The sequence below is a fragment of the Pseudoalteromonas denitrificans DSM 6059 genome (genome assembly GCF_900112265.1).
GTDB lineage: Bacteria > Pseudomonadota > Gammaproteobacteria > Enterobacterales > Alteromonadaceae > Pseudoalteromonas > Pseudoalteromonas denitrificans.
Map to the genome: position 1 here is coordinate 1 of NZ_FOLO01000041.1, position 51,402 is coordinate 51,402.

General features: G+C 37.1%; 49 protein-coding genes and 1 tRNA gene. 14 read left to right on the forward strand and 36 right to left on the reverse strand.

Features of this window, described 5'->3' with window-relative positions:
- From BM088_RS19140 to rplK, 10 genes are all read right to left on the reverse strand, one after another.
- The coding region (locus BM088_RS19140) for an elongation factor Tu (protein ID WP_143085118.1) at positions 1–757 on the reverse strand (757 nt) is incomplete at its 3' end.
- A 72-nt stretch (positions 758–829) separates the two neighbouring features.
- Positions 830–2,950, reverse strand: coding sequence for an elongation factor G (fusA, locus tag BM088_RS19145; protein ID WP_091988430.1), 2,121 nt, complete (start codon positions 2,948–2,950; stop codon positions 830–832).
- Positions 2,951–3,031: 81 nt separating this feature from the next.
- Positions 3,032–3,502 carry a 30S ribosomal protein S7 gene (rpsG, locus tag BM088_RS19150; protein WP_091988433.1) on the reverse strand — a complete coding sequence of 157 codons (471 nt, stop codon included), beginning with the start codon at positions 3,500–3,502 and terminating at the stop codon, positions 3,032–3,034.
- Between the two features lie 94 nt (positions 3,503–3,596).
- The gene (gene rpsL / locus BM088_RS19155; protein ID WP_042150078.1) at positions 3,597–3,971 is read right to left on the reverse strand and encodes a 30S ribosomal protein S12; all 375 of its coding nucleotides are present in this window, start codon (positions 3,969–3,971) and stop codon (positions 3,597–3,599) included.
- Between the two features lie 226 nt (positions 3,972–4,197).
- Positions 4,198–8,373 (reverse strand): DNA-directed RNA polymerase subunit beta', encoded by a 4,176-nt coding sequence (rpoC, locus tag BM088_RS19160; RefSeq protein WP_091988436.1) that lies wholly within the window; start codon positions 8,371–8,373, stop codon positions 4,198–4,200.
- Positions 8,374–8,491: 118 nt separating this feature from the next.
- On the reverse strand, positions 8,492–12,517 hold the full coding sequence (gene rpoB, locus BM088_RS19165) for a DNA-directed RNA polymerase subunit beta (RefSeq protein ID WP_091988439.1): 4,026 nt from the start codon (positions 12,515–12,517) through the stop codon (positions 8,492–8,494).
- Positions 12,518–12,762: 245 nt separating this feature from the next.
- Positions 12,763–13,125 (reverse strand): 50S ribosomal protein L7/L12, encoded by a 363-nt coding sequence (rplL, locus tag BM088_RS19170; RefSeq protein WP_091988442.1) that lies wholly within the window; start codon positions 13,123–13,125, stop codon positions 12,763–12,765.
- A 102-nt stretch (positions 13,126–13,227) separates the two neighbouring features.
- Positions 13,228–13,722 carry a 50S ribosomal protein L10 gene (gene rplJ / locus BM088_RS19175; protein WP_091988445.1) on the reverse strand — a complete coding sequence of 165 codons (495 nt, stop codon included), beginning with the start codon at positions 13,720–13,722 and terminating at the stop codon, positions 13,228–13,230.
- A 353-nt stretch (positions 13,723–14,075) separates the two neighbouring features.
- A complete protein-coding gene (rplA, locus tag BM088_RS19180) occupies positions 14,076–14,780 on the reverse strand; it encodes a 50S ribosomal protein L1 (protein ID WP_091988448.1) in 705 nt (234 codons plus the stop codon).
- A 4-nt stretch (positions 14,781–14,784) separates the two neighbouring features.
- On the reverse strand, positions 14,785–15,213 hold the full coding sequence (rplK, locus tag BM088_RS19185) for a 50S ribosomal protein L11 (RefSeq protein ID WP_091988451.1): 429 nt from the start codon (positions 15,211–15,213) through the stop codon (positions 14,785–14,787).
- Positions 15,214–15,477: 264 nt separating this feature from the next.
- Between rplK and BM088_RS19190 the strand changes: the two genes are divergently transcribed.
- Both BM088_RS19190 and BM088_RS19195 read left to right on the forward strand, forming a co-directional pair.
- A complete protein-coding gene (locus tag BM088_RS19190) occupies positions 15,478–16,077 on the forward strand; it encodes a hypothetical protein (protein ID WP_091988454.1) in 600 nt (199 codons plus the stop codon).
- Positions 16,078–16,300: 223 nt separating this feature from the next.
- On the forward strand, positions 16,301–16,489 hold the full coding sequence (locus BM088_RS19195) for a hypothetical protein (protein ID WP_091988457.1): 189 nt from the start codon (positions 16,301–16,303) through the stop codon (positions 16,487–16,489).
- A 72-nt stretch (positions 16,490–16,561) separates the two neighbouring features.
- On the opposite strand, the gene nusG is transcribed toward BM088_RS19195, so the two are convergent.
- The 3 genes from nusG to BM088_RS19210 all read right to left on the reverse strand — a co-directional run bounded on the left by nusG (position 16,562) and on the right by BM088_RS19210 (position 17,696).
- Entirely contained in the window at positions 16,562–17,119 is a 558-nt protein-coding gene (gene nusG, locus BM088_RS19200; RefSeq protein WP_091988460.1) for a transcription termination/antitermination protein NusG, read from the reverse strand.
- Positions 17,120–17,123: 4 nt separating this feature from the next.
- Complete coding sequence (gene secE / locus BM088_RS19205) at positions 17,124–17,501, reverse strand: preprotein translocase subunit SecE (protein WP_091988463.1); 378 nt, start codon at positions 17,499–17,501, stop codon at positions 17,124–17,126.
- A 118-nt stretch (positions 17,502–17,619) separates the two neighbouring features.
- Positions 17,620–17,696 (reverse strand) — tRNA-Trp (locus tag BM088_RS19210).
- A gap of 33 nt (positions 17,697–17,729) precedes the next feature.
- Here BM088_RS19210 and BM088_RS27935 point away from each other — a divergent pair.
- From BM088_RS27935 to BM088_RS19225, 4 genes are all read left to right on the forward strand, one after another.
- Positions 17,730–17,858: a hypothetical protein gene (locus BM088_RS27935; RefSeq protein WP_281247176.1), complete on the forward strand. Its 129-nt coding sequence runs from the start codon at positions 17,730–17,732 to the stop codon at positions 17,856–17,858.
- Positions 17,855–18,784, forward strand: a complete 930-nt coding sequence (locus tag BM088_RS19215; RefSeq protein ID WP_091988466.1) for an extracellular catalytic domain type 1 short-chain-length polyhydroxyalkanoate depolymerase — start codon at positions 17,855–17,857, stop codon at positions 18,782–18,784. Before BM088_RS27935 ends, BM088_RS19215 begins: the two co-directional genes overlap by 4 nt.
- 123 nt (positions 18,785–18,907) lie before the next feature.
- On the forward strand, positions 18,908–19,201 hold the full coding sequence (locus tag BM088_RS19220) for an ArsR/SmtB family transcription factor (protein ID WP_091988469.1): 294 nt from the start codon (positions 18,908–18,910) through the stop codon (positions 19,199–19,201).
- 88 nt (positions 19,202–19,289) lie between these two features.
- Entirely contained in the window at positions 19,290–19,709 is a 420-nt protein-coding gene (locus tag BM088_RS19225) for a YybH family protein (protein WP_091988472.1), read from the forward strand.
- A 59-nt stretch (positions 19,710–19,768) separates the two neighbouring features.
- On the opposite strand, the gene BM088_RS19230 is transcribed toward BM088_RS19225, so the two are convergent.
- The 13 genes from BM088_RS19230 to gspC form a co-directional block, all read right to left on the reverse strand.
- A complete protein-coding gene (locus BM088_RS19230) occupies positions 19,769–20,401 on the reverse strand; it encodes a UPF0149 family protein (protein WP_091988475.1) in 633 nt (210 codons plus the stop codon).
- Positions 20,385–21,155, reverse strand: a complete 771-nt coding sequence (locus tag BM088_RS19235; protein WP_091988477.1) for a type II secretion system protein N — start codon at positions 21,153–21,155, stop codon at positions 20,385–20,387. The genes BM088_RS19230 and BM088_RS19235 overlap by 17 nt, the downstream gene beginning before the upstream one ends.
- Positions 21,156–21,160: 5 nt before the next feature.
- Positions 21,161–21,631: a type II secretion system protein GspM gene (gene gspM / locus BM088_RS19240; RefSeq protein WP_091988480.1), complete on the reverse strand. Its 471-nt coding sequence runs from the start codon at positions 21,629–21,631 to the stop codon at positions 21,161–21,163.
- A 16-nt stretch (positions 21,632–21,647) separates the two neighbouring features.
- Complete coding sequence (gene gspL, locus BM088_RS19245; protein WP_091988482.1) at positions 21,648–22,871, reverse strand: type II secretion system protein GspL; 1,224 nt, start codon at positions 22,869–22,871, stop codon at positions 21,648–21,650.
- The gene (gene gspK / locus BM088_RS19250; protein WP_091988485.1) at positions 22,868–23,854 is read right to left on the reverse strand and encodes a type II secretion system minor pseudopilin GspK; all 987 of its coding nucleotides are present in this window, start codon (positions 23,852–23,854) and stop codon (positions 22,868–22,870) included. The genes gspL and gspK overlap by 4 nt, the downstream gene beginning before the upstream one ends.
- Positions 23,844–24,488, reverse strand: a complete 645-nt coding sequence (gene gspJ, locus BM088_RS19255) for a type II secretion system minor pseudopilin GspJ (protein WP_281247177.1) — start codon at positions 24,486–24,488, stop codon at positions 23,844–23,846. Before gspJ ends, gspK begins: the two co-directional genes overlap by 11 nt.
- Positions 24,485–24,859, reverse strand: a complete 375-nt coding sequence (gene gspI, locus BM088_RS19260; protein WP_091988552.1) for a type II secretion system minor pseudopilin GspI — start codon at positions 24,857–24,859, stop codon at positions 24,485–24,487. The genes gspJ and gspI overlap by 4 nt, the downstream gene beginning before the upstream one ends.
- 5 nt (positions 24,860–24,864) lie before the next feature.
- Complete coding sequence (gene gspH / locus BM088_RS19265; protein ID WP_245763868.1) at positions 24,865–25,437, reverse strand: type II secretion system minor pseudopilin GspH; 573 nt, start codon at positions 25,435–25,437, stop codon at positions 24,865–24,867.
- Positions 25,438–25,518: 81 nt separating this feature from the next.
- Positions 25,519–25,947 (reverse strand): type II secretion system major pseudopilin GspG, encoded by a 429-nt coding sequence (gspG, locus tag BM088_RS19270; protein ID WP_091988488.1) that lies wholly within the window; start codon positions 25,945–25,947, stop codon positions 25,519–25,521.
- A 41-nt stretch (positions 25,948–25,988) separates the two neighbouring features.
- A complete protein-coding gene (gene gspF / locus BM088_RS19275) occupies positions 25,989–27,203 on the reverse strand; it encodes a type II secretion system inner membrane protein GspF (RefSeq protein ID WP_091988491.1) in 1,215 nt (404 codons plus the stop codon).
- Positions 27,203–28,708, reverse strand: coding sequence for a type II secretion system ATPase GspE (gspE, locus tag BM088_RS19280; RefSeq protein ID WP_091988493.1), 1,506 nt, complete (start codon positions 28,706–28,708; stop codon positions 27,203–27,205). The genes gspF and gspE overlap by 1 nt, the downstream gene beginning before the upstream one ends.
- Complete coding sequence (gene gspD, locus BM088_RS19285; RefSeq protein WP_091988495.1) at positions 28,701–30,779, reverse strand: type II secretion system secretin GspD; 2,079 nt, start codon at positions 30,777–30,779, stop codon at positions 28,701–28,703. Before gspD ends, gspE begins: the two co-directional genes overlap by 8 nt.
- Before the next feature lie 17 nt (positions 30,780–30,796).
- Positions 30,797–31,726, reverse strand: a complete 930-nt coding sequence (gspC, locus tag BM088_RS19290; protein ID WP_091988498.1) for a type II secretion system protein GspC — start codon at positions 31,724–31,726, stop codon at positions 30,797–30,799.
- Positions 31,727–31,957: 231 nt separating this feature from the next.
- Between gspC and hslR the strand changes: the two genes are divergently transcribed.
- The 3 genes from hslR to pckA all read left to right on the forward strand — a co-directional run bounded on the left by hslR (position 31,958) and on the right by pckA (position 35,174).
- On the forward strand, positions 31,958–32,368 hold the full coding sequence (hslR, locus tag BM088_RS19295; RefSeq protein WP_091988500.1) for a ribosome-associated heat shock protein Hsp15: 411 nt from the start codon (positions 31,958–31,960) through the stop codon (positions 32,366–32,368).
- Positions 32,369–32,451: 83 nt separating this feature from the next.
- Positions 32,452–33,294, forward strand: coding sequence for an Hsp33 family molecular chaperone HslO (hslO, locus tag BM088_RS19300; RefSeq protein WP_091988502.1), 843 nt, complete (start codon positions 32,452–32,454; stop codon positions 33,292–33,294).
- Positions 33,295–33,563: 269 nt separating this feature from the next.
- The gene (pckA, locus tag BM088_RS19305) at positions 33,564–35,174 is read left to right on the forward strand and encodes a phosphoenolpyruvate carboxykinase (ATP) (protein WP_091988505.1); all 1,611 of its coding nucleotides are present in this window, start codon (positions 33,564–33,566) and stop codon (positions 35,172–35,174) included.
- 90 nt (positions 35,175–35,264) lie between these two features.
- Here the strand turns inward: pckA and envZ are convergent, their stop codons facing one another.
- From envZ to greB, 3 genes are all read right to left on the reverse strand, one after another.
- Entirely contained in the window at positions 35,265–36,566 is a 1,302-nt protein-coding gene (envZ, locus tag BM088_RS19310; RefSeq protein WP_091988508.1) for a two-component system sensor histidine kinase EnvZ, read from the reverse strand.
- The gene (ompR, locus tag BM088_RS19315; protein WP_091988510.1) at positions 36,566–37,285 is read right to left on the reverse strand and encodes an osmolarity response regulator transcription factor OmpR; all 720 of its coding nucleotides are present in this window, start codon (positions 37,283–37,285) and stop codon (positions 36,566–36,568) included. Before ompR ends, envZ begins: the two co-directional genes overlap by 1 nt.
- A gap of 155 nt (positions 37,286–37,440) precedes the next feature.
- On the reverse strand, positions 37,441–37,920 hold the full coding sequence (greB, locus tag BM088_RS19320; protein WP_091988513.1) for a transcription elongation factor GreB: 480 nt from the start codon (positions 37,918–37,920) through the stop codon (positions 37,441–37,443).
- A 257-nt stretch (positions 37,921–38,177) separates the two neighbouring features.
- On the opposite strand from greB, the gene BM088_RS19325 reads away from it, so the two are divergent.
- Complete coding sequence (locus tag BM088_RS19325) at positions 38,178–40,502, forward strand: Tex family protein (protein ID WP_091988516.1); 2,325 nt, start codon at positions 38,178–38,180, stop codon at positions 40,500–40,502.
- Between the two features lie 296 nt (positions 40,503–40,798).
- On the opposite strand, the gene BM088_RS19330 is transcribed toward BM088_RS19325, so the two are convergent.
- The 3 genes from BM088_RS19330 to bioH all read right to left on the reverse strand — a co-directional run bounded on the left by BM088_RS19330 (position 40,799) and on the right by bioH (position 42,884).
- A complete protein-coding gene (locus BM088_RS19330) occupies positions 40,799–41,704 on the reverse strand; it encodes a putative metalloprotease CJM1_0395 family protein (RefSeq protein WP_091988519.1) in 906 nt (301 codons plus the stop codon).
- 9 nt (positions 41,705–41,713) lie between these two features.
- Positions 41,714–42,028, reverse strand: a complete 315-nt coding sequence (locus BM088_RS19335; protein WP_091988522.1) for a hypothetical protein — start codon at positions 42,026–42,028, stop codon at positions 41,714–41,716.
- A 118-nt stretch (positions 42,029–42,146) separates the two neighbouring features.
- Positions 42,147–42,884: a pimeloyl-ACP methyl ester esterase BioH gene (bioH, locus tag BM088_RS19340; protein WP_091988525.1), complete on the reverse strand. Its 738-nt coding sequence runs from the start codon at positions 42,882–42,884 to the stop codon at positions 42,147–42,149.
- 58 nt (positions 42,885–42,942) lie between these two features.
- Here bioH and BM088_RS19345 point away from each other — a divergent pair, with 58 nt between their 5' ends.
- The gene (locus BM088_RS19345; protein WP_091988528.1) at positions 42,943–43,665 is read left to right on the forward strand and encodes a ComF family protein; all 723 of its coding nucleotides are present in this window, start codon (positions 42,943–42,945) and stop codon (positions 43,663–43,665) included.
- A gap of 5 nt (positions 43,666–43,670) precedes the next feature.
- Here BM088_RS19345 and BM088_RS19350 read toward each other — a convergent pair whose 3' ends face one another.
- Together BM088_RS19350 and BM088_RS19355 are read right to left on the reverse strand one after the other, a co-directional pair.
- Positions 43,671–44,108: a hypothetical protein gene (locus tag BM088_RS19350; RefSeq protein WP_091988531.1), complete on the reverse strand. Its 438-nt coding sequence runs from the start codon at positions 44,106–44,108 to the stop codon at positions 43,671–43,673.
- 112 nt (positions 44,109–44,220) lie between these two features.
- Positions 44,221–46,776 carry a M14 metallopeptidase family protein gene (locus BM088_RS19355; protein ID WP_091988534.1) on the reverse strand — a complete coding sequence of 852 codons (2,556 nt, stop codon included), beginning with the start codon at positions 46,774–46,776 and terminating at the stop codon, positions 44,221–44,223.
- A 147-nt stretch (positions 46,777–46,923) separates the two neighbouring features.
- On the opposite strand from BM088_RS19355, the gene nfuA reads away from it, so the two are divergent.
- Together nfuA and BM088_RS27770 are read left to right on the forward strand one after the other, a co-directional pair.
- A complete protein-coding gene (gene nfuA, locus BM088_RS19360) occupies positions 46,924–47,496 on the forward strand; it encodes a Fe-S biogenesis protein NfuA (RefSeq protein ID WP_091988536.1) in 573 nt (190 codons plus the stop codon).
- Positions 47,497–47,498: 2 nt separating this feature from the next.
- On the forward strand, positions 47,499–47,762 hold the full coding sequence (locus BM088_RS27770) for a hypothetical protein (RefSeq protein ID WP_091988539.1): 264 nt from the start codon (positions 47,499–47,501) through the stop codon (positions 47,760–47,762).
- Here the strand turns inward: BM088_RS27770 and BM088_RS19370 are convergent.
- Positions 47,704–48,987, reverse strand: coding sequence for an MATE family efflux transporter (locus tag BM088_RS19370; RefSeq protein ID WP_245763869.1), 1,284 nt, complete (start codon positions 48,985–48,987; stop codon positions 47,704–47,706). The two genes, BM088_RS27770 and BM088_RS19370, sit on opposite strands and share 59 nt — an antisense overlap.
- An 81-nt stretch (positions 48,988–49,068) precedes the next feature.
- Between BM088_RS19370 and BM088_RS19375 the strand changes: the two genes are divergently transcribed.
- Positions 49,069–50,118, forward strand: a complete 1,050-nt coding sequence (locus BM088_RS19375; RefSeq protein ID WP_091988545.1) for a polysaccharide deacetylase family protein — start codon at positions 49,069–49,071, stop codon at positions 50,116–50,118.
- Positions 50,119–50,136: 18 nt separating this feature from the next.
- On the opposite strand, the gene BM088_RS19380 is transcribed toward BM088_RS19375, so the two are convergent.
- Positions 50,137–51,177 (reverse strand): protein-glutamate methylesterase/protein-glutamine glutaminase, encoded by a 1,041-nt coding sequence (locus BM088_RS19380; protein WP_091988548.1) that lies wholly within the window; start codon positions 51,175–51,177, stop codon positions 50,137–50,139.
- Positions 51,178–51,402: the final 225 nt, after the last annotated feature.

The window sequence follows — 51,402 nt, forward strand, 5'->3', positions numbered from 1 at the left end:
TAGTTGTTTCTTTGATACCAACGATTTCTACTGAATCATTCACGTTGATGATACCAGCTTCAACACGACCTGTTACAACTGTACCACGGCCTTGGATTGAGAAAACATCTTCGATAGGCATGATGAAAGGCTTATCGATATCACGCTCTGGCTCTGGAATGTAAGAATCTAGTGCTTCTGCAAGCTCAACGATTTTATCTTCCCACTCTTTCTCGCCTTCAAGCGCTTTAAGAGCTGAACCTTGGATTAATGGTAAATCATCACCTGGGAAATCATATTCTGAAAGAAGTTCACGAACTTCCATTTCTACTAGCTCAAGAAGCTCTTCATCATCAACCATGTCACATTTGTTCATGAAAACGATGATGTAAGGAACGCCAACTTGACGAGAAAGAAGGATGTGCTCACGCGTTTGAGGCATAGGACCATCAGTCGCAGCAACTACTAAGATAGCACCATCCATTTGAGCAGCACCAGTGATCATGTTTTTAACATAATCGGCGTGACCAGGACAATCTACGTGTGCGTAGTGACGTGAAGGAGTATCGTATTCAACGTGAGAAGTTGAAATCGTGATACCACGCTCTCTTTCTTCTGGCGCATTATCGATTGCTGCGAAATCTTTAGCTTCACCACCGTATACTTTTGCAAGTACGTTTGTGATTGCTGCTGTTAGAGTTGTTTTACCGTGATCTACGTGGCCAATTGTACCAACGTTAACATGCGGTTTTACGCGTTCAAACTTTTCTTTTGCCATCTTAAAAATTCCTATTAAGAATATAATAGTCCTATCCAGCCTTGCGAGCTATGAATCGGACCGAACTAAAAATTACCTGACAGAACGAGCTGCCATGATTGTTTCTGTGACATTTTTTGATGCCTCAGCATACTTCAGAAACTCCATAGAGTATGAAGCTCGACCTTGTGTCGCTGATCGAAGGGCGGTTGCATAACCGAACATTTCAGCCAGTGGAACAAGTGCATTCACTTGTCTTAATCCACCAGGTGCTTCGTCCATACCTTCAATCAAACCACGACGGCGGTTTAAGTCACCTACAACATCACCCATATTGGCTTCTGGAGTAACAACTTCAACTTTCATCATAGGTTCAAGTAATGCAGGGTTTGCATCTAGTGCACCCGTTTTGAAACCCATGGAACCTGCGATTTTGAACGCCATTTCATTGGAGTCAACATCGTGGAATGAGCCATCAAACAAGGTTGCTTTAACACCAAGTAGCGGGTAACCAGCAAGAACACCATTTTGCATTTGTTCTTGGATACCTTTATCTACTGCCGGTATAAATTCACGAGGAACAACACCACCTACGATTTCATTTACGAATTCATAGTTAGGGGCATCATCATCGTTTACGTCTATCTCTAACGGCTCAAGTCTTAGCCAAACATGACCATATTGACCTCTACCGCCTGATTGACGTATAAATTTGCCTTCAACTTCTACAGTTTTACGAATCGATTCGCGGTATGAAACCTGAGGTTTACCCACGTTACATTCAACGCTAAATTCACGTTGCATGCGATCTACGATAATATCGAGGTGAAGCTCACCCATACCTGAGATAATTGTTTGACCAGTTTCATCATCCGTATGGACTCTGAAAGATGGATCTTCAGCAGCTAGTTTACCTAGTGCGATCCCCATTTTATCTTGGTCTGCAACTGTTCTCGGCTCAACTGCAATTGAAATTACTGGCTCAGGAAAGTCCATACGCTCGAGCGTAATAACGGAATCCTGATCACATAAAGTTTCACCTGTAGTGACTTCTTTAAGTCCAATCGCAGCGGCAATATCACCCGCTCTTACTTCTTTAATTTCTTCACGGCTATTAGCATGCATCTGTACGATACGACCAAAGCGCTCTTTTTTACCCTTTATCGGGTTATAAACGAAATCGCCTTGTTTTACTACGCCAGAATATACTCTAAAGAAAGTGAGTGTGCCAACAAATGGGTCGGTTGCAATTTTAAATGCAAGCGCTGAAAACGGTGCGTTGTCGTCTGCCGGACGCTCTGCCTCGGAATCATCCTCAAGAACACCTTGAATTTGCTTCACTTCGGTTGGCGATGGTAAATAATCAACAACGGCATCTAATACTGCTTGAACACCTTTATTTTTAAAAGCTGAACCACATACCATAGGAACAATTTCGTTCGCTAAAGTACGTTTACGTATTGCACTTTTAATTTCAGCTTCTGAAAGTTCACCTTCTTCAAGGTATTTATCCATTAGCTCTTCGGTAGCCTCAGCAGCCGCTTCAACCAATTGTTCACGATACATCTCTGCTTCTTCTAATAAATCAGCAGGTATCTCATCGTAACTAAAAGACATGCCTTGATCTGCTTCAGACCAATTAATGACTTTCATTTTAACTAAATCAATTACGCCAGAAAATTCTTCTTCGGCGCCAATTGCAAGTTGAATTGGAACAGGATTAGCACCTAGGCGGCTCTTTATTTGCTCGACTACCATAAGGAAGTCAGCACCAACGCGGTCCATCTTATTTACGAAGATCATTCTTGGAACTTCGTATTTGTTCGCTTGTCGCCAAACTGTTTCAGTTTGCGGCTGAACACCAGATGATGCGCAAAGAACCACTACAGCACCGTCAAGTACACGCAACGAACGCTCAACTTCAATTGTGAAGTCAACGTGTCCTGGTGTATCAATAATATTGATACGGTGGTCTTGGAACTGTGCGTCCATACCTTTCCAGAAACATGTGGTTGCAGCAGAAGTGATCGTGATACCACGTTCTTGTTCTTGCTCCATCCAGTCCATCGTTGCAGCACCGTCGTGAACTTCACCAATCTTATGTGAAAGACCAGTGTAGAAAAGCACACGTTCAGTTGTGGTAGTTTTACCAGCGTCTACGTGTGCAACGATACCGATATTACGGTAGCGCTCGATTGGGGTTGTACGTGCCATACTATTCCTCTTAAAACTTTAAACCACTTAAACAAGAAAGATCTGGCTAATAAGCCAGACCATTTCAATTTTAAGCAGTGACTACCAACGGTAGTGAGCGAATGCTTTGTTCGCTTCAGCCATACGGTGAACGTCTTCACGTTTCTTAACCGCAGTGCCTTTATTATCAGCAGCGTCAACGATTTCTTGAGCTAAACGTAAGCCCATAGATTTTTCGCCACGCTTACGTGCAGCGTCTACTAACCAACGCATACCTAATGCGTTGCGACGAACTGGACGTACTTCAACAGGAACTTGATAAGTAGAACCACCAACACGACGAGATTTAACCTCTACTGTTGGACGGATAGCTTCAAGTGCTTGTTCAAAGATTTCTAGATGCGCTTTACCTGATTTCTCAGCAGCCACGTCTAACGCACCGTATACGATTTTTTCAGCAGTTGATTTTTTACCATCTTGCATTACAACATTTACGAATTTAGCAAGAAGTTCTGATCCAAACTTAGGATCTGGAAGAATTTTACGTTGACCTACTACGCGTCTTCTAGGCATTTTATATCTCCGGTTTATTCAGGTTGGACTTGTTAGTCGCATACCCAAAACAAAAAAATTAAATTATGTGTTTGGCCTTACTAACGGAGGACTATTAACCCTTAGGTCGTTTAGCACCGTATTTTGAACGTCCTTGACGACGATCACTTACACCAGCACAATCTAATGCGCCGCGTACTGTGTGGAAACGCACACCTGGTAAATCTTTAACACGACCACCACGGATAAGGATTACACTATGCTCTTGCAAGTTGTGACCTTCACCACCGATGTATGATGTTACTTCGAAACCATTCGTTAAACGAACACGCGCTACTTTACGTAATGCAGAGTTTGGTTTCTTTGGAGTAGTAGTATATACACGAGTACAAACACCACGTTTTTGCGGACATGCTTTAAGCGCCGCAGAGTTGCTTTTTACAACTTTACTTCTACGTGGCTTACGTACAAGTTGGTTGATAGTTGCCATTAAATAGCTCCTAATGATTAATTGACTGCTGAAAGAATTAAAATTCTGCCTAATGTTTCATCAAAAATATTTGAATTTATTAATTCAAAAACTTTTAACCTCAACATAAGGGTGGCGGAATTTTAATGAGCAAAGTTTAACCTGTCAACAATTAGCGTAAAAAAGGCGGTATTAACCGCCTTTTTTCTTTATTTCGTCTTAAATTTAACTAAAAGACTCATAAAAACTAGTCACCTAAGGTCGCGTTAAGTGCATCAGTTAATGCTTGAGCAGCATCTTCTGCACTAACCGTCTGTTCTTCAACAGCTGGTTCATTACGCTTTTTACGACGAGCCATACGTTCTTGATGATAAGAGAAACCTGTACCCGCTGGGATCAAACGACCCACGATTACGTTCTCTTTCAAGCCGCGAAGCTCATCGCTCTTACCATTTACTGCTGCGTCAGTCAGAACACGTGTCGTTTCCTGGAACGATGCTGCAGAGATGAAAGATTCTGTTGCCAATGATGCTTTTGTGATACCCATTAACTGGATTTCATACTGAGCTGGTATCTTACCTTGTTCTTCAAGATCTCGATTCGAGATATTAACGCGAGAGACTTCAACTTGCTCGCCTTTTAAGAACTCAGTATCACCACCGTGAGTGATAATACACTTACGGATCATTTGACGAATAATAGTTTCAATGTGCTTATCATTGATTTTTACGCCTTGCAGACGGTATACGTCTTGCACTTCGTTAACAATGTAGTTAGCAACATCTGTAACGCCACGAAGACGTAAAATATCATGAGGAGATTCAGGACCATCGGCAATAACTTCACCTTTAGACACAGATTCACCTTCAAACACGTTAAGTTGACGCCATTTAGGAATCATTTCTTCGTAGTGATCACCCTCTGGTGGCGTGATAACTAAACGCTTTTTACCTTTAGTTTCTTTACCGAAACTAATTGTACCTGTTACTTCTGCTAAGATAGCAGGTTCTTTTGGTTTACGCGCTTCGAATAAATCGGCTACGCGCGGTAGACCACCCGTGATATCACGAGTTTTTGAACCTTCCTGCGGGATACGAGCTAACACATCACCTGGATTAACAGTTTTGCCATCACTTACTTCAATAGTTGTAAATGCAGGTAAACGGATTTCTTGTAAACCAGTCTCTTCACTTTCAACAATAAGTTTTGGCTCTTTCGCGTTAAGCTTAGAAAGATCTTTTACAACCATACGAGTTAAACCAGTAAGCTCGTCTGTTTGTGTTTCAGTGTTTGACTCATCAATGTCACTGAATGTAACTTTTGATACACGTTCAACAACGATTGGGTGACTATGCGGGTCCCAAGTTGCAACAACGTCATTACCTTCGATTGCATCAGCATCTTTAACTGCTAATACTGCACCGTAAGGTACTTTATAACGCTCTTTTTCACGACCGTGATCATCGATAACACAGATTTCCGTTGAACGTGAAGTAATAACAAGCTTACCATCAGTATTAGTTACTGATTTAGCATTATGTAGCTTGATAGTACCCGTGCTCTTAACTTGCACTGAGTTTTCAGCTGATGCTCTTGATGCAGCACCACCGATGTGGAATGTACGCATCGTAAGCTGTGTACCTGGTTCACCGATAGACTGAGCAGCAATAACACCTACTGACTCACCTTGGTTAATCAAATGACCACGTGCTAAATCACGACCATAACACTGAGCACATACACCGAAGTCATTTTCACAAGTGATGATTGAACGTACACGTACTTCATCAACTGAATTTTCTTCTAACATGTCACACAGTTTTTCGTCTAGCATCACATTACGTTCAACTAAAACAACATCTGTAGTGCCAGGTTTAACGATATCTTCTGCAACAACACGACCTAATACACGTTCGCGTAATGGTTCAACAACATCACCACCTTCAATTAATGGCTTCATTGTTAGACCATCTAATGTCTCACAATCTTTATCATTGATAACCAAATCTTGTGCAACATCAACCAGACGACGTGTTAAATAACCCGAGTTAGCTGTTTTAAGTGCCGTATCGGCCAAACCTTTACGCGCACCATGCGTAGAGATGAAGTACTGTAGTACGTTCAAACCTTCACGGAAGTTTGCTGTAATTGGTGTTTCGATGATAGAGCCATCTGGACGTGCCATCAGGCCACGCATACCAGATAACTGACGGATTTGAGCTGCACTACCACGAGCACCAGAATCAGCCATCATAAATACTGAGTTAAATGAATCCTGTTGAACAGTTTCACCTTTAGCAGTAACTACGTCATCTTTTGATAAGTTATCCATCATAGCACGTGATAAATTTTCATTTACACGAGACCAAATATCGATAACTTTATTGTATTTTTCACCAGCGGTAACAAGACCTGATTGGAATTGTTGATTGATCTCATTAACTTCAGCTTCAGCTGCACCAATGATTTCAGGCTTAGTTGGTGGAATTTCTAAATCGTCAATACCGATAGAAACACCAGACTTCATTGCATAATGAAAACCTGTGTACATAATTTGATCGGCAAAGATAACGGTATCTTTAAGACCTAAACGACGATAACACTCATTAAGCAAGTGAGAAATCTGCTTTTTACCCATAGGGTTATTGATTAAGAAGAAAGGTAAACCTTTTGGCAATACCAATGAAAGAATCGCACGACCAACTGTAGTTTCTACAATTTTAGTCACTTCAGTACGGTTACCATCTTCATCAATTTCAGTTTCAGTCATACGCACTTTTACAATTGCATGTAAATCAAATACGCCTGCACGGTAACCTTTTTCTGCTTCTTTAGCACTTTTAAGTACTGCACCTTCACCTTTAGCGTTAATGCAATCACGTGTCATGTAATAAAGACCTAATACAACATCCTGTGAAGGAACGATGATAGGCTCACCATTTGCTGGTGATAAGATATTATTTGTTGACATCATAAGTGCACGCGCTTCAAGCTGCGCTTCAATTGTTAACGGTACGTGTACCGCCATTTGGTCACCATCGAAATCGGCATTGTATGCCGCACATACCAATGGGTGTAATTGAATCGCTTTACCTTCGATTAGTACCGGCTCAAACGCTTGGATACCTAATCTGTGAAGTGTTGGTGCACGGTTTAACAGTACCGGATGTTCGCGGATAACTTCATCTAAGATATCCCATACTTCAGATACTTCACGCTCAACCATCTTCTTAGCAGCTTTGATAGTTGTTGCCATACCTTTAAGTTCTAACTTACCGTAGATAAACGGCTTGAACAACTCAAGTGCCATTTTCTTAGGTAAACCACATTGATGTAGTCTTAAAGTTGGACCTACGGTGATTACAGAACGGCCTGAATAGTCAACACGCTTACCAAGTAAGTTTTGACGGAAACGACCTTGCTTACCTTTAATCATGTCAGCAAGAGATTTCAAAGGACGTTTGTTAGAACCCGTAATAGCGCGACCACGACGACCATTATCTAATAATGCATCAACCGCTTCTTGTAACATACGCTTTTCGTTGCGTACTATGATATCTGGCGCTGCCAGCTCAAGAAGACGTTTAAGACGATTATTACGGTTAATTACGCGACGGTATAAATCATTTAGATCTGAAGTCGCAAAACGACCACCATCTAGTGGTACTAATGGACGTAAATCAGGTGGCAGAATTGGTAATACTGTCATGATCATCCACTCAGGGTTATTACCTGATTGGTGGAAAGATTCCATTAATTTAAGACGTTTAGTGATTTTTTTACGCTTAGTTTCAGAGTTAATTGTTGGTAACTCTTCACGCATTTCTGCGATTAACTGCGCTAAATCTAATTCGCGAAGTAAATCAAGTACAGCTTCTGCACCCATTTTAGCTTCGAACTCGTCGCCATGCTCTTCTAGTGAATCAAGATATTCTTCTTCACCTAAAAGTTGGCCACGCTCTAATGTTGTCATACCAGGTTCGGTAACAACAAAAGATTCAAAATAAAGTACACGTTCGATATCACGAAGTGTCATATCAAGCATTAAACCAATACGAGAAGGTAATGATTTAAGGAACCAAATATGTGCAACTGGGCTTGCTAATTCGATATGACCCATACGGTCACGACGAACTTTAGTTAATGTAACTTCAACGCCACATTTTTCACAAATTACACCACGGTGCTTAAGACGTTTATATTTACCACATAAACATTCATAATCTTTTACTGGGCCAAAAATACGTGCACAGAATAGACCATCACGTTCAGGCTTAAAAGTACGGTAGTTAATAGTCTCTGGTTTTTTTACTTCACCAAATGACCAAGAACGCACCATATCGGGTGAAGCAAGACCAATGCGTATTGCATCAAATTCTTCGGTCTTATTCTGTTGCTTCAGAAACTTAAGTAAATCTTTCACTTTAGCTCTCCTGTCGGAAGTTAATAGTGTGGGTTATTAATTAAAATTTTAATAAACAACCCAGTTATGCTTGCCATGCGAGTTGCTAATTTCACTCAAGTGAAATTAGCTAGTTCGCTTACTCTTCTTCCAACTCGATATTGATACCTAATGAGCGGATCTCTTTCAACAATACGTTGAATGATTCCGGCATACCAGGTTCCATCTTGTGGTTTCCGTCTACGATATTTTTGTACATCTTAGTACGGCCGTTAACATCATCAGACTTAACAGTAAGCATTTCTTGTAGGGTATAAGCAGCACCATATGCTTCTAATGCCCATACTTCCATCTCACCGAAACGCTGACCACCAAACTGAGCTTTACCACCCAGTGGTTGCTGAGTTACAAGGCTATATGAACCAGTTGAACGCGCATGCATTTTGTCATCAACTAAGTGATTTAGTTTAAGCATATACATGTAGCCAACAGTTACCTGACGCTCAAATGCATCACCTGTACGACCATCATATAAAGTAACCTGACCACTTCGAGGGTAACCACCTAGTTCAAGCATGTCTTTAATTTCGTCTTCTACTGCACCATCAAATGCAGGAGTCGCAATTGGTAGACCACCTTTAAGATTTGCAGCAAGACGACGTACTTCATCATCTGTAAAGCTTGCAATATCTACATTTTGACGAGATTCGCCAAGATCGTATGCTTGCTTGATAAAGTTACGAAGCTCATGTACTTCACGCTGTTCTTTAAGCATATCTTCAATACGCTCTCCGATACCACGTGCAGCTAGACCCATATGTACTTCTAAGATCTGACCGATATTCATACGCGATGGTACACCTAGCGGATTCAATACGATGTCTACCGTACGACCTTTTTCATCATATGGCATATCTTCAACAGGAACGATTGTTGAAATAACACCTTTGTTTCCGTGACGACCAGCCATTTTATCACCAGGTTGGATAGTACGTTTAACAGCTAGGTAGATTTTAACAATCTTAAGAACACCTGGTGCTAAATCATCACCTTGAGTGATTTTACGACGTTTAATTTCAAAACGTTTATCGTAATCAGCTTTAAGTTCATCATATTGCTCAGCTAATTGCTCAAGCTCAGCTTGTGCACTTTCATCAGCTAGACTTTGAGTCAGTAACTTCTCACCGGTCAAAGTTGCAACTTTATCGGCATCAATACCATTACTAATTAATAATGTACGTGCACGGCTTAGAACACCTTCTTCAAGGATTCTAAATTCTTCATTGAAGTCTTTTTTCGCTTCACGAAGCTGCATATCTTCAATCTCTAAAGCACGCTTATCTTTTTCAACGCCATCACGAGTGAAAACTTGAACATCGATAATAGTACCTGAAATAGAGTTAGATACACGTAGAGAGCTATCTTTAACATCAGATGCTTTCTCACCGAAAATAGCTCGCAGAAGCTTCTCTTCAGGTGTTAGTTGTGTTTCACCTTTAGGGGTTACTTTACCAACTAAAATATCACCGCCTTTAACTTCAGCACCTATATAAACAATACCTGATTCATCAAGTTTGCTTAATGCTGACTCACCTACATTAGGGATATCGGCTGTAATTTCTTCAGGACCTAATTTAGTATCGCGCGCGATACATTGTAGTTCTTGAATATGAATTGTTGTTAAACGATCTTCATCTACAACTTTTTCTGAAAGAAGGATTGAATCCTCAAAGTTGTAACCGTTCCAAGGCATGAAAGCAATACGTAGGTTTTGACCAAGCGCCAAATCACCTAAGTCCGTTGAAGGACCATCTGCTAGCACATCACCAATAGTCACAGGTTCACCAACCATACAAGTTGGTCTTTGGTTAATACATGTGTTTTGGTTAGAACGTGTGTATTTAGTAAGGTTGTAAATGTCGATGCCCGCTTCACCAGGAATACGCTCTTCTTCATTTACGTTAACTACGATACGACCTGAGTCAGCGTAATCAACAACACCACCACGTTTTGCAACAACAGTCACACCAGATTCTTTAGCGATAGTACGTTCGATACCTGTACCAACTAAAGGTTTATCTGCTTTTAACGTCGGTACTGCTTGACGTTGCATGTTTGAACCCATTAATGCACGGTTAGCATCATCGTGTTCAAGGAACGGGATAAGTGCTGCAGCAACTGAAATAACCTGCTGTGAAGATACATCCATATATTGAATGTCATCTTTACCCATAAAGGTTGATTCACCTTTAAAACGACATGGGATCATGCCCTCAACAAGCTCTTTATCAACTGTCATTTCTGCGCTCGCCTGTGCGATCACAAATTGACCTTCTTCAATTGCTGATAAATAATTAACTTCGTCAGTAACGACACCATCAATAACTTTACGGTAAGGCGTTTCTAAGAAACCGTAATCATTTGTACGTGCATAACACGACAAAGAGTTAATCAGACCGATATTCGGTCCCTCTGGAGTTTCGATTGGACATACACGACCGTAGTGAGTTACGTGAACATCACGTACTTCGAAGCCGGCGCGTTCACGGGTTAAACCACCCGGTCCTAATGCAGAAATACGACGCTTATGTGTTACTTCCGAAAGCGGGTTATTTTGATCCATGAACTGTGATAGTTGCGATGAACCAAAGAACTCTTTAACCGCAGCAGAAATAGGTTTAGCATTGATTAAATCTTGCGGCATAATTGCATCAAGATCACCTAATGTTAAACGTTCTCTTACAGCACGTTCTACACGCACTAAACCAACGCGGAATTGGTTTTCAGCCATTTCACCAACTGAACGAATACGACGATTACCTAAGTGATCGATATCATCTGATTCGCCTTTACCATTACGAATGTCGATCAATGTCTTCATTACGTCAACGATATCTTCTTTAGCTAAAGTACCAGGTCCAGTGTCAGAGTCACGAAGTACACGACTGTTGAACTTCATACGACCTACTTTAGATAGATCATAACGGTCTTCATTGAAGAATAAGTTTTCAAATAACGCATCGGCTGCATCACGAGTTGGTGGCTCGCCTGGGCGCATCATACGGTAAATTTCAACTAATGCTTCTAAACGGTTCGTAGTTGAATCAACACGAACTGTATCTGACATGTACGCACCACTATCAACTTCGTTGATGTAAAGCGTATCAATTTTAGTGAAGCCAGCTTTAACTAATTCAGCCATAAGCTCTAGAGTAAGTTCAGCATTTGCTTCCGCAACAACTTCGCCAGTTTCTTCATCAACATAGTTTTTAGCGATAACACGGTCAATCAAGTACTCATGTGGTACTTCAAGTTGTGTAACTGATTTTTTCTCTAGTGTTTTGATATGACGAGCAGTAATGCGACGGCCCATTTCAGCAATCACTTCACCCTCTTGATCTTTAATATCAAAAGTAGCGATTTCACCACGTAAGCGAGAAGGAACTAAGTCCATCATTACTTTACCGTTAGCAACTTCGAAAGTCGTTGTTTCGAAGAACATCGCTAGAATTTCTTCTGTTGAGTATTCTAATGCACGTAAAATGATTGATGCCGGTAATTTACGACGACGGTCAATACGAACGTGTAAGTTATCTTTGATATCAAATTCAAAGTCTAACCATGAACCACGGTATGGAATAACACGTGCATTATATAAAACTTTACCAGAAGAGTGTGATTTACCACGATCGTTATCAAAGAACACACCTGGACTACGATGCAGCTGAGAAACAATAACACGCTCTGTACCATTGATTACAAAGGTACCCGTATCTGTCATGAGTGGAATCTCACCCATGTATACTTCTTGTTCTTTTATGTCTTTTACTGTGCCTGGATTTTCTTTATCCATTACAACTAAACGTAATTTTACGCGTAGTGGAGCAGAAAAAGTAACACCACGGATTTGACATTCTTTAACATCAAATACTGGCTCGCCAATACGGTAACTTACGTATTGAAGCTCAGCACTACCCGAGTTGTTTTTGATAGGGAATACTGAACGGAAAGCAGCTTCCAATCCATATTCGCCTTCGGCGTTTGGCTTTAAGAATTTTGCGAACGAATCCAACTGCATAGCTAGCAGTTTAGGTATTTGCATAACCTGTGGTCGTTTACCAAAATCCTTACGGATACGTTTCTTTTCAGAATAAGAGTAATCCATGAGGTTCCTCAGCTTGCTGAATCTTGATATACCATCCATAAATGGACAGACTAAGTGGCTATTAATGCCAAATTTTTTACTACATATTGTGTGTTTGCACGCTTTGTTTTAACTGTAAAAAGCAGTATAAATCATAGAGGGCAAAATGCGCTGGAGTGCAAAACACTACAGCGCAAAAAGGCTGGTGATTAAATAATCACCAGCCCGTACCTGAAATTCAGGCAGCTAACCTAGCAAAAGCCAGATTATTTAATTTCAATTGTTGCACCGATTTCTTCAAGATCTTTCTTAAGAGCTTCAGCTTCTTCTTTAGAAACAGCTTCTTTAAGAGCAACTGGAGCTGACTCAACAAGACCTTTTGCTTCTTTAAGGCCAAGACCTGTAGCAGCACGAACAGCTTTGATAGCAGCAACTTTGTTACCACCGAATGAAGTCATTACAACGTCAAATTCAGTTTTCTCTTCAGCAGCTTCAGCAGCTGGACCAGCAACCATTGCAGCAGCAGCAGTTACACCGAATTTTTCTTCCATTGCTTCGATAAGAGCAACAACATCCATTACAGACATTTCTGCAATAGCATCAAGGATTTGGTCTTTAGATACAGACATTTCAAATTTCCTAATTATATGAACAATTATTTAGTATAAATAATGTTCTAAAAAAATATTTTACACCAATAAAAACAATCTAACTTATAGAATTCTATAAGATTAAGCAGATTGCTCTTCTTTTTGTACACGTACTGCTTCAATTGTTTTACACAATTTACCGGCAGACGCTTCTTTCATAGCGCTCATTAAGCGTGCAACTGCTTCATCGTATGTAGGCAATGTAGCCAACATAGCAACGTCTACAACGTTACCTTCAAAAGCGGCCAATTTAAGCTCAAAGTTTTCATTTTTCTTCGCGAAATCTGAGAAGATACGCGCAGCAGCACCAGGGTGCTCGCTAGAAAAAGCAACTAAGCTTGGACCAACTAAAGAATCGTTAAGACACTCAAAATCAGTTCCTTCGATAGCACGTTTTGCTAAAGTGTTACGAACAACTTTCATCCATACACCAGCTTCACGCGCTTCTTTACGAAGGGCTGTAATAGCGCCAACAGGTACACCACGAGAATCTGCAATTACTGCAGATAGAGCACCACTAGCGGCTTCGCTGACTTCAGCAACAATCGCTTTTTTGCCTTCAAAGTTTAAGGCCATGGGTGTGACTCCTGGTTCTTGGGGAAACTTAAATTAAGCATCCCGATTTACTCATCCTTAACAACAAAATGAAGCTAAGGTGCTTTTTACGGCGAGAGCCAGAAGATTAGGAAAAATCTATCTGGGGTTCTACACCATCTACGTAGGAAATTAAGTTGTTTATTACGAATAATAACTAACGCCTACGGTCTTGGACGGAAGTTTAAAATTATAATAAAGCTAAACTTCAACCCGAATTTGTTATTTATTGAAAAATTTAGTTTTATTTTAAATAAAACATTTCTTCAATAAAGTGGCGCAGAATTATAGCTCAAATAATGCGCCAAGTATACAGCAATAGTTAATTTAAAAAATTAAGCTACAACAGTATTAAGTGTACCCTGATCAACAGTTACACCAGCACCCATAGTCGTAGAGATAGTTACTTTTTTCAAGTAAACACCTTTAGCTTGAGCAGGCTTAGCCTTCTTAAGCGCAACGATTAGTGCTTCTAAGTTACCTTGAAGCTGTTCAGCTTCAAAAGAAACCTTACCGATAGTAGTATGGATGATACCATTCTTATCATTACGGTAACGAACCTGACCCGCTTTCGCGTTTTTAACTGCTTCAGCAACATTTGGCGTTACTGTACCAGTTTTAGGGTTAGGCATAAGGCCGCGTGGACCTAAGATTTGACCAAGCTGACCAACAACGCGCATTGCATCTGGAGAAGCAACAACAACGTCAAAGTTCATTTCGCCTTTTTTCACTTGCTCAGCAAGATCTTCCATACCTACAAGCTCTGCGCCAGCTTCTTTTGCAGCTTCAGCGTTTGCGCCTTGAGTAAATACGGCAACACGTACATCACGACCAGTACCGTGTGGTAGCACAGATGCGCCACGAACGTTTTGGTCAGATTTACGTGCATCGATACCAAGGTTTACAGCAACATCAACACTTTCTTCGAATTTAGCAGTCGCTAATTCTTTTAAAAGTGCAACAGCTTCATTGATATCATATTCTTTAGTAACTTCCACTTTTTCGCGGATATTACGCATACGTTTAGTAAGTTTAGCCATCTGATTAACCCTCTACGTTCAAGCCCATTGCACGTGCAGAACCTGCAATTGTGCGTACACCAGCGTCCATATCAGCAGCTGTTAAATCAGCTTGCTTGATAGTTACGATTTCTTCTAGTTGCGCACGAGTTACTGTGCCACACTTTTCAGTGTTAGGACGACCTGAACCAGATTTGATTCCAGCAGCTTTCTTAAGTAAGTAAGCAGCAGGTGGTGTTTTCATATCGAACGTGAAAGAACGATCTGAATATACAGAGATGATAACTGGAACTGGAGCGCCTTTTTCTAAAGACTCTGTACGAGCATTAAAGCCTTTACAGAATTCCATGATGTTAACACCGTGTTGACCTAGTGCAGGACCAACTGGAGGACTAGGGTTAGCCATACCAGCTGCAACTTGTAGCTTGATTAGAGCTTCAACTTTTTTAGCCATGATAAATACCTCAATTGTGGGTCTTAGCCTTGTGCGCGCGAGGACGCGTACTCTAACGGCTTCCCATAGTTCAAAAAAACTTTTATTTATTAAGCAAACTAATTACTTAAGTTTGAGTAATAACAAAAGGCCGCTGATTATAGTTTAATCACTCCCACTGATCAATATTTAATATACTTTTATTAAAATAACCTATTTTCATATTCAGTTTTGATTCAGACAAATAAAACTATACTGCTTTTATAAAATTTAAGGAGAACAAAAATGATAGTACCGGTATCAAGAATATTTGTAATCGCATCTCTATTGACCCCAGCAGTAACTTTTGACGCCAACGCACAAAATACTGTAATACATGACAAACACAAAAGTCACTCCCACCATGATAAAAAACATAGCTATTATGATAATCGAAAGAAAAATGTTAACTCTCATTCACCAAGGCTAAAAAAGAACTCTGTAATCGTAATCACTCCCCGAAAACGTATTTATCATAATGTGCATATCTACCGTCCATATGGCCATGCATATCTTGGTTATGGTCATTTCCATAACGATAATGATGCATGGAAGTGGCTCTCTTTTACATCTATTACAATTAAATTGTTAGATAATTTAAATGAACACACTCAACGAGAACACGAAGCTGCACAAATAAAAGCGACTACAGCAAAAGTCGGTGAAGAAATTAAGTGGCATAGTGAGTCTTCTAATGGTTCAGTTGTAACCACTAAAGAAGGAGTTAACAATGCAGGATTAACATGTCGTGAATTTCAGCAAACTATCACTATTTCTGGCGACACTGAGCAAGCCTTTGGCACCGCATGCTTACAAGCTGATGGCTCATGGAAAATAGTTAAATAACTTAATGGATATAATGAATGTTCCTATTAGAATAACTTCTATAACTTTCATACTTAGTTATATAACTATATTTTCTAACACTGCAACAGCACACATTTGGCAAAACTTGGGCAGCAAAACGGTTACAACAAACAAAAATTTTGACACTTTCACTGTGCATCAAAGACGCTAGTTTTAGTCAATTACAGATAAATGCCAAAATAGTAGGATAAAAATACAACCCATGGTTGTGCACTTTAAGAACAAGCAGCGTCATGAAATAAAAATTTCTGCATTTATAGCGCGTTATAGCGAATCACGATTAACTCACCAGCCAGAAGAAGCAAGAGAAATCAATAAAATTACTTTTTGGTACTATGCTAAAGGGGGGAGTGAAAAAGCCGCTTATATAACAATATTAGGAAAACATTAATTAAATCAGTATTCAAATTACAAGATCAAAAAAGCACAGCCAATGCTGTGCTTTTCAATAATAAAACGTCTATTATTTATCTACTTCAACTTGGCCAAACTCAAGTTCTACTGGTGTTGAACGACCAAAGATTAATACCGAAACTTTTACGCGGCATTTATCATAATCAACTTCTTCAACGACACCGTTAAAGTCAGCAAATGGGCCATCAATTACACGAACCACTTCACCTGGCTCAAACAAGGTTGCTTGTTTAGGTGAATCTGCATTTTCTTCTAAGCGATTTAGAATGCGGTCAGCCTCTCTTTGGCTAATTGGTGCTGGACGTTCTTTGGTGCCACCAATAAAACCCATTACACGCTCAGTGCCTTTAACCAAATGCCAACTTGCATCTGTCATAGCCATTTTTACAAGCACATAACCAGGGAAAAACTTACGTTCAGAGCGACGTTTCTGACCTGCACGCATCTCAACAACTTCTTCCGTAGGTACCAATACTTCTTCAAAAAGGTCTTCTAGGCCTTCTTGTTTGATATGCTCTTCTATTGTCAGCTTTACGCGTTTTTCGTATCCAGAAAAAGCTTGAACAACATACCAACGAAATTTTAATTCTTTATTCTCATCCGTCATAGGATCAGATCTCCAAGCCAGTTAAAAAGCCAACGATTCTAAATAAAGCACCATCAAGACCCCAAAGGATCAATGCCATAACAACAGTTGCTATCATTACGATAATTGTTGTGTGAATTGTTTCTTGGCGAGTAGGCCATACAACTTTACGCACTTCAATTTTAGCTTCTTTTGAAAAAACAATAAAATCTTGTCCTTTCTGAGTTTGCGATGCAATACCCAATGCTGCTACTACTGCAACAACAACCCCTACTGCACGAATTAATACAGATAAATCTTCTAACATGTAGTTTCCAACCACAGCGCCGCCAAGCAGAGCGAAGGTTAAAATCCACTTAATAGGATCCATCGAACTAGACGGGGTTTCCACTTTAGTGCTCATAATTATTTACCTTAATAACAGACACAACAACCCTGCTCATTGGCAGGGTAATTCCTTCGAATCTAAACTTAATAACCGGCTATTTAAACGTGCTATTAAGTTTAGACTAACTAATAAATGGCAGGGGCGGAGAGACTCGAACTCCCAACCATCGGTTTTGGAGACCGCTGTTCTACCAATTGGAACTACGCCCCTGCAAAGTGGATTGACATTATACTGAGGAAGCAAGTGAAAACAAGAGTAAAAGATGATCAAGTTGGTTTTTATGGATTATTATTATTAAAAAAGTCAGTTCCTAGTCTAAAGTATCAAAATAAACATGATAAATTACGTAATGCAGGGAGCAAAATTAAGTGAAACTATTTATTTCTATTTTAATTAATCTTTTTGGGGCAATTTTATTTATACCGCAATCTGGATATGCTGCTTATAAAGAAATATCACAATTTGGAGCTAACCCTGGGCAATTAAAAGCGGATATATATCTGCCCCAAAGTAAGAGTAAAAATCTGGTTGTATTATTACATGGATGTACGCAAAAAAATAAGTTGTTCGCAAAACAAAGCGGTTTTGAAGATTTAGCTGAAAATAAAAAATTTTTACTGCTTGTTCCGCAACAAATAAAATCTAACAATATAAACAATTGTTTTAATTGGTTTACTGAACAAGACACAACCAAAAACGCTGGTGAATCACTCTCTTTATATAATATGATCCACCAAATAAAATATGACTATCAAATTGAACAGATTAATATTCTAGGTCTATCTGCTGGGGGTGCAATGGTGTCTGTTATGCTAAATAATTACCCAAGGTTATTTAACAACGCAGCAATTATTGCTGGTCTACCGTATGGCTGTGCAAATACTTTAGATAAAGCACTTTCCTGCATGAAAAGTGGCCCAAAACAATCTATAGCCCAGCTCACTGCCTTAATGAGTCGCCAGCACAATAAGGATACAAAATGGCCAAACGTCAGTATTTGGTATGGCAACAAAGACAAAACAGTTAATCCAATCAATTCAACTTTTATGGCTCAACAATGGGTTAAGCTATATGACAATAAATTAACTAAGTCTGTTCAAAATAAAAATCAATATCAAACCATGCAATGGCGAGATCCATCCGGAAAAATCAAAGTTCAGCTAGTTCGATTAAACCAATTAACTCATGGTATGCCTGTTAAGCCTAATTTAAAAGGTACTGGAGGAGTTTTAGCTGATTATGTACTGCAATCACCTATCGCTTCAGGAATTTATCTCACAGAACTTTGGGGTTTGTAAATCATTTTATCGATAAGAACCTATGACGTATGAAAAATTATTAATTTTTTAATATTCAATTCCACAAAAATGGAAGTATGGTATTCTTTGAAATAGAAAGTATCAATATCTAATGGAAGCATAATGGAATTAAACGCAATTGCGGATAAATTTTCTGAATTAGGGCATAAAACACGATTGACTATTTTTAAACAATTAGTAAAGGCAGGCAGTGAAGGTTTACCCGTTGGAAACTTACAGCAAACTTTAAAGATCCCAGGATCTACTTTATCTCATCATGTATCTCGTTTGATTAATGTTGGCTTAATTAAACAACATAGAGATGGCCGCACTTTATATTGCATAGCACAATATGATGCGTTGCAAGACGTTATCAATTTTTTAACTGATGAATGCTGCATTGATGCTTCTGAATAAAAATAACATTAAAATATTGATTGCATTAAATACAAAAAACTCGTTAATTTGAACATTAATATTTCAATAAAGATAATAAGAATAGCAAATGAAAAAATATATATTGTTGGCAATAATACTGATCATGAGTCAAGTTTCATATGCCAAAACAGATAAAAATGACATTTTAAGCATAATGTCAATGCAGCAAAACGCTTGGAATAATGGGGATATTAAACAATATATGCAAGGCTATTGGCAATCCGAACAACTAAAGTTTATTGGTAAAAATGGTATAAAATATGGATGGCAAGAGACCTTAAAAAACTACATAAAATCTTATCCTGACAAATCTAGCATGGGACAATTAACTTTTGATATTTTAGAGGTGAATGTTATGCAAGATACTGCTTTTGTACTGGGAAAGTGGTCATTAAAAAGAAAATCTGACAATCCAAATGGTTATTACACTTTATTTTGGAAAAAAATAAATAACCAATGGCGCATCGTAATAGATCATAGTAGTTAATAAAATATTCGGGGATAAATCCCCTACTATATTTTAAAGGCTATAAATACTTATTTGTATCAATCCCAGCCTTCATCATTAAATAACCCACTGCTTACGGCTAAAGCCTCTACAAGCTCAGCAAAGCCAGATGCAAAATCAGGCATCATTTCTAACATTTGGCTGCTTAGAGTAGCAAAATCAATCTTTTGTTGCTCTGACTGCATATGCGCGCTTGTTTCGTCTGCAAAGTAGCTTAAGCAAGTTACTGCCATCGCAAAGGCTGAACGTAAGTCTATGTCTATGTTTTCACATTCTAATAATTGTCCGGCATAACCTATACCCCTAACAAAACCTTTACTCCATAAATGCAGCTCGCTTTCATCTGTAAAATTAGCATTAACGTCTCTTTCTTCCATAAATGCTTTTGGTAATTTAAAGCCAGTTTCAAATACTTGAGTACTTAAATCATTATAAAGCGCCATTAACGCAAAAAGTTTATCATCAGATAAAGCACTTAAATCATCAGCTAACGCCTCTTTTAACCAAAGTTCATCTTCGACTGGCGAAGGTGCACAAATTAATGCAAATAAATACCCTTTCAATTGCATTAGACTCATTACATCATGAGCTGTTTCATCGCTATCTAGCCATTGAGAAAGAAGGTTTAACTCAGCATCTGAGAGTGACATTTGACTATAATTTGATTGCATAACGACCTTGATTATCTGGACGACCTAAAAATTTAACTGCATCATGCACATCTTTAGGCATCTTTGCACTTGGTTTAACAAACCCTGATGCCGTTAGTTTATTTTTAGCTGCTAAAACAACATCTAACTGTAACCCTAAGTCATTACTTTTATTAACAGCGAATGTGATATTACCAGACTTACATTTACCTTTAGCTGCAATTTCATCAATTGAAAACCAGCCTGATAACCCCTGAACTTCTAATTGCTGAGTTGTAATATTCGCATTAAGCACTTCACAATAAGGCTCGCCTAATTCATATTCTTCAATTTTAACTGTTACACGGCCTTTTGCATTGACAGGTAGAGGTAAATTAGCCTGAGATAACAAATCATTTATAGGAGCCCTTAAATTAGTATTTTTCAATATAAGTTCATTTGATAACAAACCAAATTGAATACTTCCTTTACCCGATAATTCTGACTTTTCACGAATGTTGCCAAAGTTAATATCTGCAACTAAATTGGCATAAAAAAGTGAGCTTGCCTGAATTGACCATTTCAAATTTTTGAAAACCTGCTGCTGATTTTTATCTTTATAAATCACTTGCGTGACAACCCCCTCCCAAACAGAACCTGATACATTTCCTATTTTCAATTGTTTAGGTAAATAAGGTTTTGCAACAGAAACTGCAACACTTGCAGGCATAAAGGACACAGTAAAAAATACAAAGGTTGCCAAAAATACAGAGGTTAAAAGTAATATTTTTTTCATGCTTATTATTTCTCTAAAATCAAACGGCTAACTTTAACATAACCAGTATTATCGTCTTTGCTCATGTCTATATTTTCGATTGAAACATTATGTTTTTGAACTAAAAGCGTTAACCATTCAACCAATTTATTGAACTCCACATTTTCAATGGTGAGTCTTAAAGTATTATCTTTTGGCTGCATTTTACTTAATGTAATTTGATAACGATTTCGAGTCGTGTTGACTATTTGACTTAAACTCCCTGAACTTATGCTTGCTTTTGGGTTTGCCTGCTTTATTTTAGCAATACTTGTTTGCATCCAAGCAGATAAAGCTTGCTGTTTTTGTAAATCTTTAGACGAAGATTCAATTGCTTGATTTAAAGGTCGCCAAACCCCCATAACAAAAATAAAAATAACAAATATACCACCGCCAAACATGAGTAATTTTTGTTCTTGTTCTTTAAGTGAATGCCAATATTCTAAAACAGCTTTCATTGTTTTTTCTCCTGGTTCATGACTGACGTCTCACTTTAACTTCACCAACAACATTATCACCGTCATTGTTTAATGAACCTTGAGATACTTCTAAACCCTGCTTTTCTAAAATTGATTTAACTTTACCAAAAGTCTGAAAGTCCTTACCTCTTGCTCTGACTCTGACTTCTTTTCTTTTATTATCATAACGGAGAGATTCAGGTTCAAAGCTTTCTACTTGTTTAAATACAACAACTAAGTCATTCATCAAATTTAAAAATCCAGCATCACTGCCGCCTTCAATTTGTTTTAAACGATTTCTCAATTGATTTTTAATCAAATGAGGTCTTACTCTAGTACCCGGGAAGGCTGATTTATATTGAGAAATAACATTTTGTTTTGCAACAACAAGTTGCTTATCAAGTTGATATACCTGAAAACCTTTCAAACCAAGCGTCATAAACAGTGCAATCCCAGCAGCTATAGCCGGTGCACGCCATACAGGCCTAATAATACGGGTTTGTTTTTTTACCTGATAATCGCCTTGAAGTAAGTTAAAACGACTATTTTTTAATTGCTTAGCAAAGATAGCCAGAGGTAAGTCGAAATTAGCTTCATCGCTTTCCAATTTAATATTCGAAAACTCAATTAAGCCCTCACTTGGACTAAAATGCCGCAAGGTCTCAATTTTAGCAGCTGTAAAATAAGGAGCTAACCAATCTGGTTCCACTTGAGCGATATGCCAATCATTTGTTTTAATAAGCCAATCTTGACCTAAACAAATAGCCGATGCTTTTTCATCTTCTAGTGGTAACAATAAAGCATCTGGTAGTACTTTTTCAGGCATAAGTTCAAATTTGGCTAAACAATCTAGCCAAGTTTCAAACCATTTTTTATTTAAAATAGCGACCTGAATACCATGCTTTACTTCTGATTCAACTACTTCTTCAAACGGCTCATCAATAGCAATAAATAGTTCATCAAGATCACAGGCTAAATCATCTTCTATAATAAAAGGTAAAGCCTGTTGTAGTTTTCGATTCCACTTAGCTGGCAAAGTTACTTTTTTCAACTGCACATCAGCAGCAGGTAATAAAGCAACAAGCTGACGCCCTGCAACCTTTTCAGTCAAAATATTTAATTCATTTGCATCATTTAATTCGCCACTGGCGATAATTTCATGCTCAGAATTTGAATATATTAACCAGTGTAATTTATCTTCTTGGCTGTGGCCTAAACGTATAATTAATGTCTCGCTCACTCTACGCCTCCAAATTTACGCGCCAGTATGCTGACTTTGTTATCTTTTATTTTCATTACTGATGTCATTCTAAATCGGCTTTCAGCAAAAGTTGTATTAGCAATTAATTGAAAATACTCACTATTTACCACATATTGTTTATTTTTTTGATCAATTTTTTGTGTTAACTTTTCATTTGCATCAGATTTAAACTGTTCAATGTCACTCCAGCCTTCAGGTTCTCTGGCACTTATGATTTCTTCTGCAATGCTATTATCTGTATCTAATAATGCAGCAAGTAATGTCACCTGCTCTGATGTAATTGTATTTACATTTATTTCAAACAAATCTGAGTTTGGAATAATGCAAATATACGGCAATAACCTTTCAACAACTAAAGGATTAAAACCTTTGATTGTACGTAATTCTGAAGTTGAAGCTAAAAAATGATTGGCCGTTAAATATGGTACTTCTCTAGATAAATACTCATCTTCTTCCGCACCTTCAGGTCGACGACTATCATCCTCATCAATCCAATCTAGCAAGCTATCAGCTAATTCTTCTTGCGTATTCTCTATCGGTAAGCTGTCTATCTCATCTAATTTTTCTAATAATTTAAGAAATACACCATGGATCTCTGGCAACTTGCTCGTTTGATTAGCTGCTGGCTTTGCTCTAAAAGCATTTAAATTTAAACATGCTTGTAAATCTGAAATTTTTCCACTAATCGTACCACCTTCTACAGGAAAGGTAGCCTCCTCCTGTGCCCATGCCTGCTTTAAATGTACAACATTTTTATTTTCTTTTTTACTTTGTTTTAATGCTTGTTTAGCAAGCGCTTCGCCAGCATAAGCATACCATTTTGCCTGTTGATGCTCTTGCAACATGCTATTTTTGTTAACTAAAACCATCATACGAGAGCTCATTTCAACGGCAAGTGTTGCTGCCAATGCAACAACAAATAAGACAATGATCAGAGCTGCACCTGAGTTTTTATTTCTCATCACGAACATCTCCAGCACCAGGCACTAAAAAAACACGTGTGATTGGTTCCATATCTTTTAATTTCATTTCAATCGATATTGCGCGTGGTAATGATTTTTGTGACCATTTATCAAGCCATTTATCTTTTGAACCACGATACTTAAAAATAAGTTCTTCAACATTTTTAAGTAAAATATGTTTGCGTGGTTGCGTATCATCTAAACTATCAACAAAAACTTTATAAACTCGCTCTAAATTATCGTCAACGACTCTATAGGCAATGGCTTGAAGTTCACTACGTGGTAATAAGCTCGCCGGATTACGCCAACCATCTCTTATAAATGCAATGCCATCATATTGGCTTTCCATTAAATACCGACCAGAGATTAAATACTGCTCAACGCGGTCTCCGGCTTCGTTACGCCCCATCCTTTGTACCATTTGACTGAAATCTTGATCCATTAAACGAAACGCTGTTTGCAATTCATTGAGTTCTGCTATAGTTTCTTCTGATGTTTCATTGGTACGAATTGCTGTATTGAGTATTTGATGACTTGCAACCACAATAAAACCCAAAATCCCTAAAGCAACCATCACCTCTAATAAGGTAAAACCCGTTTGCTGATTTGAGTGTGATTTTAAAGTTATACTCACTTCGTATTGCTCTTTGTTACATATGTATTTAACTCATAGACAGCTTCTTGGTATTTTTGACTTTCATAGACCACTAATGTCACTTGATAAAAATCTGCAGTTTCTGTTTTAACAACTTTCTGCTGCCAATACCACTTATGTCCAGCTTGTTCTTCATTACCTTTTTTATTGTTTTTTGGTGGCCACTTATCAGTCAAATGTAATTCAGCTAATTGATTTTCAGCAACCCAAGATGCGTATGCTTGCTGCTCAACTATCGAAAGGTGGTTTATATGCTGCCCAGCAACCTGCATGGCAGCGATACCAGCCATAGCGCATATGCTTAAAGCAACCATAACTTCTAATAAGGTGAAACCCAAATATTGCTTCATATTATTCATAGCTCAGGTTCTCTTTTAAACCTTACAGGAGCCATAAATTCACCTTCAATGAAAAATGTAGGGTCTCTTTGTTGTTTTAACGAAAACGATAAAGAGAATGGGCTAACCTCTCCTGACGAAAGCAAAATAACCTGTGGAGTCTTAAGTTTATCTAACTCTAAGAAATTTTCATCATTATCAGAATCCATTAATTGGCGCCAATCAACCTGTTCCAATAAGTTTTCTTGCGCCCATGGCAAATCATCAAGTTGTAACTCAACATCTAAAAACTCAGGAAACTTAACCGATTTAAACGCTTTATTTCCCGTTAACGGGATCCATTTTTCACCATCAAAAGCCAAAAACTCAAAAATATCTTTATCTAAGTGAAAGCCAAGCTCTAATTGATTTAAAACGGCATAATCTGCAGCTAAATTAATAACTGTATGCATTTTTACAACTTGTTTTTCTAATAGCTCTTCTTCGCCTCCACCTAGGTTATAAACAACCATATTTGTTGCAAAGGCAATGATCACAATGACAACCATGATCTCAATAAGACTAAAACCTTTATTTTTTTTAGTCCGCAATTGAGAACCATGCCATTTTTGACCTGATTTTAATTTTGATTCCACTTTGAACGATTCAAAATTCAAAACTAAACCTTTAACTTAACCATTTTTTTCTTCTTCGTCCCAATTACCTATGTCATCTTCTGTACCCACTTCACCATCAGGTCCCATTGAAAATAAATCAATTTTACCAATTTCACCAGGACTTACTAACTGGTATGGGTTACCCCAAGGGTCTTCTGGTAATTTGTCAATAAACCCGCCATCTGGAAAACGTCTCGGTAATGGTTCAACATCCGTTTCTGTTACTAAAGCTTCTAAACCTTGCTCGGTTGTTGGATAAGTTTTATTTCTCAGTTTATACATGCTCATAGCGTCTTCTAGCTGCTGGATATCTAAATGTGCTTTATCCTTAGCAGCTTCTTCTTGTTGACCCATAATATTGGGTGCAACAATTGCCATGATCATACCGATGATCACAAGTACAACCATGATCTCTAATAGTGAAAAACCAGACTGTTTTTTCATTTTTTACCTCTAAATTTAAAAATAACTATCAATTATAAATGTTATAAACCAATTGCTTTATTCATTGCCATAATCGGCTGCAATATTGCCATTACAATAAACAATACAATAACAGCCATGCCCGCAATCATCGCAGGCTCTAATAACTTTAATGAAACACTTACCAAACTTTCAAATTCACGATCTTGGTTATCGGCTGAACGTTCAAGCATTTGTTCCAACTCGCCAGACTTTTCACCACTTGCAATCATATGAAGCATCATAGGTGGAAAAAACTTAGTTTGTTGTAATGAAGCCCGTAAAGTTGCGCCTTCACTCACCTTCACGGAAGCATCTCCAACGGCTTTTTTAATACGTTCATTTGCCAATACTTCCCCAGATATTTTCATACCTTCTAATAACGGAACTGAACTTGAAGACAAAATACTCAAGGTACGCGCAAACCTTGCGGTATTTAAACTGCGACTCACCTTACCTAAACCAGGAAGGGTTAAAATTTTGCTATCGTACCAAAAACGTATTTTAGGTTTTTTAAGTGCTTGCTTGATACCAAAGACAATCGCAAAAAGAATAATCAAAGTAATATGCCAATAATTTTGTACAAAATTACTTGCTGCAAGTACCCACTCCGTTGTCCAGGGTAAGGCTTGCTTTGACTTTTCAAAGGTTTTTAATATTTTAGGTACTACACTACCTAACAATATTGAAATAATACCGATAGCAAAAACGACCAAGACCATAGGGTAAACCATAGCCTGTGTAATTTGGCTGCGCATATGTTGGCGCTGCTCTGTATAATCAGCTAATCGATTGAGTACTTTATCTAAATGACCTGATTTTTCACCTGCCGCAACCATGGCTCGGTATAAATAATCAAATACATGAGGAAACTCAGCCAAACCATCGGCTAAGGTATAGCCTTCAACAACTTTTGAGCGTACCGACATTAACATGCTTTTTAGCCGTGGCTTTTCACATTGCTCTGCAACAGCTAAAACAGCCTCTTCAACGGGTAATGCCGATTGGATTAAGGTTGCTAACTGCCTAGTGATCAGAGATAAGTCTGCTGTAGATATTTTTGTTTTGAAAAAACTATTTTGTTTCGCTTTTTCTTGCTCTGCGGCAGCATTAACCTCTAAAGGTGTTAAACCTTTTTCTTTTAAGCTCGTTCGGACTTGTTTTGCAGTATCGGCCTCAAGCAAACCCTTTTTAGTTTTACCTTTAGCATCTAATGCTTTGTACTCAAATGCAGGCACTAGCTTTCCTCTCTAGTGACACGTAATACTTCTTCTAATGTAGTTTTACCCGCAAGCACCCTGCTACAACCATCTTGCCTTATGCTTGGCGTTGTTTTACGAATGTATTTCTCTACAGATTGTTCGCTCTTACCATTATGAATAAGTTCACGAATTGTATCGTCTACAACAAGAAGTTCATGAATACCAGTACGGCCCCTATAACCATTATGATTACACTCGGTACACCCAATAGCACGATAAATCTCTCTACCTTGATTAAACTCAATGCCTAGTAGTTTACATTCTTTTTCGTCAGCTACATGAGCTTGTTTACAGTTCGAACATAAAGTTCTCACTAAACGCTGTGATAAAACCCCCAATAAAGATGATGAGAGTAAAAATGGTTCTACCCCCATATCTTCCATACGTGTAATAGCACCTGCTGCAGTATTTGTATGTAAAGTAGATAAAACCATATGCCCTGTTAATGAGGCTTGTACAGAAATTTGAGCTGTTTCTAAATCACGTATTTCACCAACCATTACAACATCGGGATCTTGTCGTAAAATAGCGCGTAAACCACGGGCAAAGGTCATATCTACCTTTGCATTTACTTGTGTTTGGCCTATGCCAGGAATTTCATACTCTATGGGATCTTCAACGGTTAATATGTTGCTTTCTTTTGAATCTATCTCCGCAAGCCCGGCATAAAGCGTTGTACTTTTACCCGACCCGGTGGGGCCTGTAACTAAAATAATACCGTGAGGTTTGCGAACCAATTCTGTAAACGTTATGCGATTATCATCACTCATGCCTAAATCTTCTAGGTCCAAACGAGCATTATTTTTATCAAGTAAACGTAAAACAACTCGCTCACCATAACTAGATGGCATAGTTGATACTCGGACATCAACCGCACGACCTGCAATTTTCAAGCTAATTCGACCATCTTGCGGTATGCGTTTTTCAGCAATATCTAGCTTAGCCATTACTTTAATACGTGAAACCAGTAAAGAAGACAATTTACGATTTGGTGTTAATACTTCTTTTAAAACGCCATCAACCCTAAAACGAATAACTAAATCTTGCTCAAAGGTTTCAATATGTATATCAGAAGCACCCTCTTTAATTGCTTCACCCAACATCGCATTAATGAGCTTTATAATAGGTGCATCATCATCACTGGCGAGTAAATCTTCAGTAGTAGGTAAATCTTCCGCAAGAGAAAATAAATCGACTTCGTTGCCAATATCTTCCATTATTTGCTGCGTTTCAGAGCTATCTCTTTGATAAACAGCCTCAATTTGCAACTCAAAATCATCATCAGTTAATAATTCAGTCGTAAAGGTTTTCCCTGCTATCCGTCTAACCTCAAGCAAAACATCTAAATTTAACTGCCCTTTATAAAGCAAATTTAAAGTGTTTTTTTGAATATCGTGACTTAAAAACACACCAAAACGCCGTGCATAAGAAAAAGGCAAACGTTTAGGAGCCACTGGAATTTGGGCTGCTAACTCAGTCATTTTTTTTCTCTTCTTTATTTTTACCGTGTAAAAACTCTTGATATGTAGGGGGTAACGTTAAGTCATCATTCCACTCTGGCAATACCGGTGTTTGCTTATTTGGCATTAAATCGACACCATCGTCTTCCATTTTTACTTGCTCAGAACGGATGTAATTATATTTCTCATGGCTCAATTTATTCATAGTAACATCGTCACGAATAATATTAGCGCGAATAAATACCATTAAGTTACGTTTAACTGTTTTAGTTGATGATGACTTAAACAAATGCCCTAAAATAGGAATATCGCCTAACACAGGTACCTTAGACACACTTTCTTGCACATCTTCATCAATCAAACCACCTAAAATGACCATGCCGCCATCATCAGCCATCACTGTGGTCGTAAATTCTCGTTTATTGGTAATAATATCGACCGAAGTTGAACCACTAATACTTGAAACTTCTTGCTCAATAGTTAACAAAATTGCTGAACCGTCATTGATTTGTGGCGTTACTTTTAACTTAATACCCACTTCTTGGCGGTCTACTGTGCTAAATGGATTTGAGTTATTACTCCCTGCAGCAGACCCCGTTAAAATTGGGATTTCCTGACCAACGATCATTGAGGCTTCTTGGTTATCCATCGTTGTGATTGAAGGAGTAGATAGAATATTAGAGTTAGTATCTGTTGCAGCTGCTTGGATAATTGCACCCCAATCACCTTTAACAATACCCATGGCCATGCCATTTACACCACCAAGCAGAGTGCCAAGTGCGGTTAAATCCCCTTTCTCTGTGGTAGTGGTTGCAACAGGAACTCCATCATTACCAGTGATAACACTGCCTTTAATTTCTTTATCTCTTCCTTGTTCAGCCGCAACGGCTAACTTACCAACAGGTACGGTACCATTGTTAAATTGGATCATACCACCTTGTTCACTGATCCATTGAAGACCTAAATTAACACCATCGCCTTCAAATACTTCAAGAACAATGGCTTCAATTAATACTTGAGGTCGACGTATATCTAATTTGGCTATCACTTTATCAAGAGAGCGCATGATATCGGGTTGCGCCGTGATCACTAAAGAGTTCGTTTCAGCATGAGCTTCTATACTTGTTTTATTATCATTTCGACGACTTTTAGATTTTGAACCTGTTTGCTTTTTTTCATCAGCAATAGACTTACTTACGCCTTGTAATACTTTTACTAATTCTTCTGATTTAGCATAATTAAGATAAACAACCTTGGTATTACCCTGACTTTCTAATTCACCATCAAGTCGTTTAATTAAATCTAAGGCTCTCTCTCTTGCTTGTGTTTCACCGCTTACAATAATGCTATTGGTACGGTCATCTGCCACCACTTTTGGTATTAAAAATGCGGGGATATTCGATTTTCCAGATGTAGGTTTATAAATTTTTTCAATCACAGAAACCACATCAGCTGGGGCTGCATGTTTTAAGCGTATAATATCAACTTGTTTATCACCGGCCTGATCAACTAAGCGAATGATTTTAACTAAGCGGTTAACCGAAGCTGCATGACCAGTTAACATCATTACATTAGCATCTTTATAGTTGGTAACATGGCCACCATCTTTTTGATCACTAAACTGACGAATAAGTGGACCCAACTCTTGAACGCTTACATTTTTAACACGAATTACGCGCGTGACCATCATATCGCCAAACGAATCTACATCATCGGTGATAACTGGTACGCTAGATTTTTTGGCGCTAGAACTCTTTTCAACTTTTAAAATACCATTATCCATTTCTATAACGGCAATACCTTGTACTTCTAATACATTAAGGAAAAATTGATAATAAAACTTTTCATCCATTAATTCATAACTACGCACATTTACTTTACCGCGCACATTGGGATCAATAATGATGGTCTTATTTAAGTTTTTACCAACAATATTAATAAACTCATGGATATCTGTGCCTTTAAAATTGGCAGAGTATTCAACCGCAGCAACAGACAATGTAGTTCCGACAGCTAGCATCAATACGGCGTATTTGGCCAAACCTTTTTTAATTTTATTTATTTTACTTAGGCGGCGTAACAAGTGATTCATCTCTAAACTCCGAATCTTTAATCTAAACTGAACAGTACTTCCAATTGCTCGCCCTTGCGATTAATTGAGATAGTAGCTGATTGTGCGGTACGCAATTCATTAATTGCAGCCATAGCTTGTTTCATATCAGTGAGCATAAAGCCATTAATTGAAGTTGCTAAATCATTATGTTTTAACCCCATTTTTTTAAATAGTGCGGGGTCTTTTCCTGGTCTTAATTTATAACCAACCAGTTCACCATTTACACGTGATGGCGATACACGAATATAGTCAAAAAGCTTACCTGGGTTTTTTACCAACTCGGCTCTTTTGTTTTTAATTTCACGCTTAACATCTGCATTCTGTGTTGCTTGAATTATTCTAGCGTTTCTGGGGATTGCTTTATGTTCTGTTCTAATTGACTGCTTTTTATTATTACTAACCGTTTTAGAAAAATTAATACCATCAAGCATGAGCGTTTCGAAACGGTTGCTCACTTTTAAAATAACTCGGTCTGCAAAAACTTGTTTTATTGTTGCTCGAGTACCTTTAACAACATCATCGACTTGATATGTATCTTGGGTACCTTGGCTTTCAATAATAGCTAAACCCGCTTTATCATTTTTATCTACGGCAACAACACCTGTTAACCCAATATTGAGTGACGTTTCTGGCGCATCATTAATAATCTTAGGCTCTTCAATTACTTTTTTTGGCGCTGCATTAGCCTTACCAAACAAATTTAAATTTGTTATATCTTGGCTATTTAATACACCTAGAGAAGATGGTTTTGCATAAGATGTGTTAGCAGTTAACGTAGCTGGTTGCGACTTAGGCCAAAATAACCAAAAAGCTTGAGATGATAAAAATGCAACATACATCACTATAAGTAATAGCAATGTAAAGCTTATTTTTTTTTCTGGTAACTTTGCAATGAAATGCTGTAGTTGTTGTATTCTAAACTGCATAACCTTTATTTTTATATTTATTTAATAGCGAAGACATAGTAACCCGCTTGTTTTCATACAACAAGCGCCTTGATAACGAATGTTATTAACAACGGAAAAAAAACGGTACAAACAGTCCGCTATCGCCTATATTTATTAGCTTAAAGAATTTAGTAAACAAATGTAGTCTCTTTTTAAAAAAGGCTGTTTATGCTATATTTCATGCAATTTTTTCACGATATTTAATTAATAATGGTAAAACAATTAAAAACTCAGCCAAACGAACTGCTTAAAGTACGACTAGATAAATGGCTTTGGGCCGCGCGATTTTATAAAACTCGCGCTATAGCTAGAGACATGGTTCAAGGCGGAAAAGTTCAATATAATGGCCAGAAATGTAAACCGAGCAAAATTGTTGAACTTGGAGCGATTATTAAATTACCGCAAAATCATGATGAAAAAACGGTCACAGTTTTGCAAATATCGGAACATAGACGTGGTGCACCTGAAGCACAATTACTCTATCAAGAGTCAAAAGAAAGCCTAGAACAACGAGAGAAAAATACGATTGCCAGAAAAAACAATAGCTTTTTTTCTCCACACCCAGATAGAAAACCAGATAAAAAACAAAGACGTAAAATCATTCAATTTAAGCAGAGTTAGTAATATTAAACTAATTTTATTAAAGCAATAACACAGTATTTTTATACTGTTTTGTATTCAAATTAAAGATAGGCAAGTGCCAGATGCAAGATTTATTACATAGATATATTTTTGAAAACCTTGATGCCAGAGGTGAACTAGTACAGTTAAGCAATACCTTTAATGAAATAGTTAAAGGCCATAACTACCCTGAATCAGTAAAAACATTATTAGGTGAATTATTAGCTGCCACCTGTTTATTAACAGCAACATTAAAATTTGAAGGTGATATCGCAGTGCAATTGCAAGGTGATGGTCCTGTTAAATACGCTGTAATTAATGGTGACAATAAACAAAACATGCGAGGCATAGCGCGCCTTCAAAGTGAAGTTGCAGGTTCAGGTATTAAAGACTTAATAGGTAATGGCCATATGGTTATTACGATTACACCAAATAAAGGTGAGCGATACCAAGGTATCGTACCTTTAGAAGCTGAGACTTTAGCCGGATGTTTAGAGAATTACTTCACGCAATCGGAGCAATTAAAAACCCGACTTTGGTTCGCGACAGATATTACTGAAAACTCAGCAAAAGTTTCAGGTTTATTTTTACAAGTATTGCCTGTCGATAAAGACAAAGCTGAGCAAGATTTTATTCACCTTGAAGCATTAACAAATACGATAAAAGATAAAGAACTGCTAGAACTTGATGCTAACACAGTACTTACTCGTCTTTATCATGAAGACAACCCTAGAGTATTTGAACCACAAGCAGTTAGCTATAAATGCACTTGCACCAGAGATAAAACAGCCAGTGCATTAATTAATTTAGGTTTAGAATCTCTACTTGAAGATATTAACAAAAATGGCGACATCCAAATTAGTTGCCATTATTGTTTAAGTAATTACATTTTTGATGAATCACAAGTTAAAGCACTTTTTGAGTAAATTTAAGTCATATTCATAATCCATAAAAACCGAGTCTTACTCGGTTTTATTATTTTGTGATACCCCAAATAACAATGACACCGGTATCATTCAAAAAGTCCATGCCCTCAATATCTAATGACACCGGTATCATTCGAAAAAGTTCTTAAATCTTTAGCTTAACGTCCTTTATTGCTTTTGTTTTAGCCAGTATTCACCTAGAATTAGCGCCTAATCTCACAATAGTTCTTTATATTTAAACCCCGTTCAAAACGTAGGAGTGTTTTTGCATGACCGCTTTAGAAAACTCAATTGATTTGTCGCAATATGGTATTAATGACGTTGCAGAAATTGTTTACAATCCATCTTATGAGTTACTTTTTGCTGAAGAAACTAAAGCCGGCCTAGAAGGTTTTGACAAAGGTGTCGAAACTGAACTTGGCGCAGTAAATGTAGACACTGGTATTTTTACTGGTCGTTCTCCTAAAGATAAGTATATTGTTCGTGATGACGTAACGCGCGATACTGTATGGTGGTCTGATCAAGGTAAAAATGATAACAAACCTATGACTCCTGAAACATGGGATCATTTAAAAGGTTTAGTTACAACTCAACTAAGCGGTGAGCGTTTATTTGTTGTTGATACTTTTTGTGGTGCTGATGAAGCAACACGTTTAAAAGTACGTTTTATTACTCAAGTAGCATGGCAAGCACATTTTGTTAAGAACATGTTCATTCGCCCTACTGATGCTGAGCTTGAAAATTACGAACCTGATTTCGTAGTTATGAACGGTGCAAAAACAGTCAATGATAAATGGGAAGAGCAAGGTCTTAACTCTGAAAACTTTGTTGCTTTCAACCTAACTGAAAAAGTTCAACTAATCGGTGGTACTTGGTACGGCGGCGAAATGAAAAAAGGTATGTTCTCAATGATGAACTACTACCTTCCGCTTCAAGGCATCGCATCTATGCATTGTAGTGCAAATGTTGGTAAAGACGGCGATACAGCAATCTTCTTTGGGTTATCAGGTACTGGTAAAACAACGCTTTCTACAGATCCAAAACGTGAACTAATCGGTGATGATGAGCACGGTTGGGATGATAACGGCGTATTTAACTTTGAAGGCGGTTGTTATGCAAAAACAATCAACCTTAGCAAAGAAAATGAACCTGATATCTACAATGCAATCCGTCGTGATGCATTATTAGAAAACGTAACTGTTGATGCGAATGGTAAAATTGATTTTGACGATAACTCAAAAACTGAGAATACACGTGTTTCTTACCCAATTCATCATATCGACAACATCGTAAAACCAGTATCTCGTGCAGGTCACGCTAAGAAAGTCATTTTCTTAACTGCTGATGCATTTGGTGTTTTACCACCAGTTGCTAAGCTAACACCAGAGCAAACTGAGTACTACTTCCTTTCAGGTTTCACAGCTAAATTAGCGGGTACTGAACGTGGTATCACAGAACCTACTCCAACTTTCTCTAGCTGTTTTGGTGCTGCTTTCCTAAGCCTACATCCAACTCAGTACGCTGAAGTATTACACAAGCGTATGGAAGCTGCAGGCGCAGAAGCTTACCTAGTAAATACTGGCTGGAACGGTACTGGTAAACGTATTTCTATCAAAGCAACACGTGCAATTATTGATTCAATCTTAGATGGTTCTATTGATAACGCTGAAGCAACTGTTATCCCAATGTTCAATCTAGAAGTACCGACTTCAGTTGAAGGTGTTGAAGGTGACATTCTTGACCCTCGTAAGACATACGAAGACGCAAGTGTTTGGAATGATAAAGCTGTAGACTTAGCTAAACGTTTTGTAAATAACTTTGAGAAGTTCACTGATACAGAAAATGGTAAAGCATTAGTATCAGCTGGCCCTCAGCTATAAAGTTGCTGCGAGAGATTGCTCTCGCAAATTAAAAAGGGGTCGGAGTACATTAACTGTTAATAAGTTAATTCACTCCGACCCCTTTTTATTTTATTGTTTAACGAGAAAGCTTACTTTTGCTTCTAATCCGCCTTCAGGCATATTTTTTAATGTCACTATGCCGTTATGCATATCAACAATCCGTTTAATGATTGCCAAACCTAAACCACTCCCCTCACTACCCCGCGCTAAGTCACCTTGTGTGAATGGCTGAAATACACGTTCGAGCTCATTTTCTGGGATCCCAGGGCCTTTATCTTGAATAGCGACATAAGCATACTTTTTGGATTTTTCTAAACCGGTAATAACTTTAATATCATCATCTGAATAACGAAGTGCGTTCTCAATCATATTTGTGACAACACGTTTTATTGCAACATGGCTTAATGGAATATTAGGAATACTTTCATTTAACTCTGTATTGATCATCCTTAGTTTTTTCTGTTCAGATGATACAACCTCCGACACCAAAGCATTTAGGTCTTCATTGATTAGCTCTGCTACTTTATGATGTCTTAGGTATTCAATGAATTGATCAATTATGGCATTCATATCTTCAATATCATAAATGATGCCATCACGTAAATAATCTTCATCATCAGACATCATTTCAGTCGCTAATCTAATCCGTGTTAAAGGGGTCCTTAGATCATGAGATACGCCAGCCATTAATAAACGCCTGTCTTCTTCAAGCTCTTTAATGCCCTTAGACATTTGATTAAACGCCCGGGTCACCTCAATCACTTCAATAGAACCGCGCTCTATAAGCTGAGTAGAATAATCTCCAACACCTACTTTTACAGCGGCGTCTTGCAGTGACTTTAAAGGTCTATTGAGCTGGCTTGCAAATAGCCAACCGCCTAAAACACTCAGAACCCCAATACAAGCTAAATAGAAAGTTAAAAATTCTAATTGTGTTTCTTTAAAGCCCATTAAAGGCACTCGAACCCAAAACCCAGGCGCTTGAGGTGATTCGACCCAATATACAAGTTTTTTTGCCTGGTTGATCCTGACCCTAGCCGGCCCTCCGAGTTGCTTAGACATAATGCTTGATAACATTGGATATTCTGAAGCCATTTCTAAGCCACTTTTAAAAGCTTGTGCTTCAGACATTACTTCAACCCCTGTTGCCAAATAAAACTTTTCAGTAATTTCTGGAGATAAAACGATGCCATCGTTTACGCCAATAAATACGGTTTTAACTTGCTTTGAAAGCATTAAAGTAACTTGTTCTATTGTTGGCTTCACAACATAAAAAGTAACCGATATATAAGAAACAATTTGATTTATTAACAGTAGTGCACCTACAAAAAAAACAGTTTGTCCAAATGCGCTACGAGGGAATAATCGCATTACTCATCACTATCGGGAACAAAAACATATCCTAGTCCCCAAACCGTTTGTAAATATCTAGGGTTGGCAGGGTCTTCTTCAATCATACGGCGTAAACGTGAAACCTGTACATCAATACTGCGCTCAAGAGCACTATAATCACGACCTCTCGCAAGATTCATTAACTTATCTCTACTTAGAGGCTCTCTAGGATGAGTAACTAAGGCTTTTAAAACTGCAAACTCACCACTTGTAAGAGAAATAACTTCATCACCATGGTTCATTTCACGAGTTGCTAAATTTAATTTATAATCGCCGAATTCAATTTTATTTTCTTCGGCAGCTGGCGCTCCAGGCACGTCAGATGAGCGTCTACGTAAAATAGCTTTAATACGGGCTAATAATTCTCGAGGATTAAAAGGTTTTGGAATGTAGTCATCAGCTCCAAGTTCTAGACCAATAATACGGTCGACTTCATCACCTTTAGCTGTAAGCATAATAATAGGAATATCATTTTCTTTTTGACGTAATCGGCGGCATATTGATAACCCATCTTCACCTGGTAGCATTAGATCTAATACTAATAAATGAAAATTCTCTCGTTCAAGCAGTCGATCCATTTGCTCCGAATTTCCAGCTGAGCGGACAATAAAACCTTGCTCTACCAAATAACGTTCTAACAATGAACGTAAACGCATATCATCATCTACAACTAAAACTTTGGTTGTTTCTTGTCCCATTACCTAACTCCGCGTTAATTATTTTTATCTATATAAGCTCAATATAAAAGAAAATGTCGCTAATAAAAATCCTTTTGTGCTTTAGTTTGTTACCGAAAGTTTCATTAAAACTTATATCGCACATAATCGTATATAAAACACGCTTATTTCTGACTTCATTTATCATATACAATGGCGTTGATAAACCATTCCTTATTACCCTCTGGGGTTTTTACAATAAACTCATCATCAACTTCTTTTTTCAGCAACGCTCTAGCCATAGGCGAGTCAATTGAAATCAAAGGTTCATTTTCATCTCCATATATTTCATCTGGCCCTACTATTTTAAATGACTTAATCTCACCCTTTTCATTTTCAATTTCTACCTTAGCACCAAAAAACACTTTACCTTCTTGGACTGGTGAATATTCAATAACCTTTAAATCAGGTAATCGCTTTCTTAGATATCTTACACGGCGATCTATTTGACGAAGTACACGTTTGTTAAAGGTATAATCTGCATTTTCAGATCTATCCCCCAAACTTGCAGCCCAGGAAACAATTTTTGTTATTTCAGGACGTTTCACTGTCCATAAATAATTTTCTTCTTCTTGAAGTTTTCTGTAACCTTCTGCAGTCACTAAATTTGTTTTCACACGCTTCACTTCTTCATTTGAATATTTAAAAGAGTATTACAGCATCTTAGATAATTTGAGCTTCATTTCAAGCTTAGAATTATCATAGTTTAATTCTCTTTAAAATTGGACTTTTGCACAGTGAATAGAGACAATCTTATTCATTCTAAGGTCTAACGCAAAGATTTGAATTTCACATTTTAGTTAAACGATACCAAATTCAAAGCTTCATCTTAAATTTTAAGACCTTCTCATATGATTAAGTTTATAGGTTCAAAATGACCCAAATTGCATCTCAATTAGCATTAGAATTAAATGCTAAAGAAAATCAAGTTATCGCAGCTACTAAATTATTAGATGAAGGCGCAACAGTCCCATTTATAGCACGCTATAGAAAAGAAGCAACAGGTGGGCTAGATGATACCCAATTACGTTTATTAGAGCAGCGACTAAACTACTTGAGAACCTTAGAAGAAAGGCGAACTTTCATTTTAAATACCATAAAAGACCAAGGTAAATTATCAGCTCAATTAGAAGAAGAAATCAAAACGGCTAGTAGTAAGACAGAATTAGAAGACTTATATTTACCTTTTAAAGCAAAGCGTAGAACAAAAGGACAGATAGCCATTGAGGCTGGTTTAAAACCTTTAGCTGAAAATCTTTATAATCAAACTTCTCTGGTACCTGAAGAAGAAGCTCAAAAATATCTAAACCCTGAGTTTAAAATTAACGACACCAAAGCAGCGCTAGAGGGTGCCAAATTTATTTTAATAGAAAGGTTTGCTGAAGACGCAAAATTGTTAGCAAAATTACGTCGTCAAATTAACCAGTATGGCGTTATTGAAAGTAAAGTAATTAAAGGAAAAGAAAACGAAGGCGCAAAATATCAAGATTACTTTTCTCATACCGAAAACCTTAAAAAAGTTCCCTCTCATAGAGCATTAGCCATGTTGCGAGCTCGCAGTGCAGGCATAGTACAATTAAACATTATTCCTGATCCCAGTTCAGAACGACCAGAAGGTGTGTGCATTAACATCATAGCAAAACACTTCAATATTGATCTGCAGAATAATGAAACGAGTAAATGGTTATTAAGTGTTGTGCAAACAAGCTGGAAGGCTAAACTATCTTTGCATTTAGAAAACGAATTTTTAGGCGCTATGCGTGATAAAGCTGAAGATGGTGCTATCGATGTATTTGCAAAAAACCTAAAAGACTTATTAATGGCAGCTCCTGCTGGTGCACGAAAAACCTTAGGGTTAGATCCTGGCCTACGTACAGGTGTAAAAGCCGCAATAGTAGACGAAACAGGAAAAATGTTAGGTCACTGTACTATTTTTCCCCATGCACCACAGAATCATTGGGACAAGTCTTTACGCACTTTAGGGCAATTATGTCGTCAGCATAAAGTAGAATTAATTGCGATAGGCAATGGCACCGCTTCTCGTGAAACCGACAAACTTGCAGCTGAACTGATAAAAGCTGAAAGTGATTTAAAAATGAATAAAATTGTCGTCAGTGAAGCTGGTGCATCTGTTTATTCAGCATCAGAACTTGCTGCTAATGAGTTTCCTGATTTAGATGTATCTATTCGTGGTGCAGTGTCAATTGCACGTAGACTACAAGATCCACTTGCTGAGCTGGTTAAAATTGAACCTAAGGCCATCGGTGTTGGCCAGTATCAACATGATGTATCACAGAGTAATTTATCATCTAGCCTAGATGGTGTTATTGAAGACTGTGTAAATGCTGTTGGCGTAGATATCAATATGGCATCAGCTCCTTTATTAGCGCGTGTTTCTGGTTTAAATAAAACTTTGTCTCAAAATATTGTTAAATACAGAGACAATAATGGTGTATTTACTAATAGAACTCAGCTTAAAAAAGTGGAACGTTTAGGTCCTAAAGCATTTGAACAATGTGCTGGTTTTTTACGCATCAATAATGGTTCAGACCCATTAGATAGCTCATCTGTTCATCCTGAAGCTTACCCAGTTGTTAAGCGTATTTTAATCCAAACAAATATCGAAGTAGCTCAATTAATTGGCAATAGCGAAAACCTAAAATCTTTAAACCCTAGTGATTTTATTGATGATAAATTTGGCTTACCTACAGTGACGGATATTATTGAAGAATTGGATAAACCTGGCAGAGATCCTCGCCCACAATTTAAAACTGCAACTTTTAAAGAAGGCGTAGAAACAGTTTCTGATTTAAAGCCAGGAATGATATTAGAAGGTGTTGTTTCTAACGTTGCTAACTTTGGTGCTTTTGTTGATGTAGGAGTTCACCAAGATGGTTTAGTGCATATTTCCTCTATTACTAACAAGTTTATATCTGATCCCCGTGAAGTAGTAAAAGCGGGCGATATTGTAAAAGTAAAAGTAGTTGAGGTTGATGTAGCACGCAAACGCATTAGTTTTACCATGCGTCTAAATGATGATATCAATCAATCTGCACATAAAGGACAACAGCACAAAGCTCAGCCTAATAAACCAAAGCAAAATCATGCTAAACCTAAAGCAGCAAAACCTAGGAAAGAGTCGAATAATGCAGCTATGGGCAATGCCTTTGCGGATGCGTTTGCAAAGCTTAAAAAGTAAATTTAAATCAATACAGTAAAGATATAAGTCCGATTTTTAGAGCGCATTTTGACCACTAGTAGGATGTGCTCTCTCTCCAATCTCACCACAATATACAAGTGCAAACCGTATAAAATGACACTAGATATAACACTAGATATAACATTTCGATAAAGAGTTAATATCCATTTAATTAAATAAGTGATCAAATATAAATAAGAATAAACCTTCAATAGCAAGGTGTTTTATTGAGCAACAGTCAATGTTGTATATTTGAAGCATTTAGAAAGGGCATATATTAATTGGAACTGATATAACTAAATCTGCTGAGCAAAATTTTGAGGAGTGAAAGGTGAGGTTGCGGCTTGATAAAAGTTAGCGATTCGAACAGCTCTTTCATTTATTGAAGTGTCTCTTTGTGCTAATAATTCTTGATTGTCTTCGGAAGTTTTAGCTAACTCTTTTTCTTTTAATGATTCTTCATCAGAAGCTAGTTGGTCTTCTTGGCTTTCATCCTCTTTATTTTCAGCATCATTTTTATTTATACTGGAGTTTTCTTTTGTTAACTCGGTTTGGGCTGTAGCTAATTTTTGTGCAGCATCTGCTGCAATTGCGCGATCAGCACTTGAAGGTTCAGCTGGTGCTAAAGCCGCAGCTTGAACTTGCTGCATTTTGTTTATAGTAGCCTGAGGATCCCCAGAAACAACTGAAACATCTATCGATACTTCGCCACCAACAGCATAATTACTGCCATCAGGTCCTCGCTGATATTCATAACTAGGAGAACCTGCATATTGACCACCAACAGCGGCATGCGCATGTTCGTGATTACGAACCTCAGTATCCCGAGACTTAAGTTGTTTTAATTGCTCAAGTTCTTTTTGTTCTACTTGTTTTGTGTCTTTTTGATTTTTTTGCTGTTCGTCGCTTTCTTCTTTTTGCTGATTGTGTTGTTCTTTATTCTGGGAATTATTTTCTTTATCTTCTTCTATTTTTTTATTGGTTGATTCCTCACTTAACAAAACTTCCTGATTTTCACTTACTGATTTCCCTGGCTGTTTTGTTTTATCAGAATCACCTGCTAATTTAGACTCTGCAGGCGATGCTTCAGGTTTATTTATTTCCTGTACTAGCTCTCTTTTTTGATTATCGTGGCGCGCCGTTTCCGTATGTACATTAGCTGTATTTAAGTTTATTGCTGGAAACGTGGTAACAATATTCATAAAAAGTAATTAAACTCTTACATCTATTAATGTGCCTAATACTTCATCAGCTGTTTCAATTGTTTTTGCGTTTGCTTGCGCATTAAACTGTTCAACTTTTAAGTTAACTAAGGCCTCATCTATTCTTGCCGGTGGTTGCGCAGGCTGAATCGCAACTTCATCAGAGCGAGATGCCTCAACAGCTTTGTTTCTATCAATTTGGTCATTCCTAATCGCCTGCTGCTCTTGAGCTGCACGATTTATATCTTGAGCTGATTGCGAAATTTCTTGACTTGCTCTTTGGAATCCTTGCACGCCTGAATTAAATGCGGGACTAATAGCCATAAAATAAACTCCTTAAACGATCATTCCTATCTAATTATCGCTCAAAAAACAAACTAAATAAAGCTAAAAAACTAAATAATAAAAGCACATTACCTTTATTATTTTAATTTATTAATTTTTAAAGTATTTCTTTTAAAACCTGAATAAATTCATTTTTGTGAGAGATAAAAGGCGCATGTGATGCCTTAGGAAAAACATGCGCTTTAAAGTTTGAATTCAACTGTGTCATGTTAGTCACAGCTTGTATCGGCACTAAAGAATCTAAGCCACCAAATATGCCATAAATAGGGATAGTTAATTCTGTAAACAGTGGGCGTAAGTCTTCAGTAAGTAAAAAATTAAGGCCAGCGTTAAGTGCAATTGATTTTGGTTCTGGCGACAATTTTAATATGTGTTTTAATTTTTTTATATCTTGTTTTGCAGAAGGGCTACCCATAGCTTGAATTGCTAAAAATCTCTCTATCGTTTTACTGCTATTCTCAGTAAGCTGAGACATAAAGTTTTGAAGAACATCAGGTTTAATACCTAACCAATTATTGTTTTGTGTAAAAAAAGGAGAAGAAGCCACTAAAATTATTTTTGAAACTTTTTCCGGATAATATTTAGCAATGTGAATAGCAAAAAGACCACCTAATGACCAACCAACTAAAGTACTGTTATCTGATAATTGTTCTGCTATTTTCTTTGCCACAGAAGAAAATGTGTAAGGTTCTGGACATGATTTTGAATTCCCAAAACCTGGTAAATCTAATGTTTTAATTGGGTTCGATATTTCACTTTTAAGGTCGGTTAATAATAATTGCCATACATTTTGATTCATTCCCCATCCATGTAAAAAAACACTTTCATTTTGCATATTGACCAAACCTTAACCACACTTAATTGATGCGGATCATATCATACGAGGTCATGGCGTGACTGTTTTATCATTAATAGAATATTTTTTTGATAACTTATTTCCAAGCCACTGCTTAATGTGTAATAAAACCGTAAAGCATCAACCTAAATTATGCACTGATTGTTTAAGTTATTTCGCTAAATTACCTTTTCCAACAAACGGAGTAAATTTTTTATTAAAACCCAATATAAGCCGCTTATTTAAAGAGATATATTTTGAGTCCTTATTTGCAGTCAGCTGGTATCAAGAACCTAGTTCACATTGGCTAAGTCAGTTAAAGTTCTGTAATAAAATTCATTACCGCCATGTTTTAATCCAAATAATTCAAGCACAACTAATGGTTGCAGTAAAAAATAATAATTGGCTGTGGCCTGATATGATAATCATTATGCCATTACATCTGAGGCGCTACAAAATGAGAGGATTCAATCAAGTAGATCAAGTGTGGCGCAAAGCTCTGCTTAGCATTCCTGGTTTTGATAGTGCTTTAATTAAAAATGATGTTTTAAAAAGAAAAAAATATACAAAAGCGCAAACCAATTTAAGTGCAAAGCAAAGACAAAAAAATTTAACATCAGCATTTTCAATTCATGCTGATGTTAAAAATAAAACGATAGTAATAATAGATGATGTAATTACGACTGGCGCAACAGTAAACGAGGTGAGCTTATGTTTTAAACATGCCGGCGCCAAGCAAGTCTGGGTTTGGGCCACTTGTATAACACCGCTAGATAAATAATAAAATCAATCAACTAATGTAATTTGATCTGAATTATTTAACTGTAAATGATTTTGATAATAATATTTACCTGTGAATTGACCTTTTCTGTATAAAAATATTTTTTCTCGTTTAACTAAACCAAAAACTTCTATACTTTTGTTTTTTAAATCTTTTAATGAATTAAGGTTAAATTTATCATTAAGCTCTTGTTCTAAACCTTCGTTAATAACTATAGAAACATTTTCTGGCAACCTATAGTTTTGCAGTGCATTAAGGTACCAATTGTTTTCATCTGGTACATAACCCACTTTTTTAACTTCAAAATTAAGTGTACTGCGTAAACCATTTTGACTGTTAATTGATGTACTCGCAGCATCAGTCACAGAATAATGAGGGTAATTTGGCACCACAGAACAAGCACTCACTGTTAACGCTAGAGATAAAAGAAGTATTTTTTTCATATGTATTCATCCTTAAAATTGTACCTAAATTTTACAAGGTATTTTATTTCCAGACAATTCCTATAGAGCAATAACACTATAGGAATTTAAATAACAAATGAAAAAGCTCAGTTTATTTAGGCTTTGCACTAAAAGTTTTGCCAAAAAATAATGCATTGCTTAATAAGCGGCTGGTACCAAACCAATAACCTCTAAATACGGGATTATCTGTCATGCCAATAACTCGACCTCGACCATAAGAATGTGCGATTAAAGCAGCAGCTTTGGATATTTGCTTTACATTATTCTGATGACTAAACCCTGCCATTAATGGCTTTTTATCATATAAAGCTACATTTACAAATGGAGCATCAACGGGCTCCAATAAAAATGTACTATTTTTAAATACTGGTAATACTTTACGTGGAATTGAAAAAGTTAAAGGGTGAGATAAATCCAATTGCGTTTTATAAATTGCACCTGCAATACGTTGTTTAGCAGATAAAGCATTTTTATCTGCGTAAGTTAAATGTGTGCTATCAAAGGTTTCTGCCATTTCTTTTTGAGAAATATAACCTGCTTTAAGTATTTTATTATCAACTAAAAACTTAGCACCTCCTTTATGACCCCAGATAACACCACCTTCTTTGATCCAACTTTTCATTTTTACTTTTGCTGCATCTGAAAAGCCGTGATAGCTACCATTCGCTAAAATAGCATGGGTATATTTATCAAAATTAATTTTTCCTAGTTTTGCAATATCTACAACCGTTGGTGCAATTCCTACAAATTTATCTAAATAATACCAAATCTCACCTACCTCATACTGGCTAGTACCTTCACCGCCAATCAATAAAACCTTAGGTAGACTCACTGGAGCGAGTTGGCGCGAGCCTAAGTCTATGCCTTTAGATGTTAAACCAGAGGTAATACCCAATATTGGAATGGCAAACTCAGTGCGTATTTCATCAACTATGTTTATCCAGTTATCGATTGTTTGTAAGCCTGCAGGTAAAATAATTGTTCCTGATGAAAAGTCAAACCTTCCCTGATCAGTCTCAGCAGTTAAATCTTTTAGAGCAACACGCGCTTTAATGCCTTTTTTCAATAAACGGTTCAACATTTTAGGAGCTAAATAATCGTCCCATTCAAAGGCATAAGCATAGTGGTTTGATAATTTATTTAAAGGTTTCTTCTGTGTCGTTTGCCAAGGTGATTGTGAATATTTAAGCCCCCATTTACTGGTTAAACTTGCAAACTCAATATTAAAAGCATGGGCGATTGTCCAACCAGAAACATCATAAAAAGTATTATCTTGAAAATCTTTTTGCTCACTAAATATCGCTTTTATTAAACGGTATTGTGCTTGCTCTAATGGAATATAAAAACTCGTATCATGGGCATAATCTTTATTTTCTATGCGTATATCTTTAGTTATTTTGTAAGCACTGATTTGATGACGCTTTAATAACATTAAAAATTGGTTTAACCGTGTTTTATCTTTTGTTTCTGAAACTAAATAACCATTTATATTGTCGTTATTAGCAAGCTCTATCGCATTAGTATAAAAGTCATCTTGATAATCGAGTAAGTTTTTTTTGCCTGCAATCGCTGCATCAAAAGTAGATAATGAAGTGGTTAATTGGTTTTTAATCGTTGTCGGAAACTCTAATAAGCCATTAATCGTGTCTTGTTGATGGCCTCTGGAACTTGCTTGCTCAAATAAAATACCTATCGACCCGTTTATATCTGGATAAGTTGAGCCTTTTCCATAATAAAAATCGTCAAAACTTTCTTCTGTAAAATAAAGCGCATTTTGCTTATCCAATGCTTTCGCGTGAAAAACAGCAATATCTTTCGTTAATGTCACATTACGCTCTGGCGTAAGGGGGTGCTTACGGCTAGAAATGCCCGGTTGGAAAAAATATGTACTATGAGGGCCCATTTCATGAAAATCAGTTAAAACATTCGGTTTCCACTGATGAAATTTTGCAACTCTGGCACGAGATTCAGGATGTTGTAATAAAAGCCAATCACGGTTTAAATCGAACCAATAATGATTTGTTCGACCATTAGGCCACGCCTCAACGTGTTCCCTATGATTTGGATCGCTAGACAGATTTTGACCTTTATGCATATTAGCCCATTGAGCAAAACGAGATAAACCATCAGGATTTAAAGAGGGATCAATTAAAATCACGGTATTATTTAATAAGCTTTCTATTTTTTCACCTTGTGCTGCTGCTAAATAATAAGCCACTAATAAAGAAGCGTTACTTCCCGATGATTCATTGCCATGCACACTGTACCCCATCCAAACAACAGCGGGGTCATCTTCATTTGTTTTAATTTCACCATCAGACAATCGCGCTATATGCTTGGCTTGAATTTCATCAATATTTTGTAATTTTTGAGGATTAGTCACCGTAAGCATTAAAAGCGGGCGTTGCTCATGGCTATAACCAATCGTTTCAATTTTAATACGATCACTTTTGTTTGCTAATACTTGCATATAACGTACAAGCTGATCATGCCGTACATGCCAATCACCTACTTCATAGCCCAATACACTTTGCGGTGTTGGAATATCTGGATCGAATTGAATATTGGAATCAAAGTAAAAATTAAGTGGTTTAGCCAATACCAAAGGGCTAAAAAGGAAAAACAAAACAAAGCGAAACAAGCGCATGATTAATTATTCTAATAAAATTGACTGATACCTAAAATTAACACCAGATAATAATAAAGCCAAATTTTTACGATAGGCACTAGCGACAATAAGACGAGCGGAGTATGATAGCAAGTAACCTAGTATTTTAGTCAAGTATACCGTCATATGATCAATATTTCTGAAACCGCACAAAGTCATTTCGCTAAATTATTATCAGATCAAGCTGAAAATACCAAAATCCGTGTTTTTGTCGTAAACCCAGGCACATCACAGGCTGAATGTGGTGTTTCTTATTGCCCAGAAGATGCAGTAGAAGATACTGATATTCATCTTGAATTCAATGGTTTTGATGCTGTTGTAGATGCAGAAAGTGCACCTTTTTTAGGGGAAGCTGAAATTGATTTTGTAACCGATAAAATGGGTTCTCAATTAACACTAAAAGCACCTAATGCTAAAGCAAAAAAACTCGGTGACAACGCAAGTTTAGAAGAACAAATTCAACATATGATAGATACCGAAGTTAACCCTCAATTAGCAAGTCATGGAGGCCAAGTTAGCTTAGTTGAAATTGCCGATGGCATCGCTATTTTACAATTTGGTGGTGGCTGTAATGGTTGCTCTATGATAGATGTCACTTTGAAAGAAGGCATAGAGAAAGAAATGTTAGCTAAATTCCCTGAAATTAAAGGGGTGAAAGATGCAACAGACCACAACCCTGGTGAACATTCTTATTATTAAGTATGCATTTTAAAAATACAATTTATCGCTTAGGCTCAACCCCAAAACTGAGCCTAAAGCGGTTTTTTATTGGCATGATATTATTTGCCATAAGCGCGGCTTTAATCATATATGGTTACCTGTACGAAGCCTTATTTCAAATTCCAGGTTTAGTGTTACTTCCCATAGCTTTATTTTTTGCACTTTACGGATATTTAGGTATCTTTGCTAATCGATTTTCTCAGGTATTAAAAGACCGCAGCGCACTAAATCGCGATATTTTTTAATCAAGGTTAAGCCTCTTAATAACATAAAGCTGCTCATAGCTGCCCATAAAGCATGATTTTCCCAAGACTCTAATATTAAAAACACTGCAAAAAAACCAATCAGACTTGAAAAAATCATCGCATTTCTCATTTCTTTTGCTCGGGTTAAACCAATAAATACACCATCAAAAATAAAACAAAAAACGGCTAGCATTGGTAAAATAATTGACCAGCCAACATATACCTGTGCAGTTGTCACAACTTCAGGAATATCTGTTAATAAAATAATAAGTTGGTCAGAAAAAATAGCAAAACCTAAGCTATATAAAATACTAAAAAGCATACCCCAAAATAAACTAATGTTGACCCAAAGTTTTAATAAAGTGATATTTTTTTGACCTTTAGCCTCGCCCACTTTAGCCTCTACCGCATAAGCAACACCATCAAGTGCAAAACTCACGAGTAATAAAAAATTTAATAAAATCGCATTCGCAGCCAAAATATTATCGCCTAAACGACCACCATAATAGGTAATGAACGCAAAGCAAACTTGTAAAAACAAAGAGCGAATAAAAATATCACGATTTAAACTTAATGTTTCTTTGAGTTTTGTGATTGGTTGAATATAAAGTTTTAGCCATGATAAGCCGTGCTTTTTAAGCAATAAAGAAACAAGAAATAAAGCAAAAAACAAGGCTAAATAATCTGCAATAACCGAAGCCCATGCAGCACCTGCCACACCAAAATCCAGTAATACAACAAAAATAACGTCTAAAACTATATTTGTTATATTAGTAACTAACAGTAAATAAAATGGGCCTTTTGCGTACTGCATTCCTAGCATCCAACCTAACAAAACCAAATTAGTCAGTGCTGCAGGCGCACTGAATATACGAATTGAAAAATATATTTGCGCTTGTTCTAAGGCTTCTTTGCTGGCAGTTATATGATTTTGTAGTATATAAACAACAATAGGTTGCAAGCATAATAAAAAAACGGCAAAGAATGCGGATAATACCAGGCCTTTTTTCAAAACCGCCATTTGCTCCAGATTATCTTTTGCACCAAAAGCATGTGCTGTTAAACCCGTTGTGCTCATTCGCAAAAAACTGAATAGCCAAAAAATTAAACTAATCACCATAGTGCCTATTGCCACACCAGCAAGATAATATGCATTATCTAAATGGCCTATGACCGCGGTATCAACTAAACCTAACAAAGGCACAGTAATATTTGATAAAATCATAGGCCAGGCTAAAGCTAGCAAATTTTTATGGTGGCTAAAGTTATTTTTAGAAAATAAATTATTAAATAGGCTTTTATGACAATGTTGAACAAATTTAAACATGTATTGAGATTAACCTTATTATTGCCTGCATTGATGCTATCAAACCAAGTTATTGCCAGTGTCATTTTACAATATCATCATGTGAGTGACACCTTACCTAGCGTTACGAGTATTAGCCCAAAAGACTTTGATGCCCATTTAGCCTATTTAAAACACAACCAGTTTAATGTCATTTCATTGCCAGACATGTTAACGCAATTAAAAAATGGAAAAATATTAAAGGACAATACTGTAGCGATTACTTTTGATGATGGCTATAAAAATAACTATTTAACAGCTGCGCCTCTCTTAGAGAAATATGGCTTTCCTTATACTATTTTTGTAAACCCCAAATTAATTGATGAAAAAATATCTTATGCAATGACTTGGGAACAAATACGAGCACTGGCTAAAAAAGGGGCGACTATCGCCAATCATAGCGCTGAGCATGTATATTTACATCAACTCAATAAAGGCGAAAATAAAATACAATGGCAAAAACGCATTAAACAAGACCTAGAACAATCTGAACAAAGAATAAAACAAGAAACCGGCCATAACTATCGTTATTTAGCTTACCCTTATGGCGAATTTAACCATGCACTACAGAATATTATAAAAGAATTAGGTTATGTCGGCATTGGGCAACATTCAGGTGCAGTGGGTATTCATAATGACTTTAGTCGACTCCCCAGATTTCCGGCATCAGGTATTTATGCCAATTTAAAAACTTTAAAAAGCAAATTAAAGTCACTGCCGTTTAATTTAAAAATACTTGAAAATTCAGAACCTGTTACGACAAATAAACATCCTAAGCTAGTATTGCAATTGGCAATGAATGATTTTAATCAGTCACAATTTGTGTGTTACGTTTCAGGCCAAGGCAAGGCAAAATTGAATTGGATTGCAACCAATATAGTTGAAGTCAGCGCCGTTGTACCATTAAAAAAAGGTCGCTCAAGGTATAACTGCACAGCGCCTTCATTAGATCAAAAAGGTTATTATTATTGGTTTTCTCAACCTTGGATTATCACATCGAATAACCTTTAAGCTAAGTATACAACGCAGCTAACGCTTAACAGCTAAACGCATGAGTACATCAGCAACTTGCTCTAATGGTATTTGCTTACTGGCTGCACCAATATCAAAAGCCGCTTTTGGCATGCCATAAACAACAGAGGTTTTTTCATCTTGCACAAAGGTTTTTGCGCCTGCTTCTTTAAGGTTTAATAAACCTTTAGCGCCATCAGCCCCCATACCTGTTAAAATGGTCGCAACTATACTTTTTAATGCTAATTTAGCGACAGAATCAAATAATACATCTACTGCTGGCCTATGGCGGTTAACCGCCTCACTTTGAGATAAATTACAAAATAAGCCACTGCCTTTACTTATAATGCTTAAATGAAAATCTCCAGGAGCGATATAAACACATCCAATTTCAAGTTTATCGCCATCTTGCGCTTCTCTCACTGACATTGGGCATATTCGGTCCATACGTTCCGCAAAAGAAGCACTAAATACAGGCGGAATATGCTGTGTGATCACCACTGGGGGAAAGTGAGCGGGTAATCTCGTTAAAACCTCTTTAATTGCCTCAGTGCCCCCTGTTGACGCGCCAATAACAGATAAATGATTCATTTTAAATTTAACACTATTAGGGTTAACTATTTTTGCATGAGTATTTTCTTTTACAGGTAAAAATGGTCTGACTCTCGCACTGGCTGCAGCTCGAATTTTATCGTGTAAAATATCAGTGTAATCATGTAATTCTTGGGCCACATTTTTTGTGGGTTTAGCAATAAAATCAATTGCACCTAACTCTAAACTTTCTAATGTTGCCGGTGCACCTTGTTGTGTTAAAGTTGAAATCATCACAACAGGCATAGGCCTTAACCGCATCAAATTTTTTAAAAAACTGATGCCATCCATTTTGGGCATTTCAATATCTAATGTTAAAACATCAGGTTTCAGTACTTTTATTTTCTCTCTGGCATCAAAAGGGTCTTCTGCGCTTCCAACGACTTTAATATCACTTGCAAGCTGTAATATTTCAGTTAACAAAGCCCTTATCAAAGGAGAATCATCAACTATTAATACTTTTATCATTCATAACCTCCGAATTAAAATCTAAAATCATATCAATTTCCAAATAAGCTGCTTGGTGCAAACATATAGCCAATCCAAACCATTTTTTATTTAGACCTGTCATTAATACAACTCAATGTCAGTATGTCTTATGTATATCTTGCTCTTCAATTTCGTGTCACTGCATGCTTGTTTTCATTTAAATTCAGATTAAAAAAACATTCAAAACAGTTCAATGTCAGTATG

Excerpts from the sequence above, each read along its gene's own strand:
- gspC (WP_091988498.1), bottom strand. The coding sequence starts at position 31,726 with ATGCAGTTTAGAATACAACAACTACAGCATTTCATTGCAAAGTTACCA.
- BM088_RS19190 (WP_091988454.1), top strand. The coding sequence starts at position 15,478 with ATGATAGTACCGGTATCAAGAATATTTGTAATCGCATCTCTATTGACC.
- rpoB (WP_091988439.1), bottom strand. The coding sequence starts at position 12,517 with ATGGATTACTCTTATTCTGAAAAGAAACGTATCCGTAAGGATTTTGGT.
- BM088_RS19375 (WP_091988545.1), top strand. The coding sequence starts at position 49,069 with ATGTTGAACAAATTTAAACATGTATTGAGATTAACCTTATTATTGCCT.
- gspI (WP_091988552.1), bottom strand. The coding sequence starts at position 24,859 with ATGAAGCAATATTTGGGTTTCACCTTATTAGAAGTTATGGTTGCTTTA.
- BM088_RS19380 (WP_091988548.1), bottom strand. The coding sequence starts at position 51,177 with ATGATAAAAGTATTAATAGTTGATGATTCTCCTTTGATAAGGGCTTTG.
- BM088_RS19350 (WP_091988531.1), bottom strand. The coding sequence starts at position 44,108 with ATGAAAAAAATACTTCTTTTATCTCTAGCGTTAACAGTGAGTGCTTGT.
- BM088_RS19355 (WP_091988534.1), bottom strand. The coding sequence starts at position 46,776 with ATGCGCTTGTTTCGCTTTGTTTTGTTTTTCCTTTTTAGCCCTTTGGTA.
- gspM (WP_091988480.1), bottom strand. The coding sequence starts at position 21,631 with ATGAAAGCTGTTTTAGAATATTGGCATTCACTTAAAGAACAAGAACAA.
- envZ (WP_091988508.1), bottom strand. The coding sequence starts at position 36,566 with ATGCGATTATTCCCTCGTAGCGCATTTGGACAAACTGTTTTTTTTGTA.
- rplL (WP_091988442.1), bottom strand. The coding sequence starts at position 13,125 with ATGTCTGTATCTAAAGACCAAATCCTTGATGCTATTGCAGAAATGTCT.
- rplK (WP_091988451.1), bottom strand. The coding sequence starts at position 15,213 with ATGGCTAAAAAAGTTGAAGCTCTAATCAAGCTACAAGTTGCAGCTGGT.
- BM088_RS19330 (WP_091988519.1), bottom strand. The coding sequence starts at position 41,704 with ATGAATATTGTTACCACGTTTCCAGCAATAAACTTAAATACAGCTAAT.
- nusG (WP_091988460.1), bottom strand. The coding sequence starts at position 17,119 with ATGACGGATGAGAATAAAGAATTAAAATTTCGTTGGTATGTTGTTCAA.
- BM088_RS19370 (WP_245763869.1), bottom strand. The coding sequence starts at position 48,987 with ATGATTTTATCAAATATTACTGTGCCTTTGTTAGGTTTAGTTGATACC.
- pckA (WP_091988505.1), top strand. The coding sequence starts at position 33,564 with ATGACCGCTTTAGAAAACTCAATTGATTTGTCGCAATATGGTATTAAT.
- BM088_RS19225 (WP_091988472.1), top strand. The coding sequence starts at position 19,290 with ATGAAAAAATATATATTGTTGGCAATAATACTGATCATGAGTCAAGTT.
- BM088_RS19220 (WP_091988469.1), top strand. The coding sequence starts at position 18,908 with ATGGAATTAAACGCAATTGCGGATAAATTTTCTGAATTAGGGCATAAA.
- hslR (WP_091988500.1), top strand. The coding sequence starts at position 31,958 with ATGGTAAAACAATTAAAAACTCAGCCAAACGAACTGCTTAAAGTACGA.
- hslO (WP_091988502.1), top strand. The coding sequence starts at position 32,452 with ATGCAAGATTTATTACATAGATATATTTTTGAAAACCTTGATGCCAGA.
- gspD (WP_091988495.1), bottom strand. The coding sequence starts at position 30,779 with ATGAATCACTTGTTACGCCGCCTAAGTAAAATAAATAAAATTAAAAAA.
- rplJ (WP_091988445.1), bottom strand. The coding sequence starts at position 13,722 with ATGGCCTTAAACTTTGAAGGCAAAAAAGCGATTGTTGCTGAAGTCAGC.
- BM088_RS19230 (WP_091988475.1), bottom strand. The coding sequence starts at position 20,401 with ATGCAATCAAATTATAGTCAAATGTCACTCTCAGATGCTGAGTTAAAC.
- rpsL (WP_042150078.1), bottom strand. The coding sequence starts at position 3,971 with ATGGCAACTATCAACCAACTTGTACGTAAGCCACGTAGAAGTAAAGTT.
- ompR (WP_091988510.1), bottom strand. The coding sequence starts at position 37,285 with ATGGGACAAGAAACAACCAAAGTTTTAGTTGTAGATGATGATATGCGT.
- rpsG (WP_091988433.1), bottom strand. The coding sequence starts at position 3,502 with ATGCCTAGAAGACGCGTAGTAGGTCAACGTAAAATTCTTCCAGATCCT.
- BM088_RS19335 (WP_091988522.1), bottom strand. The coding sequence starts at position 42,028 with ATGGCTATTAGTCCCGCATTTAATTCAGGCGTGCAAGGATTCCAAAGA.
- gspK (WP_091988485.1), bottom strand. The coding sequence starts at position 23,854 with ATGAGAAATAAAAACTCAGGTGCAGCTCTGATCATTGTCTTATTTGTT.
- BM088_RS19195 (WP_091988457.1), top strand. The coding sequence starts at position 16,301 with ATGGTTGTGCACTTTAAGAACAAGCAGCGTCATGAAATAAAAATTTCT.
- secE (WP_091988463.1), bottom strand. The coding sequence starts at position 17,501 with ATGAGCACTAAAGTGGAAACCCCGTCTAGTTCGATGGATCCTATTAAG.
- BM088_RS27770 (WP_091988539.1), top strand. The coding sequence starts at position 47,499 with ATGCATTTTAAAAATACAATTTATCGCTTAGGCTCAACCCCAAAACTG.
- gspE (WP_091988493.1), bottom strand. The coding sequence starts at position 28,708 with ATGACTGAGTTAGCAGCCCAAATTCCAGTGGCTCCTAAACGTTTGCCT.
- BM088_RS19235 (WP_091988477.1), bottom strand. The coding sequence starts at position 21,155 with ATGAAAAAAATATTACTTTTAACCTCTGTATTTTTGGCAACCTTTGTA.
- BM088_RS19325 (WP_091988516.1), top strand. The coding sequence starts at position 38,178 with ATGACCCAAATTGCATCTCAATTAGCATTAGAATTAAATGCTAAAGAA.
- gspG (WP_091988488.1), bottom strand. The coding sequence starts at position 25,947 with ATGAAAAAACAGTCTGGTTTTTCACTATTAGAGATCATGGTTGTACTT.
- rplA (WP_091988448.1), bottom strand. The coding sequence starts at position 14,780 with ATGGCTAAACTTACTAAACGTATGCGTAATATCCGCGAAAAAGTGGAA.
- bioH (WP_091988525.1), bottom strand. The coding sequence starts at position 42,884 with ATGCAAAATGAAAGTGTTTTTTTACATGGATGGGGAATGAATCAAAAT.
- nfuA (WP_091988536.1), top strand. The coding sequence starts at position 46,924 with ATGATCAATATTTCTGAAACCGCACAAAGTCATTTCGCTAAATTATTA.
- fusA (WP_091988430.1), bottom strand. The coding sequence starts at position 2,950 with ATGGCACGTACAACCCCAATCGAGCGCTACCGTAATATCGGTATCGTT.